Source organism: Aurantimonas sp. E1-2-R+4 (genome assembly GCF_036549515.1).
Classification (GTDB): domain Bacteria; phylum Pseudomonadota; class Alphaproteobacteria; order Rhizobiales; family Rhizobiaceae; genus Aurantimonas; species Aurantimonas coralicida_A.
The window spans coordinates 171,542-227,536 of sequence record NZ_JAZHLK010000001.1 but is presented as its reverse complement, the minus strand read 5'-3'; the positions used below and the strand labels follow the sequence as shown (position 1 = coordinate 227,536).

57 protein-coding genes and 1 tRNA gene (2 of these 58 only partly in view) are annotated in these 55,995 nt (G+C 63.5%); 22 read left to right on the top strand and 36 right to left on the bottom strand.

Features of this window, described 5'->3' with window-relative positions:
- Window positions 1–135, top strand: the 3' end of a protein-coding gene (locus VQ045_RS01085) for an oxidoreductase (protein WP_331828861.1). It extends 2,250 nt beyond the left edge of the window; the window shows 135 of its 2,385 coding nt (coding positions 2,251–2,385); the start codon falls outside the window, past its left edge; it ends in the stop codon at window positions 133–135.
- Window positions 136–157: 22 nt separating this feature from the next.
- On the opposite strand, the gene VQ045_RS01080 is transcribed toward VQ045_RS01085, so the two are convergent.
- The 15 genes from VQ045_RS01080 to VQ045_RS01010 all read right to left on the bottom strand — a co-directional run bounded on the left by VQ045_RS01080 (window position 158) and on the right by VQ045_RS01010 (window position 13,346).
- Window positions 158–400 (bottom strand): Lrp/AsnC family transcriptional regulator, encoded by a 243-nt coding sequence (locus tag VQ045_RS01080; RefSeq protein WP_327622154.1) that lies wholly within the window; start codon window positions 398–400, stop codon window positions 158–160.
- A gap of 54 nt (window positions 401–454) precedes the next feature.
- A complete protein-coding gene (locus VQ045_RS01075; protein WP_331828860.1) occupies window positions 455–1,315 on the bottom strand; it encodes an alpha/beta hydrolase in 861 nt (286 codons plus the stop codon).
- Between the two features lie 18 nt (window positions 1,316–1,333).
- Window positions 1,334–1,771, bottom strand: a complete 438-nt coding sequence (locus VQ045_RS01070; protein WP_327622272.1) for a RidA family protein — start codon at window positions 1,769–1,771, stop codon at window positions 1,334–1,336.
- Between the two features lie 14 nt (window positions 1,772–1,785).
- Window positions 1,786–3,426 (bottom strand): benzoate-CoA ligase family protein, encoded by a 1,641-nt coding sequence (locus tag VQ045_RS01065; protein ID WP_331828859.1) that lies wholly within the window; start codon window positions 3,424–3,426, stop codon window positions 1,786–1,788.
- Between the two features lie 9 nt (window positions 3,427–3,435).
- Window positions 3,436–4,590, bottom strand: a complete 1,155-nt coding sequence (locus VQ045_RS01060) for an acyl-CoA dehydrogenase family protein (RefSeq protein WP_331828858.1) — start codon at window positions 4,588–4,590, stop codon at window positions 3,436–3,438.
- A gap of 4 nt (window positions 4,591–4,594) precedes the next feature.
- Complete coding sequence (locus tag VQ045_RS01055; protein WP_331828857.1) at window positions 4,595–5,428, bottom strand: enoyl-CoA hydratase family protein; 834 nt, start codon at window positions 5,426–5,428, stop codon at window positions 4,595–4,597.
- Complete coding sequence (locus VQ045_RS01050; protein ID WP_331828856.1) at window positions 5,425–5,970, bottom strand: MarR family winged helix-turn-helix transcriptional regulator; 546 nt, start codon at window positions 5,968–5,970, stop codon at window positions 5,425–5,427. The genes VQ045_RS01055 and VQ045_RS01050 overlap by 4 nt, the downstream gene beginning before the upstream one ends.
- Complete coding sequence (locus tag VQ045_RS01045) at window positions 5,967–6,725, bottom strand: SDR family NAD(P)-dependent oxidoreductase (protein ID WP_442879816.1); 759 nt, start codon at window positions 6,723–6,725, stop codon at window positions 5,967–5,969. Before VQ045_RS01045 ends, VQ045_RS01050 begins: the two co-directional genes overlap by 4 nt.
- Window positions 6,726–6,831: 106 nt before the next feature.
- Entirely contained in the window at window positions 6,832–8,094 is a 1,263-nt protein-coding gene (locus VQ045_RS01040; RefSeq protein WP_327622161.1) for a flavin-dependent oxidoreductase, read from the bottom strand.
- Window positions 8,095–8,125: 31 nt separating this feature from the next.
- Window positions 8,126–8,584 carry a cupin domain-containing protein gene (locus tag VQ045_RS01035; RefSeq protein WP_331828854.1) on the bottom strand — a complete coding sequence of 153 codons (459 nt, stop codon included), beginning with the start codon at window positions 8,582–8,584 and terminating at the stop codon, window positions 8,126–8,128.
- A gap of 36 nt (window positions 8,585–8,620) precedes the next feature.
- Complete coding sequence (locus tag VQ045_RS01030) at window positions 8,621–9,319, bottom strand: ABC transporter ATP-binding protein (protein WP_331828853.1); 699 nt, start codon at window positions 9,317–9,319, stop codon at window positions 8,621–8,623.
- A complete protein-coding gene (locus tag VQ045_RS01025) occupies window positions 9,319–10,074 on the bottom strand; it encodes an ABC transporter ATP-binding protein (protein WP_331828852.1) in 756 nt (251 codons plus the stop codon). The genes VQ045_RS01030 and VQ045_RS01025 overlap by 1 nt, the downstream gene beginning before the upstream one ends.
- Window positions 10,071–11,093: a branched-chain amino acid ABC transporter permease gene (locus VQ045_RS01020; RefSeq protein ID WP_331828851.1), complete on the bottom strand. Its 1,023-nt coding sequence runs from the start codon at window positions 11,091–11,093 to the stop codon at window positions 10,071–10,073. Before VQ045_RS01020 ends, VQ045_RS01025 begins: the two co-directional genes overlap by 4 nt.
- Entirely contained in the window at window positions 11,090–12,016 is a 927-nt protein-coding gene (locus VQ045_RS01015) for a branched-chain amino acid ABC transporter permease (RefSeq protein WP_327622166.1), read from the bottom strand. Before VQ045_RS01015 ends, VQ045_RS01020 begins: the two co-directional genes overlap by 4 nt.
- Window positions 12,017–12,167: 151 nt before the next feature.
- A complete protein-coding gene (locus VQ045_RS01010; protein ID WP_442879813.1) occupies window positions 12,168–13,346 on the bottom strand; it encodes an ABC transporter substrate-binding protein in 1,179 nt (392 codons plus the stop codon).
- A 390-nt stretch (window positions 13,347–13,736) separates the two neighbouring features.
- Between VQ045_RS01010 and VQ045_RS01005 the strand changes: the two genes are divergently transcribed.
- From VQ045_RS01005 to VQ045_RS00985, 5 genes are all read left to right on the top strand, one after another.
- The gene (locus tag VQ045_RS01005; protein ID WP_331828850.1) at window positions 13,737–14,564 is read left to right on the top strand and encodes a cytochrome c oxidase subunit II; all 828 of its coding nucleotides are present in this window, start codon (window positions 13,737–13,739) and stop codon (window positions 14,562–14,564) included.
- Window positions 14,565–14,649: 85 nt separating this feature from the next.
- The gene (gene ctaD, locus VQ045_RS01000; RefSeq protein ID WP_327646096.1) at window positions 14,650–16,425 is read left to right on the top strand and encodes a cytochrome c oxidase subunit I; all 1,776 of its coding nucleotides are present in this window, start codon (window positions 14,650–14,652) and stop codon (window positions 16,423–16,425) included.
- Window positions 16,422–17,126, top strand: a complete 705-nt coding sequence (locus VQ045_RS00995; protein ID WP_327646094.1) for a cytochrome c oxidase subunit 3 — start codon at window positions 16,422–16,424, stop codon at window positions 17,124–17,126. The genes ctaD and VQ045_RS00995 overlap by 4 nt, the downstream gene beginning before the upstream one ends.
- A gap of 13 nt (window positions 17,127–17,139) precedes the next feature.
- The gene (locus tag VQ045_RS00990; RefSeq protein WP_327646093.1) at window positions 17,140–17,862 is read left to right on the top strand and encodes a heme-copper oxidase subunit III family protein; all 723 of its coding nucleotides are present in this window, start codon (window positions 17,140–17,142) and stop codon (window positions 17,860–17,862) included.
- A gap of 9 nt (window positions 17,863–17,871) precedes the next feature.
- A complete protein-coding gene (locus VQ045_RS00985; RefSeq protein WP_327622171.1) occupies window positions 17,872–18,273 on the top strand; it encodes a cytochrome C oxidase subunit IV family protein in 402 nt (133 codons plus the stop codon).
- Window positions 18,274–18,333: 60 nt separating this feature from the next.
- Here VQ045_RS00985 and VQ045_RS00980 read toward each other — a convergent pair whose 3' ends face one another.
- Window positions 18,334–19,164, bottom strand: a complete 831-nt coding sequence (locus tag VQ045_RS00980) for a DUF2189 domain-containing protein (RefSeq protein ID WP_327622172.1) — start codon at window positions 19,162–19,164, stop codon at window positions 18,334–18,336.
- Window positions 19,165–19,663: 499 nt separating this feature from the next.
- Here VQ045_RS00980 and VQ045_RS00975 point away from each other — a divergent pair, with 499 nt between their 5' ends.
- Window positions 19,664–19,999 (top strand): c-type cytochrome, encoded by a 336-nt coding sequence (locus tag VQ045_RS00975; RefSeq protein WP_331828849.1) that lies wholly within the window; start codon window positions 19,664–19,666, stop codon window positions 19,997–19,999.
- Between the two features lie 118 nt (window positions 20,000–20,117).
- Here VQ045_RS00975 and VQ045_RS00970 read toward each other — a convergent pair whose 3' ends face one another.
- Together VQ045_RS00970 and VQ045_RS00965 are read right to left on the bottom strand one after the other, a co-directional pair.
- Window positions 20,118–20,558, bottom strand: coding sequence for a DUF6691 family protein (locus VQ045_RS00970; RefSeq protein ID WP_331828848.1), 441 nt, complete (start codon window positions 20,556–20,558; stop codon window positions 20,118–20,120).
- 5 nt (window positions 20,559–20,563) lie between these two features.
- Window positions 20,564–20,986, bottom strand: a complete 423-nt coding sequence (locus VQ045_RS00965) for a YeeE/YedE family protein (RefSeq protein ID WP_331828847.1) — start codon at window positions 20,984–20,986, stop codon at window positions 20,564–20,566.
- 101 nt (window positions 20,987–21,087) lie between these two features.
- Here VQ045_RS00965 and VQ045_RS00960 point away from each other — a divergent pair, with 101 nt between their 5' ends.
- The 3 genes from VQ045_RS00960 to VQ045_RS00950 all read left to right on the top strand — a co-directional run bounded on the left by VQ045_RS00960 (window position 21,088) and on the right by VQ045_RS00950 (window position 23,572).
- Window positions 21,088–21,399 (top strand): ArsR/SmtB family transcription factor, encoded by a 312-nt coding sequence (locus VQ045_RS00960; protein ID WP_331828846.1) that lies wholly within the window; start codon window positions 21,088–21,090, stop codon window positions 21,397–21,399.
- Window positions 21,400–21,516: 117 nt separating this feature from the next.
- On the top strand, window positions 21,517–22,992 hold the full coding sequence (locus tag VQ045_RS00955; protein WP_331828845.1) for a multicopper oxidase family protein: 1,476 nt from the start codon (window positions 21,517–21,519) through the stop codon (window positions 22,990–22,992).
- An 82-nt stretch (window positions 22,993–23,074) separates the two neighbouring features.
- Complete coding sequence (locus VQ045_RS00950; RefSeq protein WP_331828844.1) at window positions 23,075–23,572, top strand: hypothetical protein; 498 nt, start codon at window positions 23,075–23,077, stop codon at window positions 23,570–23,572.
- 223 nt (window positions 23,573–23,795) lie between these two features.
- Here the strand turns inward: VQ045_RS00950 and VQ045_RS00945 are convergent, their stop codons facing one another.
- From VQ045_RS00945 to VQ045_RS00920, 6 genes are all read right to left on the bottom strand, one after another.
- Window positions 23,796–24,359, bottom strand: coding sequence for a L,D-transpeptidase (locus VQ045_RS00945; protein ID WP_442873025.1), 564 nt, complete (start codon window positions 24,357–24,359; stop codon window positions 23,796–23,798).
- Between the two features lie 500 nt (window positions 24,360–24,859).
- Window positions 24,860–25,279, bottom strand: coding sequence for a c-type cytochrome (locus VQ045_RS00940; RefSeq protein WP_327622179.1), 420 nt, complete (start codon window positions 25,277–25,279; stop codon window positions 24,860–24,862).
- A 157-nt stretch (window positions 25,280–25,436) separates the two neighbouring features.
- Window positions 25,437–26,513 (bottom strand): NAD(P)-dependent alcohol dehydrogenase, encoded by a 1,077-nt coding sequence (locus VQ045_RS00935; protein ID WP_331828843.1) that lies wholly within the window; start codon window positions 26,511–26,513, stop codon window positions 25,437–25,439.
- Window positions 26,514–26,611: 98 nt separating this feature from the next.
- Entirely contained in the window at window positions 26,612–29,368 is a 2,757-nt protein-coding gene (locus VQ045_RS00930) for a cation-transporting P-type ATPase (RefSeq protein ID WP_331828842.1), read from the bottom strand.
- A 437-nt stretch (window positions 29,369–29,805) separates the two neighbouring features.
- Window positions 29,806–30,420 carry a rhodanese-like domain-containing protein gene (locus VQ045_RS00925; protein ID WP_327622182.1) on the bottom strand — a complete coding sequence of 205 codons (615 nt, stop codon included), beginning with the start codon at window positions 30,418–30,420 and terminating at the stop codon, window positions 29,806–29,808.
- Between the two features lie 198 nt (window positions 30,421–30,618).
- A tRNA-Ser gene (locus tag VQ045_RS00920) sits at window positions 30,619–30,708 on the bottom strand.
- Window positions 30,709–31,381: 673 nt separating this feature from the next.
- Here VQ045_RS00920 and VQ045_RS00915 point away from each other — a divergent pair.
- The 8 genes from VQ045_RS00915 to mazG all read left to right on the top strand — a co-directional run bounded on the left by VQ045_RS00915 (window position 31,382) and on the right by mazG (window position 39,838).
- Window positions 31,382–32,395 carry a septal ring lytic transglycosylase RlpA family protein gene (locus tag VQ045_RS00915; protein WP_331828841.1) on the top strand — a complete coding sequence of 338 codons (1,014 nt, stop codon included), beginning with the start codon at window positions 31,382–31,384 and terminating at the stop codon, window positions 32,393–32,395.
- Between the two features lie 125 nt (window positions 32,396–32,520).
- Entirely contained in the window at window positions 32,521–33,717 is a 1,197-nt protein-coding gene (locus VQ045_RS00910; RefSeq protein WP_327622195.1) for a D-alanyl-D-alanine carboxypeptidase family protein, read from the top strand.
- Window positions 33,718–33,738: 21 nt separating this feature from the next.
- Window positions 33,739–34,422, top strand: coding sequence for a dTMP kinase (gene tmk / locus VQ045_RS00905; protein WP_327622196.1), 684 nt, complete (start codon window positions 33,739–33,741; stop codon window positions 34,420–34,422).
- The gene (locus VQ045_RS00900; protein ID WP_331828840.1) at window positions 34,419–35,483 is read left to right on the top strand and encodes a DNA polymerase III subunit delta'; all 1,065 of its coding nucleotides are present in this window, start codon (window positions 34,419–34,421) and stop codon (window positions 35,481–35,483) included. The genes tmk and VQ045_RS00900 overlap by 4 nt, the downstream gene beginning before the upstream one ends.
- Window positions 35,484–35,597: 114 nt before the next feature.
- Window positions 35,598–37,142, top strand: coding sequence for a methionine--tRNA ligase (gene metG, locus VQ045_RS00895; protein WP_331828839.1), 1,545 nt, complete (start codon window positions 35,598–35,600; stop codon window positions 37,140–37,142).
- Between the two features lie 2 nt (window positions 37,143–37,144).
- Window positions 37,145–37,939 carry a TatD family hydrolase gene (locus tag VQ045_RS00890; protein ID WP_331828908.1) on the top strand — a complete coding sequence of 265 codons (795 nt, stop codon included), beginning with the start codon at window positions 37,145–37,147 and terminating at the stop codon, window positions 37,937–37,939.
- 18 nt (window positions 37,940–37,957) lie between these two features.
- A complete protein-coding gene (locus VQ045_RS00885) occupies window positions 37,958–38,767 on the top strand; it encodes an MBL fold metallo-hydrolase (RefSeq protein WP_331828838.1) in 810 nt (269 codons plus the stop codon).
- Window positions 38,768–38,977: 210 nt separating this feature from the next.
- A complete protein-coding gene (mazG, locus tag VQ045_RS00880; RefSeq protein WP_331828837.1) occupies window positions 38,978–39,838 on the top strand; it encodes a nucleoside triphosphate pyrophosphohydrolase in 861 nt (286 codons plus the stop codon).
- A 22-nt stretch (window positions 39,839–39,860) separates the two neighbouring features.
- On the opposite strand, the gene VQ045_RS00875 is transcribed toward mazG, so the two are convergent.
- The 10 genes from VQ045_RS00875 to VQ045_RS00830 form a co-directional block, all read right to left on the bottom strand.
- Window positions 39,861–40,217, bottom strand: a complete 357-nt coding sequence (locus tag VQ045_RS00875; RefSeq protein ID WP_331828836.1) for a TfoX/Sxy family protein — start codon at window positions 40,215–40,217, stop codon at window positions 39,861–39,863.
- 6 nt (window positions 40,218–40,223) lie between these two features.
- On the bottom strand, window positions 40,224–40,601 hold the full coding sequence (gene sufA / locus VQ045_RS00870) for a Fe-S cluster assembly scaffold SufA (protein ID WP_331828835.1): 378 nt from the start codon (window positions 40,599–40,601) through the stop codon (window positions 40,224–40,226).
- Between the two features lie 121 nt (window positions 40,602–40,722).
- Window positions 40,723–41,142, bottom strand: a complete 420-nt coding sequence (locus tag VQ045_RS00865; RefSeq protein WP_327646644.1) for a VOC family protein — start codon at window positions 41,140–41,142, stop codon at window positions 40,723–40,725.
- Window positions 41,143–41,162: 20 nt separating this feature from the next.
- Window positions 41,163–41,579: an SUF system Fe-S cluster assembly protein gene (locus VQ045_RS00860; RefSeq protein ID WP_442872889.1), complete on the bottom strand. Its 417-nt coding sequence runs from the start codon at window positions 41,577–41,579 to the stop codon at window positions 41,163–41,165.
- A gap of 23 nt (window positions 41,580–41,602) precedes the next feature.
- Window positions 41,603–42,853 carry a cysteine desulfurase gene (locus tag VQ045_RS00855; protein WP_331828834.1) on the bottom strand — a complete coding sequence of 417 codons (1,251 nt, stop codon included), beginning with the start codon at window positions 42,851–42,853 and terminating at the stop codon, window positions 41,603–41,605.
- Between the two features lie 96 nt (window positions 42,854–42,949).
- Window positions 42,950–44,200, bottom strand: coding sequence for a Fe-S cluster assembly protein SufD (gene sufD / locus VQ045_RS00850; protein WP_331828907.1), 1,251 nt, complete (start codon window positions 44,198–44,200; stop codon window positions 42,950–42,952).
- 2 nt (window positions 44,201–44,202) lie between these two features.
- Complete coding sequence (gene sufC, locus VQ045_RS00845; protein WP_327622205.1) at window positions 44,203–44,958, bottom strand: Fe-S cluster assembly ATPase SufC; 756 nt, start codon at window positions 44,956–44,958, stop codon at window positions 44,203–44,205.
- Window positions 44,959–44,969: 11 nt separating this feature from the next.
- On the bottom strand, window positions 44,970–45,185 hold the full coding sequence (locus tag VQ045_RS00840) for a hypothetical protein (RefSeq protein WP_331828833.1): 216 nt from the start codon (window positions 45,183–45,185) through the stop codon (window positions 44,970–44,972).
- The gene (sufB, locus tag VQ045_RS00835) at window positions 45,185–46,714 is read right to left on the bottom strand and encodes a Fe-S cluster assembly protein SufB (RefSeq protein ID WP_331828832.1); all 1,530 of its coding nucleotides are present in this window, start codon (window positions 46,712–46,714) and stop codon (window positions 45,185–45,187) included. Before sufB ends, VQ045_RS00840 begins: the two co-directional genes overlap by 1 nt.
- Before the next feature lie 138 nt (window positions 46,715–46,852).
- Window positions 46,853–48,043, bottom strand: a complete 1,191-nt coding sequence (locus VQ045_RS00830; protein WP_331828831.1) for a cysteine desulfurase family protein — start codon at window positions 48,041–48,043, stop codon at window positions 46,853–46,855.
- Window positions 48,044–48,235: 192 nt separating this feature from the next.
- Between VQ045_RS00830 and VQ045_RS00825 the strand changes: the two genes are divergently transcribed.
- Window positions 48,236–48,910: an alpha/beta hydrolase gene (locus tag VQ045_RS00825; RefSeq protein ID WP_327622209.1), complete on the top strand. Its 675-nt coding sequence runs from the start codon at window positions 48,236–48,238 to the stop codon at window positions 48,908–48,910.
- Window positions 48,911–48,942: 32 nt separating this feature from the next.
- Here the strand turns inward: VQ045_RS00825 and VQ045_RS00820 are convergent, their stop codons facing one another.
- The gene (locus VQ045_RS00820; RefSeq protein ID WP_442879812.1) at window positions 48,943–50,163 is read right to left on the bottom strand and encodes an anhydro-N-acetylmuramic acid kinase; all 1,221 of its coding nucleotides are present in this window, start codon (window positions 50,161–50,163) and stop codon (window positions 48,943–48,945) included.
- 101 nt (window positions 50,164–50,264) lie between these two features.
- Here VQ045_RS00820 and tyrS point away from each other — a divergent pair, with 101 nt between their 5' ends.
- Window positions 50,265–51,518 (top strand): tyrosine--tRNA ligase, encoded by a 1,254-nt coding sequence (gene tyrS, locus VQ045_RS00815; RefSeq protein WP_331828829.1) that lies wholly within the window; start codon window positions 50,265–50,267, stop codon window positions 51,516–51,518.
- Between the two features lie 29 nt (window positions 51,519–51,547).
- Here tyrS and VQ045_RS00810 read toward each other — a convergent pair whose 3' ends face one another.
- Window positions 51,548–54,757: a hypothetical protein gene (locus VQ045_RS00810; RefSeq protein ID WP_331828828.1), complete on the bottom strand. Its 3,210-nt coding sequence runs from the start codon at window positions 54,755–54,757 to the stop codon at window positions 51,548–51,550.
- Window positions 54,758–54,963: 206 nt separating this feature from the next.
- Between VQ045_RS00810 and VQ045_RS00805 the strand changes: the two genes are divergently transcribed.
- Both VQ045_RS00805 and VQ045_RS00800 read left to right on the top strand, forming a co-directional pair.
- A complete protein-coding gene (locus VQ045_RS00805) occupies window positions 54,964–55,443 on the top strand; it encodes a peroxiredoxin (protein WP_331828827.1) in 480 nt (159 codons plus the stop codon).
- On the top strand, window positions 55,440–55,995 hold the 5' portion of the coding sequence (locus VQ045_RS00800; RefSeq protein WP_331828826.1) for a ferritin-like domain-containing protein. Its footprint extends 272 nt past the window's final position; the window shows 556 of its 828 coding nt (coding positions 1–556); it begins with the start codon at window positions 55,440–55,442; its stop codon lies off the right edge, out of view. Before VQ045_RS00805 ends, VQ045_RS00800 begins: the two co-directional genes overlap by 4 nt.

The window sequence follows — 55,995 nt, the reverse complement described above, 5'->3', positions numbered from 1 at the left end:
GGACGTGACCAGGCGCATCGCGAACTGGCGAAAAAGCGCGAGCAGGACATTGACACCCGGCGCAAGGCCCGCCCGCGGCCGCATGATACCGGCAACGTTCAGGCGCCGCGGGATCGGCGCGAGGCGGAGGAGTAGGGGGCGGGCCGCGCGATCGACTTCAGCCGAACGCCTTGAAGGCGACCAGCGTAAACGTGTCGGCGACGCCCTCGGTCACCTGGAGACGCTCGGTGACGAAGTGGCCGATGTCCTGGTCATCGCTGAGATAGAATTTGGCGATCAGGTCGTAATGGCCGGACGTGGAGAACACCTCCGAAATTTCCTCGATGTCCTGGATGAGGCTGTCGGCGACTTTGTAGGCCATGCCGGGCTGGCATTTGAACTGGACGAAGATCGGTTTCATGAAGGCTCCTGCCGGGGCGGGCGGCGGTGGTTCGTTTGTCTGGATACGACGGTTTCAGGAGTTCGGGGCACCCGTCAAGATCGCGACGAGTTCGCTCGCCGGATCACGGAGTTCGTCGATGACATCGAAATGATGCTTTCCCGGCCGCTCGACTGCTCGCGTCAGCACGCCGAAACCATGCCAGACATTGGCGAGCAGCGCGTTCTGACGGCGAAATTCGCCCAGTTCGGCGCCACCGACGAGACAGGTGATATCGATATTCGCACGCGGCTCGAGAAGCGCCGGGCTCTCGGCGCGCGCCTCAGCGAGGTCGAGTTGGAGAATGTCGTTTATGCCGGTCGCGAGCAGCGGGCGAAGGTCGTGAACGCCGCTGATCGAAACCGTCCGATCGATGCGGTCTGCCGTGGCGCGCGCGATCGGCGCGTCGGTGCAGTGCATGCGCGAGACGAGGTGGCCGCCGGCGGAATGACCGGAGAGGCGGATCGGCCCGGGAATCTCGCCGGCGACGTGGTCGAGGAACGCGCCGATTTCGCGCGTGATCGTGCGGATCGTCGCGTCGGGGCAGAGCGTATAGCTCGGCATTGCGACCGCATAGTCGCGTTGCAGCGCCCCTTCGGCCAGATGCGACCAGAGCGATTTGTCGAAGGCTTTCCAGTAGCCGCCATGGACGAAGACGACGAGACCGAGCGGAGCACCGTCCGGGAGAAACAGATCGTATCGGTTGCGGGGCGCTGGGCCATAGGCGCGATCGAGCCGGGCGCGTCCGGCCGAGGCGAGATGCTCCCGGAAGGCCGCGGCCGCGGCCGCCCATCGTGCCGGATAGGACTGCGATCCGGCGATCGCGGCACTATTGGCATAGGCTGCGTCGAAGTCGGTCAGAGGGGCGGCATCCTGCCGCCATGAAGATTGCACCATGGCGCGTCGCGATCCCGATCAGTCCGGCACGATGGCAGTGGCTTCGATCTCGACCAGCGCCTTCGGCTCGACCAGATCGGAGACCTCGACCAGCGCCATCGCCGGGAAGTGGCGCCCCATGATCCGGCGATAGACGGGGCCGAGTTCGGCCAGCGAAGCGCGGTAGGTGGCAATGCTCCTGACATACCATGTCAGCCGGGCGATGTGCTCAGGTCCGCCACCAGCTTCCGCCACAACGGCGAGCACGTTCTTCAGCGTCTGTTCGACCTGGGCGACGAAGCTCTCGGGGAATTTCTCGCTCTCGTCCCAGCCGATCAGCCCGCCGGTCAGGACCATGTTGCCCCGTCCCATCACGCCGTTGGCATAGCCTTTTGGTGTCGGCCAACCCGCCGGTTGCAAAGCGGTGAGGCTGCCCTTGGCGGTCGGGCGATCGGATGTCGCGGCTTCACCGACGATCGGACGGGTTAGATTCACGCCATTTCTCCCTGGCTGGCTTCCCGTTCCGCCTGCTGGCGCAGTGCGAAGCGTTGCAGTTTGCCCGATTCGGTCTTTGGCAGCGCCTCGACGAAGACGATCGATCGGGGATATTTATAGGGCGCCAGGTCCTGTTTCACATGGTCCTGCAGCGCCTTGGCCAAGGCCGCATCCCCGGCTTGGCCGTCCGCCAGCAGCACATAGGCTTTCACGATACAGCCGCGATCCGTGTCCGGGGAGCCGACGACCCCGGCTTCCGCGACGGCCGGATGGGCGAGGAGCGAGGCTTCGACCTCCGGTCCGGCGATGTTGTAACCCGAGGAGACGATCATGTCGTCGTTGCGCGCCTTGAACCAGAAATAGCCGTCCGCATCCTCGACATAGGTGTCGCCGGTAATGTTCCAGCCGCTTTGGACATACGCCGCCTGACGGTTGTCGGCGAGGTAGCGGCAGCCGATCGGACCGCGCATGGCGAGGTGTCCGGGCGTGCCGGTCGGGCAGCGCTTGCCGTCTGCGTCGATCACCCGCGCTTCGTAGCCCGGTACCGGTCGGCCGGTGGCGCCCGGCCGGATCTCGTCTTCGCGCGCGGCAATGAAGATATGCAGCATCTCGGTCGCGCCGATCCCGTCCATCAGCTTGAGGCCGGTCGCCTCAAGCCAAGCCTCATAGGTTGGAGGCGGCAATGTCTCCCCAGCCGAGACGCATTTGCGTAAGGAAGAGAGATCGAACTCGTCGCTCTTGGCCGCGATGGCGCGATAGGCTGTGGGCGCAGTGAAGCAGATGGTCGCGCGATAATCGCCGATCGCCTTGGCGAGATCCGGCGGTGCGGCCTTTTCGATCAGCACGGCCGCCGCACCGATCCGGAACGGGAACAGGACAAGGCCGCCGAGGCCGAAGGTGAAGGCGAGCGGTGGAGAGCCGATGAAGACGTCGTCCGCATTCGCCCGCAGCACGTCTTTCGCATAGCAGTCGCAGATGACGAGAAGGTCCCGGTGATAGTGGATCGTCGCCTTGGGAAGGCCTGTGGTTCCGGATGTGAAGCCGAGAAGGCAGGGATCGCTCGCCCGTGTCGCCGCCGGGTCGAATCGGTCGGAGACGTTTTCGAGCAGGTCTCCCAACTCTCCGCCGGCGGTCCCGGACCACGTCACGACGCGGTCGAGCACAGGCGACGCTGCGGCGGCCTTCGCCATCTCGTCGACGAGCGACGCATCGCAGAAAGCCAAGCCGATCTCGGCCTTGCCGATAATCTTGACGAGTTCCTTTGCCCGCAAGAGCGGCATCGTCGCAACGACCACACCGCCGGCCTTGATGACCGCCATATACAGCGCCACCAGCGTCGGATTGTTGGCCGAGCGCAGCAGCACCCGGTTGCCGGGGACGAGGCCAAGCTTACCGACCAGCACATTGGCCATCCGATCGATCAACCGGGCAAGTTCGGCATAGGTCCAGGACACGTCCGGGCCAATCACCGCGATGCGCTCACCGCGACCCTCGGCAACGTGGCGGTCGACGAGTTCGACCGTGGCGTTCAGTTGCGCCGGGTAGCCGAGCCGGTCGAGATTGATGAAGTCCGGCATCAGGTGAGCCGGCGGCAAATTATCGAGGACGAAGGTGTCGACGTGGCACGTGTCGGTCATGGCGTCTCCTCAAGCAACTTGCGACAGGAGTTGGCGGGCGATGATGAGTTTCTGGACCTCCGTGGCGCCTTCGTAGATTCGCAGCGCGCGGATCTCGCGATAGAGCGTCTCGGGAACCGAGCCGGAACGCACCCCTTCGGCGCCGTGGATCTGCACGGCACGGTCGATGACCTCCTGGGCGTTTTCGGTCGCCACCATCTTGGCCATCGCGGCTTCGCGCGTGATCCGCGGCGCGCCGGCGTCGCGGGTCCAGGCGGCGCGGTAAACGAGGAGGGCGGAGGTATCGATGGCCGTCGCCATTTCCGCCAACGCGGTTTGGGTGAGCGGCAGATCGGCAAGCGGTCCGCCGAAAAGCTGGCGGCTGCGCGCCCGATCCAGTGTAACGTCGAGGGCGCGGCGAGCAAAGCCGAGCGCGGCGGCGCCGACGGTGGAGCGGAACACATCGAGCGTCGCCATGGCGATCTTGAAGCCGTCACCGCCATTGCCGATGCGGTTCGTCGTTGGGATACAGCAGTCGTCGAATGTCAGGCGTGCCAGCGGATGCGGCGCGATGGTCTCTAGCCGCTCGGCGATCACGAGGCCCGGCGTGTCGGCCGGCACGAAAAACGCCGACAGCCCCTTCGCGCCTGGTGCTTCGCCGGTCCGCGCGAAGACCACGTAATGATCGGCGATGCCGCCATTGGAAATCCAGATCTTCTCGCCATCGAGCCGGATCATGTCGTTGCCGGCGGGCGTGGCCTTCAGCGCGATCTGGGCAACGTCCGACCCCGCCTCGGGCTCGGTCAGGGCGAAGGCGGCGATGGTCTCGCCGGCGCGAACGCCCGGCAGAACGCGCCGCTTCAGCGCGTCGGACCCGGAGAGGGTCAGGGCGCCCGTACCGAGGCCCTGCATGGCGAAGGCGAAATCGGCCAAGCCGTCGTGACGCGCAAAAGTCTCGCGCAGGATGCACAGGCTGCGGACGTCGAAACGAACGTCCTCCGGCGCGGCATGAGCGAGAAAGCCGGCCGCGCCCATCGCCTCGACCAGCCGGCGACAACTGCCGTCGATGTCATGATGATCGGCGAGAGCGGCGATATTGTCGGCCGCCCAGCGCTCGGCTTCGTCCGCCAGCCGGCGGTGACGCTCCTCGAAGAACGGCCAGGCGAGGAAGCTCTTGTCCGCCATCGGCTCAGTTTCCCTCGAAGACTGGCTGACGCTTTTCGGCGAAGGCCTCGAAGGCGCGGCGGAAGTCTCCGGTCTTCATGCACAGCGCTTGGGCGATCGCCTCGGCGTCGATGGCCTCGTCGACACCCATCGCCCATTCCATCTGCAGCATCCGCTTGGTGATCGAATTGGCGTAGGTGGGCCCTTCGGTCAGCGCCTTAGCCATCTCCATGGCGGCATCGAGCGCGCCACCCTTGTCGGTGAGGCGGTTGAAGAATCCCCAGCGCTCGCCCTCTTCGGCCGTCATGAAGCGGCCGGTGTAGAGCAATTCCGAGGCGCGGCCTTGGCCCACGATGCGTGGTAGGATCGCACAGGCGCCCATATCGCACCCGGCAAGTCCGACGCGGTTGAACAGGAACGCGACTTTCGCACCTGCCGCTCCGACGCGCATATCAGACGCCATGGCCATGATCGCGCCAGCACCCGCGCACACGCCCTCGATCGCGCTGATCACCGGCTGCGGACAGGCCCGCATCTCCTTGACCAGATCGCCGGTCATCGTTGTGAAGGCATGGAGCTGAGAGGCACTCATTTTGGTCAGCGGCTCGATGATCTCGAAAACGTCGCCGCCGCTGGAGAAATTCCCGCCGGCGCCGGTGAGCACGACGGCGGTCACTGTGTCGTCGAAGCGCAGCGCGTGGAAGGTGTCGCGCAGCTCGGCGTAGCTCTCGAAGGTCAGCGGGTTTTTCCGCTCCGGCCGGTTCAACATCACGGTCGCGATCCCGCCATCGATCGATAATCGAAAATGCTCCGGCGCGAAATCGGCGAGCGGCGCGGCGATGGCGTTCTGGTACTTCATGACTTCTCTCCGCGGACGGTCGGCGTCCGTGCGCTATTGCTGGCCTTGCGCACGGAGGCCTTGAGATCGCCCAACTGGTTCCAGAGCGCCTCCTGCTCGGCCGGAGCAAGTTCCCCGAGCATCTCGGCGATCCAGTTGCCGTGCGCCTCCGCCATCGTCGCGAAAACCGATCGCCCCTTGGCTGTCAGGCGGACACGGACCGCACGGCGATCGATCTCGGAGACCTGACGTTCGATGAGATCTTCCTGGACGAGACGATCGACCAGCCCCGTCACATTGCCGTTGGAGACCATCATCCGGCGGGACAGCTCGCCCAAGAGAATGCCGTCCGGCGAACGCTCGAGCTGCGCCATCAGATCGAAGCGCGGAAGCGTGGTGTCGAACTCCTCGCGCAGCCGTTTGCGGATCTTGGCCTCGACCAAATTGGCGCAGGTCAGCAAGCGCAGCCAAAGCCGCAATTCGGCGCGGTGGTGTAGCGGACTTTCGCGCACCTTGGATTCGGCATCGATCGGGTCGACCGTCTCGCGTCGGGCGTTGCTCACAGCTCACCTCCCGCGACCGCAATCGCCTGGCCGGTGATTGCCGAGGCGCCGGCGCCAGCCAGCCAATGCACGCAGTCCGCCACCTCGTCGGGACGGATGAGCCGCCCGAGAGGATTGGCGCCGGTGAATTCGGCGAGAAGGTCGGCGCGCGCGCGCCCGGTCTTCTGCTCCAGCCGATCGAGCGACCCCGACACGAGGTCGGTGTCCGTGTAGCCCGGACAGACGGCGTTGACGGTTATGCCCGTCGGCGCGAGTTCCAGCGCCAGCGCCCTGGTGAGCCCGACAACAGCGTGTTTGGCGGCGCAATAAGCCCCGACATAGGAATAGCCCTTGAGCCCGGCGGTCGAGGCAATCGTGACGATCCGGCCGAAGCCGCGCTCCTTCATGGCCGGTAGTACCGAGCGTATGGCGGTCAGCACCGGCTCGACATTCAGCGCCATCATCCGGCGTAGCTGGTCGACATCGAGCCGGGAGACCGGTGCGGTCTCGGCCCCGCCGGCGTTATTGACCAGGATGTTGATGGGGCCAGAGCGTGTGGCGGCGGTGTCGAGCGCCTCTTCCAAGGCGGTGGCGTTGGTGACGTCCGCCGCGACCGCGGCCGCGGCTCCAAGTTCGGCGCGGACCTGTTCGGCGCCATCTTGAGAGCGTGCGAGCACTGTCACCGTATCGCCAGAAGCGACAAAGCGCTCGGCGATCGCCCGCCCGATGCCGCGGGAGGCGCCGGTAACGAGGATATGTCGGGGCCGTCGTTCGATGGTCACGGGATCATCCTGCATCCGGAAACTATTTTAACATTAAACTAATAAATCGGACTTGCAATCGGCATCCTGCATGGCCCGTCCTGTCACGGGACAACACGTCTCAGGCGTTGGCGGCTCTGCGCTCCGCCTGACCGCCTGGTTGAGCGGCGAAGCCGGCTTTTCCCGCATAGCCGCTGACGATTGCCTGGCGTTCGGCGCGGCTCAGCACGGAATCGACCTGATCGAAGCCACCGGGCGCCAGCTTCTCGACTTCGTCGATGACCCGCTCGGGGCCGCCCTTGCGGTTGAGTCGCACCACCTCGGCGGTCGTCGGCAGCCGCTCTCGTTCGTATTCCCACAGGGCCTGGCAGGGGTGCTCGGCGCGGTGCAGGGCGTCGGCAAGGGAGCGGGCGTCGAGGATTGCCTGCGAGGCGCCATTGGAGCCGACCGGATACATCGGATGGGCCGCGTCGCCGAGTAGCGTAACCCGCCCGAAGGTCCAGCGGGGCAGGGGATCGCGGTCGCACATCGGATATTCGAAAGCCTGCGGCGTCGCCTCGACGAGCGCGGCGACATCGAAATCGGGAATGGTGAAGCGCTTGGCGTAGGGCAGCACCAGCGAGCGCAACGCCGGTCGCGACCAGCTTTCCTTCGGCGGCGGCGAGGTCTTGCCGTCGGCCATCTTGACGTTGACGACCCAGTTCATCAGCTGCTTGCCGTCGCCGAGTTCGGCGATGGGATAGAGCACGAATTTGGCGCCCATGCCGCCGCCGATCGCCATCGTCCGACCGTCGCCCCATGATGTCCACTCGGCCGCGCCGCGCCACATCAGGACGCCGTTCCAGCATGGTGCTCCCTCGTCAGGGTAGAAGTGACGCCGGCCGGCCGAATGGATGCCGTCGGCGCAAACGAGGATATCTCCCCGCACCGTCGTCCCGGCGTCGCCCTTCACCGCGTCGGTGAAATGCGCAGTCACGCCGCCTTCGTCCTGCATGAACCCGGAAAGGCTCAGCCCGGTCTTCACTGACTCCTGCCCGAGCCGCTCGATCACGGCGTCGTGGATGACCTTCTGCAGCCGTCCGCGATGGATCGAGAACTGCGGCACCGGATGGCCGGCGTCCGTGCCGCGCGGCTCGCGCCAGACCTCCTGGCCCTGGCGATTATAGTAGACCAGCTCGCGGGTGCGGATGCCGACCTTGTCGAGCGCCGGCAGCAGCCCGACCTCGGCGAGTTCCCGGATTGCATGGGGGAGGGTGTTGATGCCGACCCCCACTTCGCGAACCTCGGGAGATTGCTCGTAGACCTCGGCCCGAATGCCGCGCTTGTGCAGCATCAGCGCGGTGGTCAGACCGCCGATGCCGGCCCCGACGATGATCACTTTCATGGTCTGTCCTCCAGTCCTGGGGCCGTGTGGATCACTCGGCATCTGGCGGCGGCAGGAAATCCACCTCGTGCTTGGCGGAGATGGCGACGACCTCGGCCGGATCGGCCGCCGGCCCCAGATTGTGTAGCGCCCAGAAGAGATCGTAGAGCCGACGCGCCGGCGAAACCCAGAACAGACACTTCACGTCGGCATCGCTGCGATTGAAGATACCGTGCGGTATGCCGCGTGGCAGGCGGATTGTATCGCCCGGTTGAGCGAAGGTTTCCTGGCCGTCGAGGACCAGGTCCAACCGACCCTGAAACATGTAGATGAACTCGTCCTGGGTCGGATGGATGTGCGGCGGCACGAAGGTGCCGGCGGGAAACGTCGCGTGCCAGGACAGCGAACTCTCGCAGTGGTGTTTCGGGATGTAGGTCTGGCCAAGGATGTTCCAGCGGATGCCGTCGATGCCTTCGTCGGCCTTGGTCACCCCGGCGGTCATGATCGTCATCGAATATCTCCCTTCGACGTTGCGAGTTGGTCAGTGTCAAACATGCAGAAACCGGTCCTTGATCTCCGGCGTCGACCTGAGTTCATCCGTCGTTCCGGTCCAGGCGACGCGGCCCTTCTCGATGACGACGTGTCGGTCGGCAAAACGGGCGAGCGCGTCGACGTTCTTGTCGATGACGAGGATCGCCGCCCCGGCATCCTTGATGGCGGCGAGGCAGGTCCAGATCTCCTCGCGAATGAGCGGGGCGAGACCTTCGGTGGCCTCGTCGAGAACGACGAGGCGGGGATTGGTCATCAGCGCGCGGCCGATCGCCAGCATCTGCTGTTCGCCCCCGGACAGCTGGTTGCCCATATTGTGCCGGCGTTCCTGAAGGCGTGGGAACAGCCGGTAAATTTTGGTCAGCGTCCATTGGGCGGGCCCCGTGCCGGCGCGATGGGTCGCCACGAGGTTCTCTTCGACCGACAGCGTCGGAAAGATCTGTCGGCCTTCCGGCACCAGGCCAAGGCCGTGCTTGGCGATGACGTGGGGCGGGCGCCCGGTGACGTCGTCGCCGTCGATGAGAATTCGGCCGCCGCGCGGCTTCAAGAGCCCGAACAGGGATCTGACGGTCGTGGTCTTGCCCATGCCGTTGCGGCCGAGCAGCGTGACGACCTCGCCCGCCGCGACGGTGAGATCGATCCCGAACAGGATGCGGGAGTCGCCATAGCCGCTTTCCAGCCCTTCGATCGCCAACATCAGGCGGCCTCCTCTTCGCCGAGGTAGGCACTGCGCACTTCGGGGTCCAGGCGCACCTCCTCCGGGGTGCCGGTGGCGATCAGCCGCCCATAGACGAGAACGCTCACCCGGTCGGCGAGAGCGAACACCGCCTCCATGTCGTGTTCGACGAGAACGACGGTGTGCGTGGACTTCAGCTCCCGCATCAGCGCGACGAGCACGGCGGACTCCTCGTGGCCAGTGCCCGCGAGCGGTTCATCGAGCAGAAGCAGCTGCGCGCCCGTAGCGAGCGCGATTGCAATTTCGAGCTGGCGTTTTTCGCCGTGCGACAGGCTGCCGGCGCGGCGCTCCGCCCGGTCCTCCAGCCGGACGCGCGCCAGCGCCGCCAACGCCTTGTCGTTGAGCCGGGATTCGCGCGCCGCCGGCGCGAAGAAGCGGAAGCTCGAGCCCGACCGCGCCTGGACGGCCATCGCGGCGTTTTCCAGGACCGTGAAGCCATCGAGGATCGAGGTGATCTGGAAGGAGCGCGCAAGGCCGCGGTGCACCCGCTCGGCCATGCCGAGCCGGGTGATGTCTTCGCCGGCGAAGTGGACGGTGCCCGAATTGCTGCGGAGGCTTCCCGAGAGCTGATGGATCAGCGTCGTCTTGCCGGCCCCGTTCGGTCCGATGATTGCATGGAGTTCGCCGGGTGCGACATCGAGGCTGACATCATCGGTAACAGCGAGTGCGCCATAGGATTTTCTGAGATTGCGGACCTCGAGCAACGGTGTCGTCATGACCGCGCTCCCCCGGATAGACGGGAAACGAATCCGGCGATGCCGCCGCGGGTGAAGAGGACGAGGAGCACGAGGAGAATGCCGAGCCAGAGCTTCCAGTGTTCGGAAAACTGCGCCAGCCAATCCTCCAGCAGCAGAAACGCGATCGCCCCGGCGATCGCGCCGACGAGGGTTCCCATGCCGCCGAAGACGACCATGACGATCAGCTCGCCCGAGCGTTGCCACGTCATGTAGGCGGGAGAGACGAACTCGGCCTGATTGGCGAGGAAGACGCCAGCGACGCCGGCAATCGCACCCGCGATGACATAGGCGGTCAGTTGGTACGGGAACGGGGCAAAGCCGATCGCCTGCATGCGAAGCCGATTGTCGCGGGTTCCCCGCAGCACCCTGCCGAAGCGTGAGGCGACCAGCGCTCTCAGGCCGACAAAGGCGGCGACGAGGAAACCGAGCGCACCGTAGAAGAGGACGTGATCGCTCTCCAACAAGTCCGTACCGAACAGCGTCGAGCGGTTGGCGAGGGTGATGCCATCATCGCCGCCATAGGCCGACAGCGAGACCATGAAGAAATACGCCATTTGGCCGAAGGCGAGGGTGATCATGATGAAATAGACGCCCTTGGTCCGCAACGAGATCGCCCCGGTGATCAGGGCGAAGAGCGCTGAAACCAGGATAGCGACGAGCGTCTGAAGCAAAATGTCCTCGATGCCGTTCGCCGCCAGGATCGCGACGGCATAGGCTCCGAGCCCGATGAAGGCCGCATGGCCGAAGGACACCATCGCGCCGTAGCCGAGTACGAGGTCGAGCGAGAGCGCCGCGATTGCGAAGATCGTCAGGCGGGTGGCGGTAACGAGCAGGAACGGATCGTTCAGCGCCCATGCCAGCACCGGCAGGAGCCCGAGACCGGCGAAAATCACTGCGGCCGCGACACTGGAGCCGTGACGGCCGAGGAGCGGGCGACGAACGGCTCCGACGTCGATCAGCGAATTGGAGACAGCAGCGTCCGACAGGCCCGAGGTCATTGGACGGTCCCTTTGGTCGGAAACAGCCCGGAGGGCCTGAAGAACAAGACCGCCGCCATCAGGATGTAGATCAGCATCGGCGCCAGGGTTCGGCCGGTCTGCGAAGCGGCCGACGGGTCCATCAGGCTGCGCAACAGGATCGGCCCGAAGGTGCGGCCGAGCGTGTCGACCAGACCGACGAGGATGGCTGCTACGAAAGCGCCACGGACCGACCCGACGCCGCCAATGACAATGACGACGAAGGTCAGGATCAGGACGCTGTCGCCCATGCCGGGCTCGACGGAAAGGATCGGTGCGACCATGGCGCCGGCAAAGCCCGCCAGCATTGCCCCGAGGCCGAAGACGATCATGAACAGCCGGCCGATGTCGACGCCGAGCGCCGAGACCATCGGTCCGTTGGTGGCGCCGGCCCTGAGCAGCATGCCGATCCGCGTGTGATTGACCATCAGATAAAGGCCAAGGGCAGTGACGAGACCGGAGGCGATGATCGCAACCCGGAAGAACGGATAGCGCATGTTGCCGATGAGCGGCATCGAGCCAGAAAGGATATCGGGGATCGGCACGCTCATCGGTGCCGCGCCCCAGATCATCTTCACCCCCTCATTGAGGATCAGGATGAGCCCGAAAGTAGCGAGCACCTGATCGAGGTGATCGCGGTCGTAGAGTCGCCGAAAGATCAGGAATTCCAGAACGATGCCGAAGGCGAGCGTCGCCGGAAGGGCGAGGGCCAGCCCGAGGAAGAAGTCACCGGTGAAGGCGGTGAAGGTCGCAGCCAGATAGGCGCCGACCATGTACAGAACGCCGTGCGCCAGGTTGATCAGGTCCATGACACCGAAGATCAGTGTCAGCCCGGCGGCGACGAGGAACAAGAGGATGCCGAGTTGGATCCCGTTCAGCGCCTGGAGAAGAAAGAGGTTGAACATCCGTGCCCTTCGGCGGCTCGTTCATCGCGGCAAGCGGCCATGATGCCATCCCGGCACCGCCAGTCCAGAACGGCGGCGCTCGACATCAAAATCGAACACCCGCTCGGCGCCGGCCGGGGTTTTTCGCCCGGCCGGCTTCACGAGCGGGCCGCTACTGCATCTTGCATTCGGCGGCGTAGTTGTCCTGGTAGTCGTCGAAGATCTTCTCGGCGATCTGCGTCTGGTATTTGCCGTCGTCGCGCTTGGCCACCTTGACCAGATAGAAGTCCTGGATCGGGTAGTGGTTGTTGCCGAGCTTGAAATCGCCACGCAGGGACTGGAAGTCGGCTGCCTCAAGCGCCGAACGCAAAGCATCCTTGTCGTCGAGCTTGCCGGCGGCCTTGACCGCGCTGTCAATCAGCTGCGCAGCGTCGTAGGCCTGCATGGCGTAGGTGCCTGGAACGCTGCCGTATTTTTCCTCGTAGGCGGCGACGAAGGCCTTGGACTGCTCGTTGTCCATGTCCGGCGCCCAGTTGGCGCCGCCGTAGAAGCCGACGGCCGCATCCTGCTGGGCGGGCAGGGTGGTCTCATCGACGGTGAAGGCGGACAGGAACGGAATGTTGTCGAGCCCGGCCTGCCGATACTGCTTGACGAGGTTCACGCCCATGCCGCCCGGCATGAAGGTGAAGACGGCGTCCGGCTGCTCGGCGGCGATCTGCGCGAGCTCGGCCGAGAAATCGAGCTGGCCGAGCGGCGTGTAGATCTCGTTGACCACCTCGCCCTTGTAGGAATGCTTGAAGCCGGCCAGCGAATCTTTGCCCGCTTGATAGTTCGGGGCGAGCAGGAACAGGCGCTTGTAGCCCTTGTCCTGAGCATATTTGCCGAGAACCTCGTGGACCTGATCGTTCTGGTAGGAGGTGACGAAGAAATTCTTGTTGCACTCGGCCCCGGCGAAATTCGAGGTGCCGGCATTCGGGCTGATCAGGAAGGCGCCACCGTCTGTCACCGGCTTGTTAATCGCCATCAGGATGTTGGAAAAGATCGGGCCGACGACGAAGTCGACATCGTCGCGCTCAACCAGTTCGCGCGCTTTGTTGGCGGCGATATCGGGCTTCAGCTCGTCGTCGACGGTGGTGATCTCTGTCTCCAGGCCGCCGAGCCTGCCGCCCATCTTCTCGACCGCAAGCAGGAAGCCGTCACGGCCCTGCTCTCCGAGCACCGCGGCGGGCCCGCTCAATGTGAACATCAGGCCGATCTTCAGTTTTCCGTCGTCGGCGGTCTGCGCCATCGCCGCGCCGGACAAGGTGGTCGCAGTCATAAGGGCGATAGTGGCGGTGCGGATCGAACTCATCTCTTGATCTCCATTCAAAAAGGTCGCTAACAATGGTCCGTCCCCAGCCGGAGATCGGGCCGGCGCAAGCGTTGACGATCCGCGCCGGAAATCAGTGGACATCGGAATTTCCGCCCCCACACCAAAATTAGTTTACGCATAAAATATCTGCTGGCAACAGACGCTGGTCATATTTTTTGCCCGATGAATTTTTGTGCACTGCGAAGCGCCACCGCGCTGGAATGCCGCTCCCACGGGCGTCCAACGGAAGCTCGCGAAACTTCCGGAGGGGAAACCGCGTCAACTTGACGATTATTGTCGCGGCTCTGGAAATTCATCCCGGAATCACGCTATAGTGCCACCGTCATCTCGCTGGACCTCTCAGGCCAGTGCGAGGTGGGGAGGGGTACCATGGCCATTGCGCTCGTGCTCGTTCTCGTCGCTGTCGGCTCGGTGCTGTTTCACCTTCTGAGCCCATGGTGGTGGACACCTATTGCCTCAAATTGGGGCTATATCGACACAACCATCATCGTCACTTTCTGGATTACGGGCTTCGTTTTCGTCGCCGTCGTCCTGTTCATGGCCTATTGCGTCTTTCGCTTCCGCCACAAGGAGGGATCCAGGGCCGCGTACGAGCCGGAAAATAAAAAGCTCGAGACCTGGCTCACGGCCGCGACCGCGCTGGGCGTTGCGGCGATGCTGGCGCCGGGGCTGGTGGTGTGGGGGCAATTCGTCACTGTTCCCGATGACGCGACCGAAGTCGAGGTCGTCGGCCAGCAGTGGCAGTGGAGCTTTCGCCTCCCCGGCGAGGACGGACGGTTGGGCAGATCCGACAATCGCAAGATCGGGCCGGACAACCCCTTGGGCATCGATCCCGACGATCCGGCCGGCCAGGACGACGTCGTGATTGAGGCAGCCGATTTGCATCTGCCGATCGGCAAGCCGGTCAAGATGCTGCTGCGCTCCATCGATGTGCTGCATGATTTCTACGTCCCGGAGTTCCGGGCGAAGATGGATATGGTCCCAGGCAGCGTCACCTATTTCTGGTTCACCCCGACGCGGACCGGCAGTTTCGAGATTCTTTGCGCCGAACTCTGCGGCATCGGGCATGGCTTCATGCGCGGCATCACCGTGGTCGACACGCAAGAGGATTACGTCGCCTGGCTCCAGGAGCAATCGACATTCGCGCAATTGTCGACGCCCGAGCAGGTCAGTTCGGTGGGCGAGATCAAACGGTGAGCAGGGCGGCGGCAGCGCCGAGATAAACCCCAGCAATCCGGGGCAGGACAACAGGGTGCGCCGGACGGAACAGGGAGGCAGAGCGATGGTCGATGTCACGTCAGGCGGCGGCGAAGCGATCCCGCCCGCCGAAGTCGCGGATGTCGAACTGTACCACCCGAAAAGCTGGTTGACGAAATACGTCTTTTCGCAGGACGCCAAGATCATCGCCATCCAATATTCGTCCACAGCTCTCGCCATCGGGCTCGTCGCCCTGGTGCTGTCATGGCTGATGCGGCTGCAACTCGGCTTTCCCGGCACCTTCGACTTCATCACGCCGGAAGCCTACTACCAGTTCGTCACCATGCACGGCATGATCATGGTGGTGTATCTGTTGACCGCGCTGTTCCTCGGTGGATTTGGCAACTACTTGATTCCGTTGATGGTCGGCGCGCGGGATATGGTCTTTCCCTACGCCAATATGCTGAGCTACTGGATCTATCTCCTCGCCGTGCTCGTGCTGGTCGTCAGTTTCTTCGCACCCGGCGGTCCGACCGGCGCCGGCTGGACGCTCTATCCGCCGCAGGCCATCCTCGGCGGCACGCCGGGCGGTCAGGGCGCCGGCATCATTCTGATGCTGGTCTCGCTGATCCTGTTCATCATCGGCTTCACCATGGGCGGCCTGAACTATGTCGTGACCGTCCTCCAGGGCCGCGCCAGAGGCATGACCTTGATGCGGATGCCGTTGACGGTGTGGGGCATCTTCACCGCCACGGTAATGGCTTTGTTCGCCTTTCCGGCGCTCTTCGTCGCCTCGGTGATGATGCTGTTCGACCGGGTGCTCGGCACCAGTTTCTTCATGCCCGCGCTGGTCGAGATGGGCGAGCAACTCAGCTATGGCGGCGGTAGCCCGATCCTGTTCCAGCACCTGTTCTGGTTCTTCGGTCATCCCGAGGTCTACATCGTCGCGCTGCCGGCCTTCGGCATCGTCTCCGACCTGATCTCGACGCACGCGCGCAAGAACATCTTCGGCTATCGCATGATGGTCTGGGCGATCGTCATCATCGGGGCGCTCAGCTTCGTCGTCTGGGCCCATCATATGTATGTCAGCGGCATGAACCCGTATTTCGGTTTCTTCTTCGCCACCACGACGCTGATCATCGCCGTTCCTACCGCCCTCAAAGTGTATAATTGGGTGCTGACCCTGTGGCGGGGCGACATTCATCTGACCCTGCCGATGCTGTTCGCCCTGGCCTTCATCGTCACCTTCCTGAACGGTGGCCTGACGGGACTGTTCCTGGGCAATGTGGTCGTTGACGTGCCGCTGTCCGACACGATGTTCGTGGTGGCGCATTTCCACATGGTCATGGGGGTTGCGCCGATCCTGGTGATCTTTGGGGCGATCTACCACTGGTATCCGAAGGTCACCGGGCGAATGCTGAACGAGGTGCTCGGCCAGTTCCACTTCTGGGTCACCTTCCTCGGTGCCTATCTGATCTTCTTTCCGATGCATTACGTGGGGTTGGTGGGCGTCCCGCGGCGTTATCCCGAATTGGGGGAAACAGCCTTCATTCCCGACTCGGTCCAAACCTTGAACGCCTTCATCAGCGTCATGGCCTTCATCGTCGGCTTCGCCCAGATCGTCTTCCTCTTCAACCTGATCTGGAGCATTCGCAACGGCCGGGACGCTGGCGGCAACCCTTGGCGGGCCACCACTTTGGAGTGGCAGACGCCCGAGACGCCGCCACCGCACGGCAATTGGGGCAAGCATCTGCCGGTGGTCTATCGCTGGGCCTACGATTACAGCGTTCCGAACGCCGAGCAGGATTTTCTGGCACAGAACGATCCCGGTGCCCTGGGTCTCGCCGAGGCGCCGCGATGAGCGTCATTCTGGTCTTTCTCTTGGTCATGGCCGGATTCGCCGCTTGGTGGCTGTCTCACCAACGAATGACGGCCAAACCCTGGCTCGAGCAAGGTCCGCTTGGCGGATTTGAGGGTTCCGACCGATCCACCCTTCCGACAGCCAAGATCGGATTGGGCGTTTTCCTCGCCGTCATCGGTGCTTTGTTTGCGCTGTTCGCCAGCGCCTATTTCATGCGCATGGAGCTGTCGGATTGGCGTCCATTGCCGATGCCCGGCCTATTGTGGCTCAACACCGGTGTACTGGTCCTCAGCAGCGTCGCGCTGCAATTTTCGCTGATCGCCGCTCGCAGTGACCAACGCGATCTCATGCGCCTTGGATTGATGGTCGGCGGTCTCGCCGCCGTTATTTTCCTGATCGGGCAACTCATCGCGTGGCGGCAGTTGGTTGCCGACGGATATGTTCTGGCTGGCAATCCCGCCAACAGCTTCTTCTACCTGATCACCGGATTGCATGGGCTCCACATCATTGGCGGCTTGGTCGCTCTCGGCCGGACGGCCGCGGGAGCATGGGGCAGGGATCGACCGGAGCGGCTTCGCCTCAACATCGAACTCTGCGCCATGTACTGGCACTTCCTGCTTGTCATCTGGCTGGCCGTATTCGTTCTCCTGGCAGGTTGGGCGGCTGATTTCATTGCCGTTTGCCGCCAGTTGTTGATTTAGGAGGGCCGGGCGGATGACCGAGACCATTCTGACGAACGCGAGCCGGGCACAGCACCGGCCTATAGGATGGCGGGGCGTTTTGGCGGACTGGGCCTCCGATCAACGCTCCTTCAAGGGCGTCTCTTGGGGGAAGGCCATGATGTGGATCTTCCTCGTCAGCGACACCTTTATTTTCGGAACGTTCCTCTTGTCCTACATGACCGCCCGTATGTCGACGCGAGTGCCATGGCCCAATGCGAGCGAAGTGTTCGCTCTCGAGATTGGGGGGGCGCATCTGCCGCTGATCCTGATCGCCATCATGACCTTCGTGCTGATCTCATCGAGCGGCACCATGGCGATGGCGGTCAATTGCGGCTACCAGCGCCAGCGAAAGAAGACCGCCGCCCTGTTGCTTCTTACTGCTGCGCTCGGCGCGACCTTCGTCGGTATGCAGGTCTTCGAGTGGACGAAGCTGATTTCGGAGGGCGTCCGTCCGTGGGGCAACCCCTGGGGCGCCGAGCAGTTCGGCGCGAGCTTCTTCATGATCACCGGTTTCCACGGCACCCACGTCACTTTTGGCGTGATCTTTCTGCTGATCGTCGCGCGCAAGGTCTGGCGCGGCGATTACGATACCGGGCGGCGCGGCTTTTTCACCAGCCGGAAAGGCCAGTACGAGAGCGTCGAGATCATGGGGCTCTATTGGCACTTCGTCGATCTGGTGTGGGTGTTCATCTTTGCATTTTTCTATCTCTGGTGAGGAGCGGACATGACCGACATCACAGTGGACAACCGGGGCCATCCTGAAGTGGCGGGCGATGCCCACGACCCCATTCCGGCGGAAGCGCCTGCCGCCGAAGGACATCAGCAGCATCCCATCAGACTCTATCTGGTGGTGTGGGGTAGCCTATTCGTGCTCAGCGCGTTTTCGTATCTCGTCGATTACGCCGGCCTTCAGGGCTATCTCAGATGGTCGCTGATCCTGCTGTTCATGATGCTCAAGGCGGGGCTGATCGTCGCCGTCTTCATGCACATCGCTTGGGAGCGGTTGGCATTGACCTATGCGATCCTGCTGCCGCCGCTGGCGGTGCTCGTGTTTACCGCGATGATGGTTTTTGAATCCGAGTACACGCTGCTGACGCGCATAACATTTTTCGGCGTTGGCCCGTAAGGCTCTTATCCCATTGCCGAAGACCGGCGCCTGGCGCGCCGGTCTGCTCCAGAGCACAGCTCAGCGAGGTGCGACCCGCTTCTCGGCATCGGCAACTGGCGGCACAACAGCCTTGCGGTAAAGGTGCCATGTCGCATGCCCGAGAACCGGGATGACGATCGCCAGGCCGACGAGAAGCGGTAGCGAACCGATGAGCAGGCCGGCCGCGACGATCAATCCCCACAGCATGGTTGGGACCGGGTTGGCGAGCATGACTTCCGCCGATGTTTGAATGGCCGCATAGGCACCCACGTCCCGATCGAGAAGCAGCGGAAATGCGACGACGGTGGTGCTGAGGACGACCAGGGCGAACAGCAGACCGAGGAAGTTGCCGAGGATGATCAGGGCCCACCCGCGGCCCGTCGTCAGGACGTCATAGATGAAAGCGGTGATGGAGGCTGGTTCCGCCGAACCGTAGAGCCACTGATAGAGCGCCTGCGCCGTGAAAATCCAGGCGATGAACAGACCGAGGAGCAACAGACCGACGGCAATGATCGCCGGAATGGCGGGGGAGTTGCGCACCTCGAGCGCATGCAGCCAGGACGTATCGAGACCGAGTTCCCGCCGCCGACTGATTTCGTAAAGGCCAATCGCCGCCAAGGGACCGAGGAGGGCGAAACCGGACATCAGCGGATAGATGAGCTGCAGTGCATTGCCGCCCGAGGACCAAGTGATCAGGATCAAACCCATCACCGGGTAGATCAGGCACAAAAACACGTAATGCGAGGGTTTTTCCCAGAAATCGTCGAATCCGCGACGCAGTGCATCGAAGACGTCCGCGATCTCAATCTGACGCACGACGGGACGAGCGACGGTTTTCTCGCCGCCTTCGAGAACATGAAAATTGGCCATGACCATTCCTCCTGAATCAGGTCTGGTATGGCCGCGGTTCATGGTGCTGCCGTTTTGCGTACGCAACTGGGTCACGCGAAACCGCGACCTGCACCGTTGATCAGCATACGCCCCAGCGGCAGATTTGTCGCCCCCTGCGCCATTCGAGCGGAATGATCGACCGCCAGGCCATTTCAAGTGATAATCGTCAGTCCGAGCAACGGGAGCGTTGCTGGGGCAGTCCGCCAGGGATAAGACATGCCGATGCCAGTCACGCGGTTTTGATGCGGGAGAATGACACCAAATGCTTCGACAACATCGGTCCTTATCGTCGCGCATCGTCAGAGTAGTCGGCATCGCAATGGTTTTGCTTGTCGTGCTGGCGGGCGTGCGGCTATTCGGCTCTGGCCCTTTGACCGATCGCGGCGCTTGGCCGTCCGAATTTCGAAGCAATGGCGAGCGAATTTATTTCACCGCGACCAGTGCTTCGGGCCAGCCGATCGCGCCTCAGGGCGGAAGCATGCATATGATGATGTCCGGCGGCGGATGCGTCGCCTGTCATGGCGCGGATCGGGGTGGCGGGCGGCTGATGCCACGTTTCTGGCAGTCGGCGCCGCCGCTGACAGCCGCCGCCTTGTTCGGCGAGCACGATGAGGCTGCCGGGACGGAAGGCGCGGCCGAGAGTCATGGCGATCATGACGACTATACCGACGACACGCTGCGACGGGCCATCACCGACGGCATCGATCCCGGCGGCGAGCGCCTTGATCCAGTGATGCCGCGGTGGTCGATGACGGACGCGGATATGACGGATCTGATCGCCTATCTGAAGACCCCAGTCGACAGCGCGAAGTGAGGCGCGGCTCAGGGCCAGTCCGCTTGGTTTGACGCCGTCAAGCCCGTGTCGGTGCGCGGCAAGGTTCGACCCCTCGTTTAAGAATCGCGAGGGGTGCGTGTGGCACGACTGCTTCAAGTCAGGTCGCAAATCTTGGCTTTTTGGCCCTCAGCCGCAATGTGATCCATAAGCCGGCCAGCATTCCGGTCAGCATCGCCGGCAGGAAAGCGAGCGTGCCCGGCGCAGCCAGCGGCAAGGCTGTCCAGGCGGGGCCGGGGCAGAAACCGCCGATTCCCCAGCCGATGCCGAATATCGCCGCGCCTGTCAAAAGCGGCGCATCGATATCCGCACGCGTCGGGATTTCGAAGCGCGGCATCATCAAGGGCCGCTCACGCCGCCAGATCAGCCGGTAGCCGACGAAGGTGGTCAGGGATGCGCCGCCCATGACGAAGGCAAGGCTCGGGTCCCACGAGCCGAATACATCCAGGAAGTTGAGAACCTTCGCGGGATCCGACATGCCGGAAATCACCAGACCCAGACCGAAGACGAGGCCCGACACAAGTCCCAATACAAATCGCATGTTCGTCACCCGAGTATGTGCCGGAGGAAAAGGACCGTGAGGAACGCTGTCGTCATGAAGGTCCCGACCGCAACAAGTGATCGCCTCGACAGCCGCGCCAGACCGCAGACACCATGACCGCTGGTGCAACCAGAACCCCAGATCGTCCCGAAGCCGACCAGCAGCCCGGCCAGGATCATCACGCCCAGATTGTCGGAAACGGTTTGTACGACCGGCTCACCCGTGAGCAAGACGAGCAGGAGCGGCGCGGCCACTAGGCCGATCAAGAACGCCAAGCGCCAGCTCCAATCAGAGCGGATGGATGGCAAGGCGCCGACAGTTATCCCGGAAATGCCCGCGACGCGGCCGAAGAATGCCATGACCATGACCGCTGACAAGCCGATCAGCCCGCCTCCGAATAAGGAGGCCCAGGGGGTGAACTCGGTCATGGTGGACGGTGGCATCGCGCGGTTCCCTTTGACAATCGACTCTTTACTGGTGGCCGTAGGAAGCCCATATATGAATCATGTCTAAAGTAGTCAAATCTAATATGTCCGAGTTGGATGCGCGTGCCGCCGGCGTGGCGGCCATTCTCGCACTCATGGGCAACGCCCATCGGCTACGCATTCTTTGCAAGCTCGCCGAGGACGAAGCGTCGGTCGGAGTCCTCGTATCCGAGGTCGGCCTCAGCCAATCCGCTTTGTCGCAGCATCTGGCAAAGCTTCGGGCTGGTGGATTGGTCACCACCCGACGTGACGCCCAGACGATCTTCTACTCTCTCGCAAGCGACGAAGTTCGCGCGATCATGGCGAGCCTGTATGATGTATTCTGTACGCACAGGAAGCGGCACGCCGCACTGTGACGCCAGCACTTCCTCGAATTCGGTTCTCGCAAAGGCTCGCTGCGCGGCGGCAGTTCCTTCAGGTGCGATGCCGATCCTGCAAATCAGCGGACGGCCCCGCGCTGAGAAAGATTTGATATGAACCGACGTGAACTTTTGATGAGCGGCTCCTCGCTTCTCGCTTGGCTGGCAACTTCGGGCCTGGTCTCGGCTGCGAATGCCCAGACGGCTGCGGGACAGGTGGACGGCGAGGAACTTAGCCTTCCGCCACTACTGGACGCGCGGTCCGGCCCGATCCGTCTCGAGGCCACAGCCGGGACGACGGTTTTCGCCGGCGGCGCTCCGTCATCGACCATGGGGTTCAATCAGACCTATCTCGGGCCGACGGTTCTGCTGCGGCGCGGAACGAACATCCCGGTTCGAATCGAGAACGGCGTCAATGTACCGATCACCCTCCATTGGCATGGCCTGACAGTCCCCAGTTCGGCGGATGGCGGCCCGGGCACCGAAACCGCTCCAGGCGCTGGCCGTGACGTCGAGCTACCAGTCAACCAACCGGCTGCAACGCACTGGTATCACACCCATGTTCACGGCCGCACAGCGCCCGATGTCTATGCAGGGTTGGCCGGTGCCGTGATCCTCCAGGACGACGACGAGGCCGGCATCGAACTTCCCAGGACCTACGGCGTCGACGATTTCGTGTTGATCCTGCAGGACAAGCGTTTCGATAGTTCGGGCAGAGCGGTCTACGAACCAGGCATGATGGACGTCATGCACGGCTTTCGCGGCGACGCGGTGCTCGTCAATGGTCAGCTTCGGCCGATTGCCAAGGCGCCGCGCGGTCTGGTGCGGCTGCGTTTAATCAATGCGGCGACTTCGAGTCCCTTCGATCTGTCGCTCGAGAGCGGCCGGCCGCTCGTCCTTATCGGTGTCGATCAAGGCCTGCTCGATGCGCCGGTAGAAGTGAGCAGGGTCTTGATCGCACCCGGCGAACGCGTTGAACTACTGGTCGACCTGAGGCTTGGCGAAGACCGCCTTATGGCGGCATCGCAATCATCCATGGGCATGGGCGGTATGATGGGCGGCATGGGCGGCGATGCCGGGAGCGCAGTCCTCCTGACGCTTGTGCCCGAAGACAGCCAGGAAGCCGCCGTCACCACGATGCCGGAGCGCCTGCCGGGCTCCATGGTTGCCATCGCGGCAACCGGCGCGCGGCGTCGTTTCCTCCTTGACGAAGGCATGGGGCCGATGAACATGGTGCGCGGTCTGCTCGGCGGCTCCCCGGTGATGACCATCAACGGCAAACCTTACGAGATCGACCGCGTCGATTTTTCAACGCCGGTCGGCGCAAAGGAGCATTGGAGCGTCGTTGCCAACCAGATGGCGCATCCGTTCCACGTCCATGGCGCGAAGTTCCAGGTCTTGAGGAACGGCGGCCGCGAACCACGCCCCGAGGAACGGGGATGGAAGGACACAGTCCTGGTGAACGGGGAGGCCGAACTCGCGGTTTCCATTGACGCCGAAACCAGCGAGGGACTGCCGTTCGTCTTCCACTGTCATATTTTGGAACATGAAGACGCCGGGATGATGGGGCAGTTTACGACACAAGTTTAGCGTATCAGGGTAGCCGGCGCGGGGCCATTCGAACCGGCGGCCCACAGGGCCGCACCGCCAGCGACCCGACCAAGGGGACCGAATGATCACGTCAGAGCCGCAGCAGCGGGACACGAGGCAGGGGCTGTGGGCGGTTCCGGAGGTCTCGCTCGCCCTGTTCTCCTTCGCCTTCCATTTCATTTGGGAGTTCCTGCAGATTCCGACATTCGAAGGAATGGCGGACCTTCGGCACTGGGAGGGCGTGAAGATATGCACCTACGCCACCATTGGCGATGTGGGTATCGCCCTGGCCGCCTTCTGGATCACGTCGCTCGCGGCGCGCACGCGACATTGGATAATCGACAAGAAGGCATGGCAGCTGCTGGTCTTCCTGGCCGTCGGCCTCGCCATCACTGTCGGGCTCGAATTCTATTACGTCGAAATATCCAACCGCTGGTCCTATTCCGAGCTGATGCCGCTGGTGCCGCCATTCGGAACCGGTCTCTCGCCGCTGCTTCAATGGATTGTCGTGCCGCTGCTGGTCGTCGAGCTGACCCGGCGAAATCTCTTGGGCACGTCGAGGATCGCGACAAGACGATGAGCGCATTCCGACGCTCGCCGGCGACCCTGTCCGGTGCCTGACCGAAACAGGATGGCCGACCTTCCAAGCGCGCCGTTCGTCTCCCGACACGACGGCCGAGGCAACATCCGCTTCCTTGGCGGGCGTCGCCTTCTTGCCGTCGCGCGGTGGCGGCCCGCCCGGCACTCCGCCGGGTGCCGGCGACCTCTTTTCGAGCCGCGTGGCCGCCGACAATCGGGTTTGGTTAGATGACGACCACCCGTGCGCCGGTCGGAACCCGGTTATAGAGATCGATGACGTGATCGTTGATCATCCGGATGCAGCCATTGGAGACCGACCGTCCAATCGACCAGGGCTCGGTCGTGCCGTGGATCCTGTAATAGGTGTCTCGTTTGCCGCGATAGAGATAGAGCGCACGCGCGCCGAGCGGGTTTCTCGGTCCACCGGGTACGCCGTTGGCATAGCGTGCATACTTGCCCGGCTCGCGGCGAATCATGTTCTTGGTCGGCGTCCAACTCGGCCACTTGGCCTTGCGTCCGATCCGCGCAGATCCCTTGAAGGCGCGTCCCGCCTTGCCGACACCGACGCCGTAGCGTCGCGCCAGACCATCGCCGAGAACCAGGTAGAGAAAATGGTTGCGCGGATCGACCACGATCGTGCCCGCTTGGTAGCCACCGAACTTCACGGTTTGGGGCAGGTATTTCGGATTGAGCTGGAATGCCTTGCGGGGACCGTGGGCCAGAGCCGGCATCGCGGACGTCAGCAAGCCGCCAAAGCCAGCCAGAAGAAGAGCACGTCTTGAGAGCATTTTCGTCATCCTGATCATCTAGTCGTCGAAGGGAGCGGAACACCGCAGTGGATGTCCGAAGCGGGGACGTCAGCTGATCGGAGGACGGAATAAGCCAGTACGGCTTCCTGAAGCGCCAGAGAAGACGGGGACGAAAAGGCTTTCCCGTCCGTCGCCAGGGATCACAGCAGTGATTGCGGACAGGGTGGCCCCGCAATCCAAGGGACAGTGGGGCGCCCCGTGCCAAGCCCTGATTTCGTTGTCGCAGCAATCCGCGGCCGCGGCGACACCGTCGCCGTCATCAGCCGTTGCCGACAAAACATTCGCGACGATCGAGCCGCCATGGGCGGCATTCCCGGCCACGGCGACCGCGATGCCTTTAGGCGTCGCCGCCAATATCGTCACGATTAGGATAAGGAACAACAGCCTCATGCGCCGCACGGTAACAGTACCTGCTTAAGTATTCCCTATCCAAGCACATCAATGAATCGTGAATTTCGCGAATTCTGGCCGCTTCGGGATTATTCGATCCCGTTGGCGCGTTGTAGCGCGCGGACATAGGCGGCGATCTGGCTGACGCTCTTCGGCGATATCCCTTCGATCGGCGGCATACTGCCGAAGCCCCAGTGATGATCACGCACGCCGTTCTGCACGGCCAGTTGGAAAGCCGCGTCGGCGTGATGGTTAGGTTCGTAGATCTTATGGACAAGGGGAGGGGCCGTGCCGCTTTTTCCTGCGGCGCTGGTTCCGTGGCAGGTTGCGCAGTTCGTATTGAAAAGCGCCTCGCCCCTCGTTTCGACGGCGCTCAGTTCCGGCACGGTCACGTCCGCCAGCGCCGCCCCCAGGCCGGCCTCGTCCGCGCCGCGACCGTCGAGACGCCACCAGATGGCAAGGGCCGTGACCACGAGAACGATCGTGAGAATGAGCGCGCGATTTTTCATCAGGGATCCTCTGCTCTGCCGATGTCCGACCGGGTAGGGGACCCCGGCCGGTGAGGTCAAGGTCTCTTTGGTCCGCACCACTCCAACTCGGCCTCGCATCCGAGCGGCTGGATCCGAGCGACGCGTTGAAGCTTGCGCCCTGATCCGCTCGGCGGCCCTATGGCGTGATAGCGACCTTGAGCACGCCGTCGCGCTGGTTGGCGAACAGCTCGTAAGCCTCCTCGATCTGGTCGAGGCCGTAGCGGTGGGTGACCAACGCGCCGAGGTCTACGCGGTCGGATTCGATCACGTTCATCAGGCGGCGCATGCGATCCTTTCCGCCGGGACACAGCGAGGTGACGATGGTGTTGTCACCTAGCCCGGCGTGGAACGCACCGAGCGGGATGGTGAGATCGGAGGAATAGACGCCGAGGCTGGACAACGTGCCGCCCGGCCGCAGAACGCGCAGACAGCTTTCGAAGGTCTTCTGCGTGCCGAGCGCCTCGATCGCAACGTCGACGCCGCGTCCGCCGGTGATCTTCATGATCTCGTCGACGGGATCGGCCGTCTTGAAGTCGATGACGACGTCGGCGCCGAGTGTCTTGGCGATGTCGAGGCGTTCGGGAACCGTGTCGACCCCGATGATCAGGCCGGCGCCCCGCAATCTGGCGCCCGCCGTCGCGCAGAGGCCGATCGGCCCTTGGGCGAAGACGACGACGATGTCGCCGATCTGGATGTTGCCCCGTTCGACACCGCCGAAGCCGGTGGACATGATGTCCGGACACATCAGCACCTGTTCGTCGGTCAGCCCGTCCGGAACCGGCGCAAGGTTGGCCATCGCGTCCGGAACCAGAACATATTCGGCCTGGGTGCCGTCGATCGTGTTGCCGAAGCGCCAGCCGCCCATCGGCTTGTAGCCATGGGGATGGCTCTGCCCATCCTGGGAGTGCTGGCCGCACAGGCAGGCGTTGGAATAGCCGCTGGGACAGATGGCGCCGGCGATGACCCGCTGTCCCTCCTGGTAGCCCTTGACGTTGGACCCGAGTTTTTCGATGATTCCGACCGGCTCGTGACCGATGGTCAGGCCTTTCTCGACAGGGTATTCGCCCTTGAGGATATGAACGTCGGTGCCGCAGATCGTCGTCGTGGTGATGCGCAGCAGCGCGTCGTTCGCGCCGACATCCGGAATCGGCTTTTCGCCGAGCGCGATCCGGCCCGGCTCGATGAAAATTGTCGCTCGCATCTTCTCTGGCATGGCCTTGTCCCTTTCCGTTTTGTCCGTGTCGGATAGGTGCTCACGCCGCGGGGATTGCCGCGTTGATCGAGGTCAAGAGGTGGTCAGTAGTCGGGCGGTCACAAGAGGCGACGCCGCACCACTTTCTCCGCTTCCAGAAGAAGCAGCAACCCGACGCCGATGCCGATGACGATCGCTCCATCGGCCAGTGCGATCGGGCGCGTCTCGAACACGGCCTGCATGAAGGGTGCGTAGGTGAAGACCAGTTGCAGGATGACGGTCAGGCCGACGCCGAGCAGCACCGCCGGGGTGCCGACGACACCGGTGAAGGTCAGCGAGGTCAGGTGCAGATAGCGCACGGAAAACAGATAGAAGATCTCCATGACGACGATCAGGTTGACAACGAGGGTTCGAGCGTAGGCCAACTCGTCGCCGCGTTCGATCGACCAGAAGAAGAGAGCAAAGACGGCGCCCGCGAACAGGATGGAAACCAGGACGATCCGCCAGACCATTTCCATGTCGAGCAGCGAGGCGTTGCCCGGCCTCGGCCGCCGCTCCATCACCGACGGCTCGGCTGGCTCGAAGGACAGGGTCAGGCCGAGCGCGACGGCCGTCACCATGTTGATCCACAGGATCTGTACGGGCGAAACCGGCAGCACGAAGCCCAGAAGGATCGCCCCGACGATCACCAGCGACTCGCCGCCATTGGTCGGCAGCGTCCAGGCGATGACCTTGCGGATGTTGTCGTAGATCGTGCGCCCCTCGCGCACGGCGGCAACGATCGAGGCGAAATTATCGTCGGCCAGCACCACCCGCGCGGCCTCCTTGGCGGCTTCGGTGCCCTTGATCCCCATCGCGACGCCGACATCCGCGCGCTTGAGGGCAGGGGCGTCGTTGACCCCGTCCCCGGTCATGGCAACGACCTTGCCACAAGCCTGCAGCGCTTCGACGAGCCGCAGCTTGTGCTCCGGCGCGGCTCTGGCGAACACATCGACATCCGCGACGCGACGACGTAGCTCCTCGTCGTCCATCGCCTCGATCTGGTTGCCGGTCAAAACGCCGTTGCGCGTATTGAGCCCGAGCTGGCCGGCGATAGCGAGCGCTGTGACCGCATGATCGCCGGTGATCATCTTGACGTCGATGCCGGCGCGGGCGCAGTCGGCGACCGCTTCGATGGCTTCCGGACGCGGTGGGTCGATGAAGCCGGCAATGCCGAGCAGGGTGAAGCCCTCCGCCATGTCGTTCATGCCCAGCGTTGCTTGGTCGCCGACGAATTTGACGGCAAAGGCCAGCACGCGCTGGCCCTCGCGGGCCAATGCGTCGATCCGCTTCAACCATGCCTCATGCTCCAGCGGCGCGACCCCGTCACCAGCGATCTGGTTCGCGCAGAGCGTGATGACATGATCCGGCGCGCCTTTGACGGTAATAGTGTTGCCGCCGGCGCCATCCTGATTGAGCGTCGCCATGAACCGGTGCGCCGCGTCGAAGGGGATGTCATCGAGCCGGCGATGGCGGGCTCGCTCGGCGATGGGATCGAGACCGGCTTTGTGGGCGAGAGCGAGGAGGGCACCCTCCATCGGGTCGCCGGCGACGCTCCACGCGCCATCGCCGCCGCGATGCAGCTGGGCGTCGTTGCACAACAAGGCGGCGCGCGCGAAGCCACGAAGCGCATCGGTCTGGTCAAAGGTCGATCGCGCCCCCGCGCCGCGCAATTCGCCGTCGGGGGCATAGCCGTCGCCGGTGACCGCGATTGCTTCGCCATCCGCTTCGATGACGACCGCGCGCACCACCATCTCGTTGCGCGTCAACGTACCGGTCTTGTCGGTGCAGATGACGGAAACGGCACCCAGCGTCTCGACGGCTGGCAGCTTGCGGATGATCGCGTGCCGTCGCGCCATACGCTGCACCCCGAGCGCAAGCGTAATAGTCAAAACGGCCGGCAATCCTTCCGGGATCGCGGCGACGGCCATGCCCACCATGACCAGAAAGGCATCCTGCGGCGCATAGCCGCGCGCCAGCACCGCGAAGGCGAAGACGGCACCGCTGGCGGCGAGGATGACGAGTGTCAGCCAGCGGGCGAAGCGATCGATCTGTCGTAGCAGCGGCGTGGTGATCTCCTCGATGCCCTCCAGCATCGCGCCGATCCGCCCGATCTCGGCGCGAGAGCCCGTCGCGACGACGAGCCCAACACCACGACCTGACGTGATGAGCGTGCCGGAAAACGCCATCGAGTCGCGGTCTCCCAGCGATGCATTGTGGGCGACCGGCACCGTATCCTTCACCACCGGCACCGACTCACCGGTCAGGGCCGCCTCCTGGGCGCGAAGCCCACGCGTGTCGAGAAGCCGCAGATCGGCCGGCACCCGGTCGCCAGCTTCCAAGAGCACCACGTCGCCGGGAACCAGATCGGTCGCCGGCAAGGTCACCCGCGTGCCGTCGCGCAGTACCGAGGCGTGCGCCGAGAGCATCGAGCGCACGGCGGCGAGCGAATCCTCGGCCCGCCCTTCCTGCCAGAAGCCGATGACGGCGTTGAGAATGACGACGGCGAAGATTACCAGCGTATCGGTCCAGTGGCCGAGCAACGCCGTTACGATTCCGGACGCGATCAGAACGTATATGAGGAGATTGTTGAACTGCGCGAGCAGGCGGGCGAGCGGCCCGCGTCGCGACGGTTCGGGCAACGCATTGGGACCGAACTGGCCCAGCCGCACCGCCGCCTCAGCCGCCGAAAGCCCCTCAGATCGTGCGGCGGCCTGCTCCAGCGCCGCCGCCGGGTCGAGCGCATGCCAGACGACGTCCTCGTCGCCGAATGCTTTGCCCTTCAGCTTGGCCGCGTTATCCCGCTGTTGCCGGTGAGGGGGCTCACGATTCTCCATTCTCGGTCGCTCCGGATGCTTGTCGGCTTGGCTGAGGCCACGTTCGCTATTGAAGCGATACCACGGCCGATGCTGCTGGCCAGCGTCTCATGAGACTTCCCGAGACGGGGACGGTATCATTGCGGCACGCGACCGGCGCCGCGTGCACGGCATGCCGGTCAGGATATCGACGTTTCGGCGTCAAAGTCTCGCTGATGTTGCCTGATCGGCCGATCGCTAGCGATCGAATGAGGTATCTCGGTGTCAATGTCGACACCCAGGAAATCTGCGAGGATGGGCTTTGCAGGCTACTGTGCAAGGCCGACCTCGCGCTCCGCCAACCGCGTCGCCGCGTCCGGCCGGTGCGCGCGGTGAATCTTTGGCGGCGTCCGGGTCACATAGACGTATCTGGAACCGCCACGGAGAATGGGAGAGCAGCGTCGCCCTTCTTCCCGACGCTAGTCGCCCTGGCTGGTCACCGTAAGGCCGAGAACTCGCCAGCTCTGCATGCCACCGCGATAGTAAAAAATGCGCTCCGCTGGATAGCCGGCGGCGATCATAGCGCGAATAGCGGTTGGCGACTGGCCGCACCACAGCCCGTTGCAGAACAACGCGACGCTTTCGGCATTCGCGCAGTCCCAGCCGTCGAAATCCGGCTCGCAACCAAGTTCGGTCAGCCTGTCGCCCACTTGCGTGTAGGGCAGGCTGATCGCGCCCGGAATCGATCCACCCAGGAACCAATCGATCGTCCGGCTGTCGACGACGATCGCGTCCGGGTCCATGAGCATTTCGATCAATTCAAGCTCCCCGATTGTTGTCACCCCTTCCGCCGGTGCAATCGGCTGTATGCAAAATGGCGGACAGGCGCGCGACGTCTTCGCGAATTCGCCCGTGATTTCGTGGTCCTGATCCTGGATTCGGCGGATTTCGACCGGGCCGTCCTCGGTGTCAACGGTCACGCTTGGCATGTCGCGCGCGATCCCGACCGTCAGCTCCTCCGCGGCGCCCGTTCCGGCAAGCGCCGCCAGCGCGACTCCGGCAGCGACGAAACTCGCAGTAATATGTCTCACCATGTGTTCCTCCCTTGAACGCCAAACAGATAGCAGGGTTTGCATATGATGTGGAGGTTGGCTGAGTAGCTGGCGGATCGGAAACGGGTGAGGTGTCGATGGAGCAATCGTCGTTGTTGGCGCGGACCCGGTACTCGATCTTGTTAGAGCCGCGCCGTTTGCATTTCAGTGGGAATTCGCGCTGAACGTTTATCGAGACAATGGCGGATGGGGTGGGATTCGAACCCACGAGACGGTCTCCCGCCTGCCGGTTTTCAAGACCGGTGCCTTCAACCGCTCGGCCACCCATCCCGCTCCGACCGCATAATGGCGATGGCGACGGGAGGCAAGGCGAGTCGGCGCAGGAATGCATATCGGTCCGCCTGGCTCGCCCTGCGCCAGCCGGATGGACGTTCGTCGCCGGGGCGATTCACGGATTCGCGCGGTGATTGAAACAAATCGTGACAAAATTGACGAAGAGGCGAAAGCGTGGCGGAATTTTGGCGGAATTTTGGCGGATGTAAGGCGAAGGCTGAGGCGAGTTGCCGATTTCCTACGTCCCCGCTCGAGAAAGGCGTGGCCGTCGCACAGAATTTCCGGCTTTCCCGACAGTGCCTTACCTCCTTCATGACCGGGGCCGCGGACGCCGACACAGGGCCATTCGCCTCCAACTTGCTGTCGTCGTAACCGTTGCGCGACTCCCTGACCCCGGCAGGTCAGGTTCGCGGCATGGCGGCGATGCCAGGATCGTTCGGCCGGAATGCGTTGATTCGCGTGTTCGGCGGTTGTTAAGTCTTTGTCTGCATGGGTGCGCTGCGCTGGGGAGCGTCTGTTCGCACCCGCGTTGACAGATGCATGGAAGAGGGGGTGCCGCATGGGCTATGCCATTGCGGATATGAAACGGAGCGCGATCCTGACGGGTATGCTCGTCTCGGTTGGACTTCTGATATCGGGTTGCCAGGGCGCGCGATCGCCGGTCCAAGAGATGGCCGACATCAGTACGACCGTGAAGTTCGATTCCAAGACCTTTGGTGTTCCAGCCAGTCCGCGGGTGACGACCTCGAAAAACATCCGCAAGGGCGGCGGCCGCTCCCAGGTCGGCAAGCCCTACAAGGTGCGCGGCCAATGGTATTATCCCAAGGATGAGCCGGGTTATGTGAACACCGGCATCTCCTCCTGGTATGGACCGAACTTCCACGGCCGCCTGACCGCCAATGGCGAAATCTACGACATGTACGGGTTGTCGGCCGCCCATAAGACCTTTCCGCTGCCGTCCTATGCGATGGTCACCAATCTGACGAACGGAAACCGGGTGATGGTGCGGGTCAACGACCGAGGGCCCTATGCCCACGGCCGCGAGATTGATGTGTCCTCGCAGGCCGCCGACCTCCTCGACTTCAAGACCGCCGGCACGGCCAATGTGAAGGTGGAATATATCGGCCGGGCGCCGCTCGAAGGCGATGACACCCAAATGCTGATGGCCAGCTTCGAGCGCGGTGGGGAATGGAATTCCTCCGGCGCCGAGGCCGTCATGGTGGCGGCGGCAGACCAGCCAATCTCGGGCAGGAACGGCCTCGCGCATGTCGCATACGACGCGGCGAAACCAGAGTTGCCTGGGGTTCGACCGCTCGACCATCTGGCGCGGGATCTCTGGACACCAGTCCCGTCTGTCGGACAGTCAGTGCCGGTCCCGACATCGCCGGCCTTCAGCTCGTCCTATGCATCTGAGTCACGAGCGTCGGGAGCACCCCGTGCTCTCAGGGCGTTTGGCGCCCGCGGCGCTTCAGCTGAGCGGATCGCAATTGGCCTGATCGACGAAGCGGTGGCCGAACGTGTTCGTTTCCTCGTCAATGGGAAGGGCGATCTGATTGAAGAAGCCGGACCGGAGGCCGGTCTGATCTCGGCGAGCCTCGCCGTCGCTCGGGGCGAGGATGTCGACGCGGTGCTTCTCGCGCTGTGGCAGGCTGGCGCCGACGAAGCCTTCGTCGTTCGGAACTGATTTCGACCGGCTTCCGCAACCATCTGACGCCAATTCTTGCGATCGAAACACCCGATAGCCTAGTTTGGGGTCAAGAACGGCATCAGCGCGCGTTCGCAACGGGCCTTCCGGGAAAGATGGTGTCCATGAGTCGAGCAGGTTTCCTCAAGACGCGTGTCCTGTTCGCGGCAGGTATTCTGGCGGCGGTGGTCGCATCGAATCCGACATTTTCGCAGGAACCTGCTACGGCGTCGCGGATCGAAACGGCGGCGAAGCAAGCGCTCCTGGTCGACGGCGAAACCGGGACGGTGCTTTTCCAGAAAGATCCCGACGCGCCATTTCCCCCTGCCTCTCTCGCCAAGATGATGACGATGGAGATCGTATTCGCGGCATTGCGCGCCGGCGAGTTGCGCATGGATACGGAATTTCCGATCAGCGAACACGCCTGGCGGACCGGCGGCGCTCCGTCGGGCTCCTCCACCATGTTCGCCAAGCTGAATTCCCGCGTTCCGGTCGAGGCGTTGATCCGCGGCACCATCGTCCAGTCGGCGAACGACGCGGCGATCGCCATTGCTGAGGGGATGGACGGCTCGGAGGAGGCTTTTGCACAGAGGATGAACGAGCGCGCCCGTGAATTGGGAATGACCGCCTCGCGTTTCGTCAATCCGACCGGGCTCCCGGCTGACGGCCAAGAAGTCACGGTGCGCGATCTGCTGACTTTAGCGCGCTATATCCGCGCAACATATCCCGAGTTGTACAAGATCTATGCCGAGCCCGCCTTCGAATGGAACGGGATTTTCCAGCGCAATCGCAATCCGCTTCTGGCGATGGAACTCGGTGCCGACGGCATGGGAACCGGCTATACGGAAGCGTCGGGTTATGCCCTGGTCGGTGTGACGCAGATGGACGGCCGGGTGACCTTTCTGGCGATGAGCGGCCTCGAGAAGTCCAAGGAGCGCGCCGATGAGGCCCGCCGTCTGTTGACCTTTGCCGAGGAGGCCTTCGAGCCCCGCATCCTGTTCGAGAGCGGCGCGAGCATTGGCACCGCAAGCGTCTTTGGCGGCAGTTCGGGCAGCGTCCCGCTGGCCGTCCGCCAACCCGTCAAGCTATTGGTTCCGGTCGATGCTCAGGACCGCGTCTCGGCCCAGATCCGCTACAATGGGCCGCTGATCCCGCCAATCAATGAAGGTGACAGGGTTGCTTCGCTGGAAATCCGCGTCGATGAGGACATAGTGATGACCCAAGCTCTTTATGCTGGCGCTTCCGTCTTCGCCGGGGACTTCGCGGACCGCGCGATGGGAGCGGTCAAGGAACTGGCCGTCGGCTGGCTCCGCGCCTTTTGATCTGCGAGATTCGGACGCCCATTGACCAGTTTTTTCATCACATTCGAAGGCGGCGAGGGCAGCGGCAAGACGACGCAAATCGCCCGTCTTGCCCGCCACCTGGAAGCCCAGGGCCGTATCGTGGTGACCACACGCGAACCCGGCGGTTCGCCCGGCGCCGATGCGATCCGGCACGTCATCCTGTCGGGCGCGGCCGAGGAACTTGGGCCGGAGGTAGAGGCCATTCTGTTCGCCGCGGCGCGCGCCGATCATGTGGCGGCCGTGATACGTCCGGCGATCCAGCGCGGCGAGGTCGTTCTGTGCGATCGGTTTCACGATTCCACCCGTGTCTATCAATTCCTGGACGCCTCCCTGGACCGTGATCTGATGAAACGCCTCGAGCAGGCCGCGACCGCGGGGCTATACCCAAATCTGACGATCATCCTCGATGTCCCGGCCGGCATCGGGGCGGAGCGCGCCCGTGAACGACGAAAAGGCGGCACGGCCGACCGGTTCGAGAAGGAAGGCGAGGCCCTGCACGAGAGACGGCGGCAGGCCTTCCTCAAGATTGCCGCCGAAGAGCCGGATCGCTGCGTCGTCGTCGATGGGACACGGGCGGAGGATGTGGTCGCCGCGGAAATCGCCGGCATCGTCGATGATCGGCTAGAAGCGGCGCGATTCGAGGCAATTTGCCAATCTCTCAACGCGAGGCAGGGAACGTCATGAACGACCTGCCGCTCGAAACGCCGGAAGCCCACGACGATCTCGACGGCGTACCGGCGCCGCCGGCGACGCTCACGCTGTCGGGCCACGAGAACGAATGGCGGGAACTCGTTGCGGCCGGGGCCAGCGGACGTCTTCACCACGCATGGCTTTTCCAGGGGCCGCGCGGCATCGGCAAGGCCACGACGGCCTTCGCCTTCGCGCGGCATCTACTGGCCGGGCCGCGGCCGGACGAGCCGGAAGCGGCAACGCCGGTATCCTCGCCTGACGACGCAACCGTCCGTCAGATCGCCTTTGGGTCGCATCCGAACCTGATCCACGTCGCGCGGCCGCCGGTCGAAAAGGGCACAGGCTTCAGGACGCAGATCACCGTCGATGAGATCCGCAAGCTCAACCGCTTCTTTCATGCGACGGCATCGGGTTCCAATTGGCGGATCGCGTTGATCGACCCGGCCGATGACATGAACCGCAGCGCGGCCAATGCGCTTTTGAAGATCTTGGAGGAGCCCCCGCCGCGGTCGCTGTTTCTGATCACCAACCACACCCCCGGCCGGTTGCTTCCGACGATACGCTCTCGCTGCCGGCTGTTGCAGTTCAAGCCGCTGGATGAGGAAAGTCTCGCTGCGACGCTCGCCCATTGTCTGCCTAGCGCCGATGCGGAAGAGATCCGTGCTGCTGCGAAGATTGCCGAGGGCAGTGTCCGTGAGGCCATCTCGCTGATCGCCCATGGCGGCATAGAGATTCGCAGCACCCTGGACCAATTGCTCCAGGCCGACAGGCCTGATTGGAACGCTATCCATTCCCTGGCCGACGCCTTGACGCTCAAGGGGCGGGAATCGGCCTATGAGCTGCTGGTCGCGGCGCTGCTCTCCGCGATCGCCGACGCCAGCGAGACATGCCTGCGGGTCGGCGACGGGGAGGGCGCGGCGGCCTTGGCCTCGCTGTGGCAGGACGAAACCACGCGGCTTCGGGAAGCCGCAGCCTATAATCTGGACCGAAAGCAGGCTCTCCTCACACTGTTCGACGGGTTCTATCACCGGCGGGCGCGGCACCGGGCCGCCTGACACGCCCCCTGTGCCCGCGCCGAACCGGCAACGGCGCCGATTGAGCCGTTTGGCGCAATGCTCTATGTCGCGGGTACGACATTGCTTCCCGCACCGGATTTGACGAAAGCCCCGATGGCCGAACGCTTCTACCTGACCACCGCGATCTCCTATCCGAACGGTCGCCCGCATATCGGCCACGCGTACGAGCTGATCGCGACCGACGCACTGGCGCGCTTCAAGCGGCTCGACGGCTACGAGGTGTTTTTCCTGACCGGCACGGACGAACACGGCATCAAGATGCTGCAGAGCGCGCGCGACCAGGGGCTGGCGCCGAACGAACTGGCCGAGCGCAATTCCGCTGAGTTCGAGCGCATGGCCGAAGCGCTCGGCGGCACAAACGACGACTTCATCCGCACCAGCGAAAAGCGGCATGTCGCTGCGAGCCAGGCGATCTGGACGAAGATGGCGGCCGCTGGCGACATTTACAAAGGCGCCTATTCCGGCTGGTATTCGGTGCGCGACGAGGCCTATTACGGCGCCGACGAGACCACCGTCGGCGAGGACGGCCAGCGTCGCGGTCCGCAAGGCTCGCCGGTCGAGTGGGTGGAGGAGGAAAGCTATTTCTTCCGGCTCTCGAATTTCCAGGACCGTCTTCTGGCGCACTACGAGGCCAATCCCGACTTCATCGGCCCGGCTGAGCGGCGCAATGAGGTCGTCTCCTTCGTTCGTTCCGGCCTGAAGGATCTGTCGGTTTCCCGGACGACCTTCGATTGGGGCATTCCGGTGCCGGACGACGAAAAGCACGTCATGTATGTCTGGGTCGACGCGCTGACGAACTATCTGACGGCGACAGGATTTCCGGGCGAGGGGGAGCGGACGTCCTTCTGGCCCGCCGATCTGCACGTGATCGGAAAGGACATCGTGCGGTTTCACGCTGTCTATTGGCCGGCCTTTCTGATGTCGGCGGGGATACCGCTGCCGCGGCGCGTCTTTGCCCACGGCTTTCTGTTCAACCGCGGTGAGAAAATGTCGAAATCGGTCGGCAACGTCATCGACCCGTTCGCGCTGATCGACGTCTACGGACTCGATCGGCTGCGCTATTTCCTCCTGCGCGAGGTGCCGTTCGGCCAGGACGGAAATTACTCGCATGACGCCATCGTCAACCGAACGAATTCCGAGCTCGCCAACGATCTGGGCAATCTGGCCCAGCGCTCGCTGTCGATGGTCGCCAAGCACTGCTCCGGCGCGGTGCCGACGCCAGGTCCGTTGAGCGAAGCCGACGACGCCATCCTGTCGGCCGCGAGCAAGCTGTTGCCAAAGGCGCGCGAGGCGATCGACCGGCAGGAACTCCACGCGGTCCTCGGCGCGATCATTGCCGTCGTCAGCGAGGCGAACCGATATTTCGCAGGGCAGGAACCCTGGGCGCTGCGCAAGAGCGACCCGGCGCGCATGGAGACTGTCCTCTATGTCACCGCCGAGGTGATCCGGCGGGTGGCAATCCTGCTACAGCCCTTCGTGCCGGAGAGCGCCGCCAAGCTGCTCGACACGCTCGGCGTGGCCGAAGACGAACGAAGCTTCACCGACCTGACGCCGGACGTCGCCTTGGTGCCCGGCCAATCACTTCCGGCGCCGCAACCGGTATTTCCGCGTTTTGTCGAGGCGGAGACGCCCGCGTGACGATGCCGTTTCTGGTCGACAGCCATTGCCACCTCGATTTCCCTGATTTTGAGGGTGAGCACGTCGAATTGCTCAGTCGTGCAAAGGCTGAAGGGGTTGGTCTGTTCGTGACGATCTCGACCCATGTAGCCCGGATCGAGCGATTGAAACAGTTGACCCGCGCGCACGCGGAAATCTTCGCCTCGGTGGGAACCCATCCACACAATGCAGCGGCGGAGCCAGATACGCCCGTGGCGGACTTGGTGCGCCTGAGCCAAGACGAAAAGATCGTCGCTATCGGCGAAGCCGGCCTCGACTATTTCTACGACAAGGCCCCGCGAGACATTCAGGAGACTGTCTTTCGGCGCCATATCGCGGCGGCGCGCGAAACGGGTTTGCCGCTCGTCATCCATTCGCGCGACGCTGACGCCGATATGATCCGAATTCTGGAAGACGAAAGCGGGAAGGGGGCCTTCCCGTTCATTCTCCACTGTTTCTCCTCCGGCCGCGGCCTCGCCGAGGCCGGGATCGCGCTCGGCGGCTATGTGTCGTTTTCCGGAATTCTGGCGTTCAAGAAATCCGAGGAGATCCGCGCCATCGCCGCCGATGTGCCGATGAACCGGCTACTGGTCGAGACGGACGCGCCATATCTCGCGCCGCCGCCGTATCGCGGCAAGCGAAACGAACCGGCTTACGTGCGTCACACAGCAGAGGTTCTAGCCAAAACCAAGGGCGTTGATCTCGGCGAAATCGCGCAACAAACGTCGGACAACTTCTTTGCCTTGTTTACGAAAATTCCCGATCCGCGTGACGGCTGAGCATCGGAGGAGTGCTCAGTGCGCGACACGCTACGATTGACGGTTCTCGGCTGCGCATCCTCACCGGGCGTGCCCCGGATCAATGGTGACTGGGGCGCCTGCGATCCGGCAAACCCCAGGAATCGGCGCACCCGCAGCGCCGCTCTCATCGAACGAATTGGCATCGCTGGTCGAACCGTGGTCGCCATCGACTGCGGACCGGATTTTCACCAGCAAATGCTCAGTGCATCCGTTAGGCGTCTCGATGCCGTCGCGCTGACGCACTCACACGCCGACCATATTCACGGCATCGACGATCTGCGCGGCTATATGCTCGCACAGCAGACACGGATACCGGTCCATGCCGACGCCGCGACCCACGATCGCGTGCTCGAGGCGTTTCGCTATTGTTTCGAGACGCCGCCGGGCAGCAACTATCCGCCGGTCGCCCGGCACGTCGCCATCACTGCCGGGCAGAGTTTCGAGATCGCCGGACCTGGCGGATTGCTCTCGGTGACGCCGTTTCGGCAGGAGCATGGCGCGATTCATTCGCTCGGCTTCCGAGTCGGACCCATCGCTTATTGCAGCGACGTCAGCGATTTCCCCAATGAAGCAATCGCCGCGATCGACGGCGCCCGGCACGTCGTCATCGATGCGCTCCAATACAAACCGCATCCGAGCCATCTGACCGTCGCCCAGGCGCTCGCATGGATCGACCGCTTCCATGTCGACGGCGCGACGCTGACACACATGAACACGCCGCTCGACTACGACACGCTCTGCGCCGAACTGCCGGCGCATGTGCGGCCGGGATATGACGGCCTGACGATCGAATTCCCGCTGGACTGAGGTCCGTCAGGCACCACCACACAATGCTGCGTCAAATTGGTTCCATAATATATCTTATGCCACTTATGTTTCAACCCGGCAGAGCCATTGCCGCGCCACATCGTAGCATTCCGACCGTCAGCGCCGCAGCACCGGCAGCCCTTCCCCCTCGCGTTCGTCGTCGCTATTGCGGGATCAGTGACAGGACAACATCAGCCGGGAGCCGGAGCCATGAAGCCATCCAAGGACATCACGCGTCTGATCGAGATCATGGCAGCTCTGCGCGAACCAGAAACCGGGTGTCCGTGGGATATCGAGCAAAATTTCGCGACGATTGCGCCCTATACGGTCGAGGAAGCCTACGAAGTGTCCGACGCGATCGAACGCGATGACATGGTCGATTTGCGTGAGGAATTGGGCGACCTCTTGCTCCAGGTCGTCTATCACGCCCAGCTCGCCGCCGAACAAGGCCTGTTTGAATTCGGTGACGTCGTCGAGACGATCACGCGGAAGATGGTCCGCCGGCATCCGCATGTATTCGGTGACGCCGTCGCGCGCTCTGCCCGCTCTGCCAAGGGCCAGTGGGAAAAGATCAAGGCGGAGGAAAAGGCCGAGAGAGCAGCATTGCGGGCGAAACTTGCCGGCGACGCATGCTCACCAAGTGGAGCCAACGGCGCCGAGCGGCCGCGGCATCTCGACGGAATTCCCGCCGCGTTTCCGGCGCTGACGCTGGCGCTCAAGGTGCAGAAGAAGGCAGCCGACACCGGCTTCGACTGGGACCGGCCGGAGCCAATCCTGGAGAAGATCGACGAGGAACTGGGCGAATTCGCCGAGGCGATCACAGCCCATGACCGAGATGCAAGCGAGGCGGAACTCGGCGACCTTTTGTTCAGCGTCGTCAATCTCGCCCGCTTCCACGAGATCGACCCGGAGCTGGCGTTAAGACGCTGCGTGCGCAAATTCCGGGACCGGTTCGGCTTTATCGAGGATCAGCTCGAAACGACCAACCGATCGCTACATTCGGCAAGTCTCGACGAGATGGAGGCCTTGTGGGTAGCGGCGAAGCGCCGATCGGCTCCTTCGCCAGACTGAGGCGCCAGGCGACGGATGTCTTCTATTTTGCCTTGGTTTCTCGATTTGGACGTCGCGACTGCTGGGAGGCGCGACGTGAAGCAGCATCGGCGATAGCGATCCAACTTTCGGCCTCGTCCTGATCGTCCAGTGCCGACTCCGGCATGCGGTAATAGGGCATGCGCGTCGGCGCGCGGCCCTCGCGCGCATAGCTCCAGCGCGTCAGATCGGCCGCCTCGTAGATGGGCTCACTGACCGCATCGCTCTTCAGATAGAGTTCTCCCTGGACCACGAGAGCGACGATCCGATCTCCGGAGTAGACCCCCTGCCCGCCGAACATCCTGCGAACGCGGACATCGGCAAGCGAGACGAAGAGGTCCCGCAGGAAATCCTCGTCCATCCGGTTTTAGCCAGCCTGGCCGGCAAGCGCCGCCAGATCCGCCTGCTTCAATTCGACCGACTCGCCGCAGCCGCAGGCCGAGGTCTGATTGGGATTGCGGAAGGTGAAGCCCGAGCGCAGTACGGTCTCCTCGTAGTCCATCTCGGTGCCAAGCAGGAACAGGACGGCCTCCGGGGCGATGAAAACGCGTGCGCCGTCTTTTTCGATCGAGTCTTCGCCCGGTTTCGCTTCAGTCGCCAGATCGACCGTATATTCCATGCCGGCGCAGCCGCCCTTCTTGATGCCGACGCGAAGGCCAAGGGCGTCCTCGCCTTTGGTGGCCAGGACCGCCTTGACGCGGTCGGCGGCGGTGTCGGTCATGCTCATGACGGTGAAACGGCCCATGGCGGTTTCCTTTTCGGCTGTGCAGGGTCGTGCGGATTCTACACGAAACATGGGCGGTATGGCGGCACTACGCAAGCTGAACACAATGTCCTCCTCTCGCCCGGCTATGATTGTCGGGCGCTCAAGAGCGCGTCCACAACTCGCGGGTGGCGAGTTCCGCGGCATGGCCGTCGGGATCGCGGAAATAGAGGCTGTTCCCCCGCCCCTTCGACCACGTCACTTCGCTTTCGATCAGAACGCCGCATGCCATCAGATGATCGCGCCATGTATCGAGTGAGCCATCCGGTATCGCCAACGCGAAATGAATGGGCCCGCTGCCGTCATGCGGCGGGATCGTACCGCCGGGCGTCGTCACGGCTTCGAGCGTCGAACCGCGCGCGAAAAGGATCAGAACCGTACCGTCGGGCATACGGAAGACGGTGATACGGTCTTCCGCGAACAGCGGCGACAGGCCCAGAACGCGGCGGTAGAAGTCGCGCGACCGTTCCATGTCGTCGACATAAAGGCAGGTTTCCAAAAGCCCGGCGAGTGGTGGAGCCATGGGTACGCCTGCGTCGCCGATCAGAACCAGCCGACGGCGACCTGTGCCTCTTCGCTCATGCGCTCCGGCGTCCACGGCGGATCGAAGACGAGATCGACCCGGACCTGCCCGACGCCGGCGACGGAGTTAACGGCGTTCTCGACCCAGATCGGCATTTCGCCGGCGACGGGGCAGCCTGGCGCCGTCAGCGTCATTTCGACATCGACATTGCGCTCGTCGTCGATGTCGATCTTGTAAATCAGGCCGAGCTCATAGATGTCGGCCGGAATCTCCGGGTCGTAGACGGTCTTCAGCGCGCCGACGATGTCGTCGGTGAGGCGCGTCAACTCCTCCGCGGGCAGCGCCGACACGGGCGCCGCGTCCTCGGAGGCCACCGCACCGTTTGCATCCGGAGTATCATCGTTCGCCGGCGTCGTGATCTCGGCTTCGTCAGTCATGAATTGATCCTCAGGCCCGGTCGTCAGGCAAAGAAGCGTCTGGCTTTTTCGAGGGCTTCCGCGAGGCGGTCGATTTCCGCCAGTGTGTTGTACATACCAAATGATGCCCGACATGTGGAGGTCGCGCCGAAACGCTTCAAGAGCGGCTGGGCACAGTGCGTCCCGGCCCTGACCGCGACACCTTCCCGGTCGATCACCATTGACACGTCGTGGGCGTGGATGCCTTCCAGGTCGAAGGAGACGATAGCCCCCTTGCCCGGCGCTTCGCCGTAGATCCGGAGCGAATTCACCGCTTTCAGCCGCTCGTGCGCGTAGTCCCTGAGGCTTTCCTCATGGGCCGCGATCGCATCGCGTCCGATCATGTTCATGTAGTCGATCGCGGCGCCCAGCCCGATCGCCTGGACAATCGGTGGCGTCCCGGCCTCGAAGCGGTGCGGCGGCGCATTGTAGGTCACGGTCTCCTCGGTGACCTCGACGATCATCTCGCCGCCACCGTTGAACGGCCTTGTGCGCTCGAGCATCTCGCGCCGACCGTAAAGAATCCCGATTCCGGTCGGGCCATAGAGCTTGTGACCGGTGAGCACATAGAAGTCGCAGCCGATGTCCTGGACGTCCACCGGCATGTGGACGGCGGCCTGGCTGCCGTCGACAAGAACCGGAATGCCCTTGGCGTGGGCAAGCGCTGTCACCGCCTTCACGTCGACGACCGTGCCGAGCACATTGGACATATGGGTCGTCGCCACCAGCTTGGTGCGCGGCGTGATCGCCTTTTCGAAGGCCTCAAGGTCGATCGATCCGTCGTCTTCCACCGGCACGAAGACAAGCTTGGCGCCGTACTTCTCGCGAATGAAGTGCCAGGGAACGATATTGGAGTGGTGTTCCATGATGGTCAGGACGATCTCGTCGCCTTCGCCGATCTCGTTCATCCCGTAGCCATAGGCGACGACATTGATCGCCTCGGTCGCCGAGCGGGTGAAGACGATTTCCTCGCTGCTGGCGGCGTGAAGGAAGTCGCGCACCTTGTCCCGCGCGCCCTCGAATTCCTCGGTCGCCTTGTTCGATAGGAAATGCAAACCGCGATGGACGTTGGAATAGTCTTCGCTATAGGCCTTCTGGATTGCGTCGAGAACCGCGCGCGGTTTCTGCGCCGAGGCGCCGTTGTCGAGATAGACCAGCGGCTTGCCGTAGACCTGTTTCGACAGGATGGGAAAATCCTGGCGCACGGCTTCGACGTCGTAGGCCCCGATGTCTGCGGCTGTCGCTTCGGCCTTCATGGAAACGGACTCCCGTGGCGAACCCGGAGGCTCGCGAAACTAGGCTGGATCTGATCAGGGCCGCCCAATGGCGACCGGATCAAAAAACAGCGACGATCAGTGGCTCCGTTCGAGCCAGGTGTCGATGCGTTGCATCAGCGCATCTTCGGCGGCCTCATGCTCCAGTTCCTCGACGATTTCGGCGACGAAAGCCTTCACCAGAAGTGCTCGGGCCGACTGTTCGGGAATGCCGCGCGACATCAGGTAGAACAGATGGTCGGCGTTGATCTCGCCGGCTGTCGCCCCGTGGCCGCACTGCACGTCGTCGGCGAAGATTTCGAGTTCGGGCTTCGCCGAGAAATCGCCGTCGTCCGACAGGAGCAGCGTGTTGCAGGCCATCTTGGCGTCGGTCTTCTGCGCCTCCTTGGCCACCTTGATCATGCCTTGGAACACGCCGTGACCGCCGGTAACGACATTGCGGAACGTCTCGGTCGCCGTCGTATGCGGAGCCGTGTGCCTCAACGTGGTCGTCACGTCGATATGCTGGCCTTTCTCGATGAGATTGACGCCGCGGATCTTGATATCGCCGCCCTCGCCCATCGTCTCGGCATGCACCTCGTAGCGCACCAGCGCGCCGCCCGTGTTGAGGACGAACATCCGGAACGAGGCATCGGTGCCGAGTTCGACATTGAGCTGGCCGAGATGCGCGGCCGACGCGCCCTTGGCCTGATCGACGATCCAGAGCACATCCGCGCCCTCGCCGATCGCCAGATGCGAGACCCCGGTCGAGGGCGTCGGCGACGCCGCTCCCTCGATCCGCTCGACGAACACCGCTTTTGCGCCCTCGCCGACGGTGCAGCGCGCCAGGCCATGCGAGCGATCCCCCGCCTGGGAACGCAGTTCCAGCGGCGCTGTCACGTTGATGTTCGGCGCAATCTCGATGGCGACGGCCGCCGCGCCGAAGGACGCGTTCAAAAGCCGGATCGTATCGACCGGCCGGTCGAGGTGGTTCGGCGATCGGCTCCAATCCGCCGATTCCGTGATCGCCGAGACGGTGACGCCCGCCGGCACCGCGCCATTGTCGGGCGCACCGATCTCGACGACATGGCTGTTCGGCAGGAGCGGCGACAGCAGCGTGCTCCCCTCGCCTGACGGGCCTGCGGCGGCTGTGCCCTTGTCTTCCAGCCGGCTCATCAGCAAGCGCAGGTCGGTGTAGTGCCAGGCTTCGACGCGCCGGTTCGGCAGCCCATCGCGGCGCAGCGCCTCAACCGCCGAATCCTTGGCGTCGGCGACAACGCCGGTGCTTTCAGCACGCTCGATCAGCGCCGTTTCCGCCGGCGTCCGCGGGTTCATCTGATGCACATTCATCGTCACGCCGCCTCGTCGATGATCTGGCTGTAGCCCTCGTTCTCAAGCTGCAGCGCCAACTCCTTGTTGCCGGTCTTGATGATCCGTCCCTTGTAGAGGACATGCACCGTGTCCGGCACGATGTAGTCGAGCAGACGCTGATAGTGAGTGATCACGAGGAAGGACCGCTCCGGCGAACGCAACGCATTGACCCCGTCGGCGACGATCTTCAGCGCGTCGATGTCGAGGCCGGAATCGGTCTCGTCCATGACGCAGAGCTTGGGCTCCAGCAACGCCATCTGCAGGATTTCGGCGCGCTTTTTCTCGCCGCCGGAAAACCCGACATTGAGCGGGCGCTTCAGCATGGCCGCGTCGATCTTCAGATCGGCCGCCGCCGCCTTCACCCGGCGCATCAGGTCCGGCGTCGTCATTTCGCCCTCGCCGCGCGCCTTGCGCTGGGAGTTGAGCGCCGTCTTGAGAAACGTCATCGTCGCCACGCCTGGAATTTCCAGCGGATACTGGAAGGCGAGGAAAACGCCCGCGGCGGCACGTTCGGCCGGGTCCATCTCCAGGATCGACTCGCCATTGTAGAGGATGTCGCCCTCGGTCACTTCGTAATCGCTGCGGCCGGCGAGAATATAGGACAGGGTCGATTTGCCGGAGCCGTTCGGCCCCATGATCGCGGCCACTTCGCCGGCCTGGACCGTCAGGTCGACGCCACGCAGGATTTCGGTCTCGTCATCCGCCACGCGGGCATGAAGGTTCTTGATTTCAAGCATCGGTGTTATCTTCAACGTTCGGTGTTGTCGGCGATATCGGCCGATTGGATTTCTGTCAGAAGACGATCGCGCTCGTTCTGAAGCGCTTCAAGTGCGTCGGCGACGGTCGAGTCAGTAGCATTTCCCTGCGCCATCCCGATCGTCTCCTGGGCCTGCGCGATCTCGTCTTCGATATCGCTCAGGCGTTCGTCGCGGGCGGCATCCTGCGGCGCGTTGGGACGCGACATTATCCGACCGAGCCCTCGAGGCTGATGCCGATCAACTTCTGCGCCTCCACGGCGAATTCCATCGGCAATTGCTGGATCACGTCTCGGACGAAGCCGTTGACGATGAGCGCCACCGCCTCCTCCTCCGGGATGCCCCGCTGCATGCAGTAGAACAGCTGGTCGTCGGAGATTTTCGACGTCGTTGCCTCGTGCTCGAACTGCGCGGTGGCGTTCTTGGTCTCGATATAGGGGACCGTGTGCGCGCCGCACTCGTTGCCGATCAGAAGCGAGTCGCACTGGGTGAAGTTGCGCGCGTCTGCCGCCTTGCGGTGGGCCGAGACCTGGCCGCGATAGGTGTTGTTTGAGCGCCCGGCGGAAATCCCCTTCGAGATGATCCGGCTGGTGGTGTTCTTGCCGAGATGCAGCATCTTGGTACCGCTGTCGATCTGCTGGCGACCGTTGGAGACGGCGATCGAGTAGAATTCGCCCTGCGAGTGGTCGCCGCGCAGGATGCAGGACGGGTATTTCCAGGTGATCGCCGAGCCGGTCTCGACCTGTGTCCACGAAATTTTCGAGCGCTTGCCGCGACAATCGCCACGCTTGGTGACGAAATTGTAGATGCCGCCCTTGCCGTCCTTGTCGCCCGGATACCAGTTCTGGACCGTCGAATATTTGATCTCGGCGTCGTCCAGCGCGATCAGTTCGACCACGGCGGCGTGCAACTGGTTTTCGTCGCGCTGGGGCGCCGTGCAGCCTTCCAGATAGGAAACGTAGGAGCCTTCGTCGGCGATGATCAGCGTGCGCTCGAACTGGCCGGTGTTCTTCTCGTTGATCCGGAAATAAGTCGACAGTTCCATCGGGCAGCGAACGCCCTTGGGGATGTAGACGAAGGACCCGTCGGTGAAGACCGCCGAATTCATCGTTGCGAAGAAATTATCGGACACCGGAACCACCGTGCCGAGATATTTCTTCACCAGATCGGGGTGCTCGCGGATCGCCTCGGAGATTGGCATGAAGATCACGCCGGCCTTCTGGAGCTCCTTCTTGAAGGTCGTGGCGACCGACACCGAATCGAACACGGCGTCGACAGCGACCCGCGAGGAGCCGTTGGAGCCCGGCGGCATCAGCGAATTCTCGTCGAACTCCGATGGCTCCACGGTCTTCACGACGCCAGCCAGGATCTCCTGCTCGCGCAGAGGGATTCCCAGCTTTTCATAGGTGCGCAGGATTTCCGGATCCACCTCGTCCAGCGAGGCCGGCCCGGACATCGACTTGGGCGCCGCGTAATAGTGAATGTCCTGGAAATCGATCTCGGGATATTCGAGCCGCGCCCAGCTCGGGCTTTCCATCGTCTTCCAGCGCTCGAAAGCCTGGAGACGCCAGTCGAGCATCCATTGCGGCTCGTTCTTCTTGGCCGAGATCAGCTTGATCGTGTCTTCGGTGAGGCCCTTCGGGGCGACATCCATCTCGATGAGCGTCTCGAACCCGTATTTGTATTGATCGACGTCGATCTTTCGGACCTGATCGATGGTCTCCTGGACTGCAGGCATTCCAATTCTCCATACTCGCCGGATTCAAGGTCCGGTGGTTGGGCGTGTGCGGCCGCGATATCATCGACGCGGCTCTTAACATAGCAACGAGGCGTCCTGCTTTTTAGGCTCCCGGAGCCGTAGTGCAAGATTGAATCCTCATGCCGCGTGATCTTGTCGGTGCGCGTGCGTGACGCGATTGGCCAATCCGGCATATTCCCTGACGAACCAGTCGAGATCGTCCGCGCTCGTCTCATAACCGAAACTGACGCGGATGGCCCCCTCCTCAGCCGAGATTGCCAGACCCGCTTCCGCCATCGCGGCAACGACGTGGCTACGACCGACCTTGCCCGACGAACACGCCGATCCCGCCGAGATCGCGATACCGGCGAGGTCGAGTGCCATCTGCGCCGTTTCGCTGCGAAGCCCTGGAGTCGCGACTGCCACCGTATTTGGCAGCCGTTCCGCGTCCGCGCCGAGCACGACGACACCTGGAAGCGCTTTCCGGATGGCCGCTTCGAGATGGTGGCGCAGTGTCACAAGCCGGTCCGGCATGCTCTCGAAACGTTCACGAGCCACGTCGGCAGCCGCGCCGAAGCTTGCTATCGCCGGAACCGATTCGGTGCCGGCCCGCCGCCCCGACTCCTGTCCGCCACCCCGCACCAGCGGAAACGGACGCGTCGTGGAATGACGAAGGACAAAAGCGCCGACGCCCTTGGCCGCGCCGAGCTTGTGGCCGGAAACCAGCAACACGTCGGCTCCCGTCTCGGCAAGGTCGAGCGGTATGCGGCCAATCGCCTGCACGGCGTCGACCACCAGCCGGACCGGGCGACCGACGATCGCCGCGTGGATACGATCCAGGGGCTGCAGGACGCCGGTTTCGGAATTGGCCAGCGTCAGCGCCAGTAGGCCGACATTGCCCTCGCCGAGCCCGGCGGCCCAGGCCGCAAGCGCCTCGCAGTCCACAATGCCATTCACATCCACCGGCAGACGGGTCACGTGATCCGCCGCGAAGCTGCCGCCTTCGCGAATGCAGGGGTGATCGGTGTCGATGACCGCGAGCTTTTTGATCTCCGTCTCCCGACCGTCGATCAACCAACGTTGTGAGAGGGCTGTCATGGCCGCCTCGCTCGCTCCGCTGGTGAAGACGACGTCGGCCGGATCGCACGACAACAGGCGGGCGATCGAGCGTCGCGCCTCCTCCACCAGGGCACGCGCGTGGCGCCCCTCGCTATGGACCGACGACGGATTGGCGGCGTCGAGCGCCGACACGAGCGCGTCCCGTGCCTCCTCGAGCAGCGGCGCCGTCGCGTTGTAATCCAGATAGAGGCGTCGCTGGCTTGCGGTCATTCGCTCTCGCAGCGGTTCGATTTCGTGGCCGGTCGACGCAAAATTCTTGAATTTTCCGCAGCGCTTGGACTAAAAGACGCCTTCAACGCCGGCCGGTAGTTTTGAATCATTCTAAACTAGAGCTTACGAGGCCGCTTTGGCTTCGTCAAGAAGCGTCCCGCCGAGCAATCCTGCTCGCCAAGGAAGACAATTATGCCCGAAGTGATCTTCAATGGCCCTGCCGGCCGCCTGGAAGGCCGGTACCAGGCCGCCAAGGAGAAGAACGCCCCGATCGCCATCGTCCTGCATCCGCATCCGCGGTTCGGCGGCACGATGAACAATCAGATCGTTTATCAGCTTTTCTATATGTTCGTCGAACGTGGTTTCACGACGCTACGCTTTAACTTCCGCAGCATTGGCCGCAGCCAAGGCGAATTCGATCATGGCGCCGGCGAACTCTCGGACGCCGCCTCGGCACTCGACTGGGTGCAGAGCCTGCATCCCGATTCCAAGCAGTGCTGGGTGGCCGGCTATTCCTTCGGTTCTTGGATCGGCATGCAGCTTTTGATGCGTCGCCCCGAGATCGAAGGCTTCCTGTCGATTGCCCCGCAGCCGAACTCCTACGATTTTTCGTTCCTGGCGCCCTGCCCGTCGTCGGGCCTGATCATTCATGGCGATCAGGATCGCGTGGCGCCGCCCAAGGACGTGCAGACGCTCGTCGACAAGCTGAAGACGCAAAAGGGTATCGTCATCACCCAGAATACGATGGAGGGTGCGAACCACTTCTTCACCGAACATACCGACCAGCTGCTTGCCGAGTGCGCCGACTATCTCGATCGACGGCTTGCCGGCGAATTGTCAGACCCGAGGCCCAAACGGCTGAGATAGCCAATGACCTCGGTGCAAAGCGGCTTGCCATGTCACACCGACGCGACCCGCCGTAAGGCGGGGCGCACGAGGCTGCCGCCGCGCGCCGGCGCGCGGCGGCAGCCTCGTGCGACCCGCCTTAAGGCGGGTCGCACGAGGCTGCCGCCGCTCGACGGCTCGCGGCAGCCGGTGGTCGTCGGCCATGTCAGCGGCCTCCCGTCGAGCGAGCGGACCGCGAGATAGGCCCAGGCCTCCGCCTCCATTGCGTCGCCGTCGAAGCCGACCTCCTCGGCCGTGACGACGCGAGCATGCGGCGCGGCGCCATTGCGAAGATCGGCCATGATCGCCGGATGCCGCCGCCCGCCGCCGCAGACGATCCACAGTTTCGGCGGTTCGGGAAAATGCGCGGCCGCCTTGAGAATGGCTTGCGCGCTGACGAAGCAGAGGGTGCGGGCGACGTCCTCCAGCGAGCCGACGCCGGGCGGCGGAACGGCAAAATCGAAGCGATCGAGTGACTTCGGCGCCGCCTGCGCGAAGAATTCGGCGGACAGATAGCGTTCGGAAAGCGCGGACAAAATGCCGCCCTCGCTGGCGATCGCGCCGTTCTGGTCGAAGGGAATTCCCGCCTCGCGGTCCAGCCACTGGTCGAGCAAGGCATTGCCGGGACCGGAATCGAAAGCGATAGGGTCATGCTCGCCGTCGAGATAGGTGACGTTGGAAATGCCGCCGATGTTGACGAAGACGACCGGAAGTTCCCGGTATTCGGGCGCCAGATTCTTCGCCAGCGCCGCATGATAGGCGGGGACCAGCGGTGCGCCGTGCCCCCCGCCCTCGGCCATGTCGTTCGCGCGCATGTCGAAGACGACCGGCAGTCCGAGCAAGTCCGCAAGCAGCTGACCGTTCCCGAGTTGCACCGTCACTGCCTTGTCGGGCCGGTGCAGCACGGTCTGGCCATGAAAGCCAACGACGTCGACCGTCGCGGGGTCGACGTCGCAATCGGCGAAATAGCGCCGCACCGCCTCCGCGTGGCGCCGGGTCAATTCGGTTTCCAAGGCTTGCAGATCACCGGGACGATCGGTCCGGCGGATGATCGACTTCGCGGTTTCGAGCCCCTCGGCGAGACGGCGCCGGAATGCGGCGTCATTTTCATAGACCCGCGCCGGCCCGCGCTTCACGAGGCCGTCTCCGTTGGTGTCGAGGAGCGCCACGTCGATGCCGTCGAGCGAGGTTCCGCTCATCAGACCGATCGCTCGGCGTTGGGGCGTTTCGGCCAAAATCGGCTCCGCATCTGGAATTGTTGGTCAGGGCTGGTAAACGGCTCTCGACGAACGAAGGAACCTCAGCGTTCCCACGAACCTCTCAGGATCACTATCCCATGACCGGTTTCAAGTCCGAGTTTCTGGCGACGCTCTGCGAACGCGGCTTCATTCACCAGACATCCGGCGACTCCGCCCTCGATGAGCTGTTTCGCGCCGAGACCGTCACCGGCTATATCGGTTTCGACCCGACGGCGGCCAGCCTCCATGTCGGATCGCTGATGCAGATCATGATGCTGCACTGGATGCAGAAGACCGGCCATCGCCCGATCGCGCTGATGGGCGGCGGCACCGGCATGATCGGCGACCCGTCCTTCAAGGATGAAGCGCGAAAGCTTCAGACCGTGGAGGGAATCCAGCAGAACCTTGCCGGGATCAGGCGCTCCTTCGAGCGCTATATCCGCTTCGGCGAGGGGCCGAACGACGCAGTCATGGTCGACAATGCCGACTGGCTTCTCGACCTCAACTACGTGTCGTTCCTGCGGGACGTCGGACGGCATTTCTCGGTCAACCGGATGCTGTCCTTCGATTCGGTCAAGCTGCGGCTCGATCGCGAGCAGTCGCTGTCCTTCCTCGAATTCAACTACATGATCCTGCAGGCCTACGATTTCGTCGAGCTTTATCGCCGCTTTGGCTGCCGGCTGCAGGTGGGTGGCTCGGATCAATGGGGCAATATCGTCAACGGCATCGACCTTGGCCGGCGCATGGATGGGGCGGAGCTGTTCGCCCTCACCTCGCCGCTCCTGACCACCGCTTCGGGCGCCAAGATGGGCAAGACCGCCAGCGGCGCGATCTGGCTGAATGCCGACATGCTCTCGCCTTACGATTTCTGGCAGTATTGGCGAAACACCGAGGACGCCGACGTCGGCCGCTTCCTCAAGCTGTACACGACAATGCCGATGGACGAGATCGCGCGGCTGGAAGCGCTTGGCGGGTCGGAAATCAATGAGGCGAAGAAGCGCCTCGCCAACGAAGTCACGGCGATGCTACATGGGCGCGAGGCCGCCGACAAGGCGTCCGAGACGGCCCGCAAGACCTTCGAGGAAGGCGCGCTCGCCGACAATTTACCGACGATCGAAGTGCCTGCGGCGTCCTTCGAATCCGGAATCGGGCTTCTGTCCCTCCTCGTGTCGGCCGGGCTTGCGGCTTCGAACGGCGAGGCGCGCCGGCATGTGAAGGGCGGCGCCGTCCGTCTCAACGATGAGCCGGTTTCTGACGAACGGCTCATGGTGGGACCGCAGAATCTCGCCGAAGGCGTCGCCAAACTGTCGGTCGGGCGCAAGAAGCACGTTCTCGTGCGGCCCGTCGCCTGAAGCGTCCGACCGTCCGACCGTCCGAGGAGCTAATACTCGAAGATCCGGCGGAATATCCCCGGCGCGATCACCGAGATCGGGTTGACGGTCAATGTCGGATCGCCGAAGGCACCGGCCAGCCGGTAGGTGATTCCGATCAGCGCGCCCTCGGCCCCGTTGCCCAGGATGCCGCCGACAAATGGCAAGGCTCCGAACAACCGGTTGATTGCGTAAGCCGGCATGAACGAGCCGGATATGTCGATCTGCTCGCGAGAGTCGTAGATGGTGCCTTCGAAGCTCGAGCCGAAGATCGGGCCGCGCAGAATGCCATCCTGCGCAACAAGTCGACCGCCTTCCCAGGCAAGGCCGACGGACGCGGAGTCGAAATAGGCCCGCGACACTTCGAGTTCGCGGCCGAGCGCGCCCGCCAAGCTTTGGCTCCCGGCACGCGTGGTCCCGACCAGGTTTGCCAATCTCGGTTCATCCACCAAGGTGAAATCTTGCAGCGTCAAAGCGCCGCTAAAACCACCTGACGCCATTCCCGAAAGCTGCAAGCGTGCGCTGCCACCCTGCATGCGCCTATAAAGCCCGCCGAACCGGAGCAGCGATCCAGCGTCGTCGGTGGCAAGACTGATCATCCGATCCGCCCCGCGTGGCCGGACGGCGAGCTCGATCGAACGGCCGGCTACGGTGTGGGCAGAAAGCGAAATCGCTCCCCCGGCTTTGTAGCGAATCGTTGCATCCCGAAACTCCTCGCCGTCAAAACCCAGCAAGCGCTCGAGCACGATCGTGGCGTCGACGGCCTTGCTTTTACTCGCTTGGCCCGGTTTCGCCACCAGGCCTTCCCGGCGAAGCCGATCGAGCATCGCCCGGGCGTCCAGGCTGCGCCCGGTCATGTCGAGCACATACCCCTCGTCGCCGCGTATGAGCTGTCCGGAGATGTCGTCGCCCCGATTTAGAGCCGCACTATCCAGCGTCACGCTCCTGAGACCGGAGCTGTCGGCTTCGATGCTGCCTTTCGCCGAGAAACCCTCCCCGGACAATTCGACATTGCGCATCGAGATCTGTTTGCCGGACATTCTCAGATCGAAGGCGAGCGTTGCAGGGACACCCGGACCTTTGCTCCAGCCGACCGCCGGCATGTAAAGCCGTGCGGTCCCGAGATCGAGCCGGGCGTGGAATCCATCCCCGACCCGCGTCAAACGCGCTGACAGGGGGCCATCGACGACCTCGCCGAGCACTGGCAACGCCGTTCTAACCTCGTCTTCGGTCAATCGCGCGGTCACATCGAGCGTCGCCTCGCCGATCGGATTCGGCCCGATCGGCTGAGAAAACTCTACCCTGGCCGGAATCCCGTCGATCACAGCCGCGATATCTCCGATGGCCGCACCGGGGGCAAGTGTGACCATCCCGGAGATCGCCTTGATCTCGCGCCCGTCGATTCGGCGTTTGAGGTCGACCCCATCAAGTTCGGCGAAGATCGACCAGCTCTCTATTCCGTCTTGTTCCGGCGCCGGCTGCCCAAGCAGAAATGCCGCTCCGACCCCGACCTTCGCTCGGCCGCTCACATCGTCGCTCCGCCAGCCGAACTTTCGCAAAGCGCCCACCGGTCCGCGGTCGGCAAGCCGCAGCAGCGCCGGCGCATCGCCTGCGAGATTGAGGGACAATGATGCAGCGACGCCATGGTCCGCCCGGACGAAATCCAACGACGACGGCATGATGTCGAGGCTCGAAAAGCCGGTGATGCTTCCTGCCGCGACCGTGATCAGCGTCTTGCCGTCACGATAGTCCAGCGTTCCGGAAACGGTCTCGACGGCGGGCATGTCGCCGATCGTCGCGAAGGTGCCATCCTCGAAATCGAGCGCAAGCCGCACTTCATCCCCGATTGGTCCCTCGTCCGGCACCGCGATCTCGGCAAGCCGCGCAAGACTTATATCCAGAGCGAGCGAACCCGTCGGCACTGATCCGGCCTCTCCAACATGGGCCAGCACCCAGTCGCGCGCCTTGCCGGCGATGAAGAACGGCCAGAACGCTCTGATGTCCGCAGCCGCCAGCGCAGTTGCGGTCAGTTCCAGCCGAACCCGGTCCGCGGGATTCAGGCCGGTGAGTTCGCCGGTTCCGGCCAGTTCGCCGCGATCGGTTTTCAGGGACAATTCATCGAATACGACGTACGCCCCACCGAAATCTACTGCTCCCACCGCCTTGAACGACGCCGATGTCGCCACATCAGAGCGTCCTACCGTCGAGGCCAGTCGGGTAGTACGAAGTTCCAGCCGACGACGCCCGGAGCCGTCCGGTATCAGAGCGATCTGGCCATCGAACTCCGCCTCGGCCGTCCCGAAATCGACGCGCCCATTGCTGATCGTCAGGTGGTCTTCGCCTTCCGCGAGGCTGAGGCTGCCCCTTGCCGAGGCGACAGGTTGCGTGGCCTTGCCAACGATCCGGCCGTTGTGACCGCTCACGCTCGCTGTGACACGGCGGCCGGACGCGGACGTGGCGAGTGAGACGGCGAAGCTTGCCGGCAACACGAGCCCGAGCGCGTCGTCCTCGCCATCCGCCGGCACCCTGCCCCACCGTAGTTCCTGCTCGGATGTTCTTGCCGCGAGTTCGACAATTCGTTGCCGGTTCGGATCGAGCTTGGCTGTCCCCGTTAAGGCCAGAGCGTGCGCGGTGATGGTGCCTTTGGCGTCCATCGTGAATTGGCCGGAGGCATCGGCCGCGATCTGGAAGCTTTCAAGTCGGTCTGCGTCCCGGCCGAGCACGGCGAGATCGCTGACCTCGATACCGCGCAACCCGATAGCTTCGATCGCGACGAAGGGGCGGTCGAGACCGGCAAAGAAGTCTTCCGGTGCGAACTCCTTGTCGGACCGCAGATGGTCGAGGATGGAAGGATCGAGACGCACAGTCTCGACTGAGAGGCGATCGACGGCGAGCCTCCCACCAAGGAGCGCGCCCAGACCGACGCCCGCCCGGATGCTGCCTGCGGTTCCAACCGCTTGACCGGTCCGCCGATTCTTGATCGCGACGTCGGAAAAGCGAATACCAAGAGTTCCCGCCGGACCGAATCCGACCTGCTGGCGACCGAACTCGACCGAGAAGGCTGGCCCGACAAACGCCGAGGCGATCCGTTCGGTCTGCCAACGCAGCAAGTCTTTGCCGCGATCGGTCCACAGCAGGGCGCTAATGGCGATGGCGAGCGCCAGAACAACGAATATGGCGAGACTGGCAAGCCCGGCGACAATCCGAATCGCGGTTTTCATGGGCAAATCACACGCGTGCCGAACGCAGCGCGCATTGTCGCCATGCCTTCCCACGCGAAAAGATGCTCATTCTCGCTCCTGAAGTTGCGTCGAGGGCGGCATGGCTGCTCCAACACAATAGAGATATTGATAAAAAATTCTGGCAGCCAAGGTTCACAAAACATCCCAAGGCTGATTTCTCAGGCCCCTGAACTCAATAGGACGACATGATGGCACTTTCAGCCGGCGATACCTGCCCCGAATTCCGCTTGCCGGATGACAAGGGGGAAATCGTCTCTCGCGATGACCTGAAGGGCACGCCATTCGTCCTTTATTTCTATCCAAAGGACGATACCTCCGGTTGCACGGTTGAAGCTGTCGATTTCTCGCGGCTGAAGGGCGAATTCGATTCCCTCGGTGTCCCGGTATTCGGGGTCTCGCCGGATACGGTCAAAAAGCATGGCAAATTCAAGGACAAGCACGATCTAACCGTCTGTCTCCTGTCGGACGAGGAAAAGCTGCTGCTCGACGCCTGCGGGGTTTGGGTCGAGAAGAGCATGTATGGCCGCCGTTACATGGGCGTCGAACGCACCACCGCGCTGGTCGGTCCGGACGGCACGATCATTCGGCTCTGGCAGAAGGTGAAAGTGCCCGGTCACGCCGAGGAGGTGCTGGAAGCCGCGCGTCAATTTGCATCCGCCACATGAGCAGAGCCAGCAGGGAGCCCTCGACACTGCGGCAAGCGACGATAGAAGCGCTGCGCGAAAGCGATCTCGACGCCAAGGTGGAGCGCACGAACCTTGCCTGCCGCCTCTGGTTCGGCCGGCGCATAGGCCTGCACGCTCCTGGGGATCCTGCGCTACCAGATCGGCCCGACCGCCCGGCCGAACCGATTCTCGTTTCGCCCCGTAAGGTCAAACGGCGCTCCGTGCACACGGTCGAAGGCCGCATCGCCCTGATCCACGCGCTCGCCCACATCGAGCTGAACGCCATCGACCTCGCGCTCGACATCGTCGCCCGCTTTGCCAGCGAAGCGGTGCCGCGCTCGTTCTTCGATGGCTGGATGACCGTCGCGCTGGAAGAGGCCAAGCACTTCCGCCTGTTGGCGCGAAGGCTGGAAGCCCTCGGCTCCCACTATGGCGCCCTGCCCGCCCATGACGGATTGTGGGAGGCCGTGGTAGCGACAGCGCATGATCTCGGCGCCCGCCTCGCGGTCGTTCCGCTGATCCTCGAAGCGCGGGGGCTGGATGTGACGCCCT

Bases quoted from the DNA above. Each gene is read 5' to 3' on its own strand.
- VQ045_RS01080 (WP_327622154.1), bottom strand. From the start codon at position 400: ATGAAACCGATCTTCGTCCAGTTCAAATGCCAGCCCGGCATGGCCTAC.
- VQ045_RS01075 (WP_331828860.1), bottom strand. From the start codon at position 1,315: ATGGTGCAATCTTCATGGCGGCAGGATGCCGCCCCTCTGACCGACTTC.
- VQ045_RS01065 (WP_331828859.1), bottom strand. From the start codon at position 3,426: ATGACCGACACGTGCCACGTCGACACCTTCGTCCTCGATAATTTGCCG.
- VQ045_RS01060 (WP_331828858.1), bottom strand. From the start codon at position 4,590: ATGGCGGACAAGAGCTTCCTCGCCTGGCCGTTCTTCGAGGAGCGTCAC.
- VQ045_RS01055 (WP_331828857.1), bottom strand. From the start codon at position 5,428: ATGAAGTACCAGAACGCCATCGCCGCGCCGCTCGCCGATTTCGCGCCG.
- VQ045_RS01040 (WP_327622161.1), bottom strand. From the start codon at position 8,094: ATGAAAGTGATCATCGTCGGGGCCGGCATCGGCGGTCTGACCACCGCG.
- VQ045_RS01035 (WP_331828854.1), bottom strand. From the start codon at position 8,584: ATGACGATCATGACCGCCGGGGTGACCAAGGCCGACGAAGGCATCGAC.
- VQ045_RS01030 (WP_331828853.1), bottom strand. From the start codon at position 9,319: ATGTTGGCGATCGAAGGGCTGGAAAGCGGCTATGGCGACTCCCGCATC.
- VQ045_RS01025 (WP_331828852.1), bottom strand. From the start codon at position 10,074: ATGACGACACCGTTGCTCGAGGTCCGCAATCTCAGAAAATCCTATGGC.
- VQ045_RS01020 (WP_331828851.1), bottom strand. From the start codon at position 11,093: ATGACCTCGGGCCTGTCGGACGCTGCTGTCTCCAATTCGCTGATCGAC.
- VQ045_RS01015 (WP_327622166.1), bottom strand. From the start codon at position 12,016: ATGTTCAACCTCTTTCTTCTCCAGGCGCTGAACGGGATCCAACTCGGC.
- VQ045_RS01010 (WP_442879813.1), bottom strand. From the start codon at position 13,346: ATGAGTTCGATCCGCACCGCCACTATCGCCCTTATGACTGCGACCACC.
- VQ045_RS01005 (WP_331828850.1), top strand. From the start codon at position 13,737: ATGGCCATTGCGCTCGTGCTCGTTCTCGTCGCTGTCGGCTCGGTGCTG.
- ctaD (WP_327646096.1), top strand. From the start codon at position 14,650: ATGGTCGATGTCACGTCAGGCGGCGGCGAAGCGATCCCGCCCGCCGAA.
- VQ045_RS00995 (WP_327646094.1), top strand. From the start codon at position 16,422: ATGAGCGTCATTCTGGTCTTTCTCTTGGTCATGGCCGGATTCGCCGCT.
- VQ045_RS00990 (WP_327646093.1), top strand. From the start codon at position 17,140: ATGACCGAGACCATTCTGACGAACGCGAGCCGGGCACAGCACCGGCCT.
- VQ045_RS00985 (WP_327622171.1), top strand. From the start codon at position 17,872: ATGACCGACATCACAGTGGACAACCGGGGCCATCCTGAAGTGGCGGGC.
- VQ045_RS00980 (WP_327622172.1), bottom strand. From the start codon at position 19,164: ATGGCCAATTTTCATGTTCTCGAAGGCGGCGAGAAAACCGTCGCTCGT.
- VQ045_RS00975 (WP_331828849.1), top strand. From the start codon at position 19,664: ATGCATATGATGATGTCCGGCGGCGGATGCGTCGCCTGTCATGGCGCG.
- VQ045_RS00970 (WP_331828848.1), bottom strand. From the start codon at position 20,558: ATGCGATTTGTATTGGGACTTGTGTCGGGCCTCGTCTTCGGTCTGGGT.
- VQ045_RS00965 (WP_331828847.1), bottom strand. From the start codon at position 20,986: ATGACCGAGTTCACCCCCTGGGCCTCCTTATTCGGAGGCGGGCTGATC.
- VQ045_RS00960 (WP_331828846.1), top strand. From the start codon at position 21,088: ATGTCCGAGTTGGATGCGCGTGCCGCCGGCGTGGCGGCCATTCTCGCA.
- VQ045_RS00955 (WP_331828845.1), top strand. From the start codon at position 21,517: ATGAACCGACGTGAACTTTTGATGAGCGGCTCCTCGCTTCTCGCTTGG.
- VQ045_RS00950 (WP_331828844.1), top strand. From the start codon at position 23,075: ATGATCACGTCAGAGCCGCAGCAGCGGGACACGAGGCAGGGGCTGTGG.
- VQ045_RS00945 (WP_442873025.1), bottom strand. From the start codon at position 24,359: ATGCTCTCAAGACGTGCTCTTCTTCTGGCTGGCTTTGGCGGCTTGCTG.
- VQ045_RS00940 (WP_327622179.1), bottom strand. From the start codon at position 25,279: ATGAAAAATCGCGCGCTCATTCTCACGATCGTTCTCGTGGTCACGGCC.
- VQ045_RS00935 (WP_331828843.1), bottom strand. From the start codon at position 26,513: ATGCCAGAGAAGATGCGAGCGACAATTTTCATCGAGCCGGGCCGGATC.
- VQ045_RS00930 (WP_331828842.1), bottom strand. From the start codon at position 29,368: ATGGAGAATCGTGAGCCCCCTCACCGGCAACAGCGGGATAACGCGGCC.
- VQ045_RS00925 (WP_327622182.1), bottom strand. From the start codon at position 30,420: ATGGTGAGACATATTACTGCGAGTTTCGTCGCTGCCGGAGTCGCGCTG.
- VQ045_RS00915 (WP_331828841.1), top strand. From the start codon at position 31,382: ATGGCCGACATCAGTACGACCGTGAAGTTCGATTCCAAGACCTTTGGT.
- VQ045_RS00910 (WP_327622195.1), top strand. From the start codon at position 32,521: ATGAGTCGAGCAGGTTTCCTCAAGACGCGTGTCCTGTTCGCGGCAGGT.
- VQ045_RS00900 (WP_331828840.1), top strand. From the start codon at position 34,419: ATGAACGACCTGCCGCTCGAAACGCCGGAAGCCCACGACGATCTCGAC.
- metG (WP_331828839.1), top strand. From the start codon at position 35,598: ATGGCCGAACGCTTCTACCTGACCACCGCGATCTCCTATCCGAACGGT.
- VQ045_RS00890 (WP_331828908.1), top strand. From the start codon at position 37,145: ATGCCGTTTCTGGTCGACAGCCATTGCCACCTCGATTTCCCTGATTTT.
- mazG (WP_331828837.1), top strand. From the start codon at position 38,978: ATGAAGCCATCCAAGGACATCACGCGTCTGATCGAGATCATGGCAGCT.
- VQ045_RS00875 (WP_331828836.1), bottom strand. From the start codon at position 40,217: ATGGACGAGGATTTCCTGCGGGACCTCTTCGTCTCGCTTGCCGATGTC.
- sufA (WP_331828835.1), bottom strand. From the start codon at position 40,601: ATGGGCCGTTTCACCGTCATGAGCATGACCGACACCGCCGCCGACCGC.
- VQ045_RS00865 (WP_327646644.1), bottom strand. From the start codon at position 41,142: ATGGCTCCACCACTCGCCGGGCTTTTGGAAACCTGCCTTTATGTCGAC.
- VQ045_RS00860 (WP_442872889.1), bottom strand. From the start codon at position 41,579: ATGACTGACGAAGCCGAGATCACGACGCCGGCGAACGATGATACTCCG.
- VQ045_RS00855 (WP_331828834.1), bottom strand. From the start codon at position 42,853: ATGAAGGCCGAAGCGACAGCCGCAGACATCGGGGCCTACGACGTCGAA.
- sufD (WP_331828907.1), bottom strand. From the start codon at position 44,200: ATGAATGTGCATCAGATGAACCCGCGGACGCCGGCGGAAACGGCGCTG.
- sufC (WP_327622205.1), bottom strand. From the start codon at position 44,958: ATGCTTGAAATCAAGAACCTTCATGCCCGCGTGGCGGATGACGAGACC.
- VQ045_RS00840 (WP_331828833.1), bottom strand. From the start codon at position 45,185: ATGTCGCGTCCCAACGCGCCGCAGGATGCCGCCCGCGACGAACGCCTG.
- sufB (WP_331828832.1), bottom strand. From the start codon at position 46,714: ATGCCTGCAGTCCAGGAGACCATCGATCAGGTCCGAAAGATCGACGTC.
- VQ045_RS00830 (WP_331828831.1), bottom strand. From the start codon at position 48,043: ATGACCGCAAGCCAGCGACGCCTCTATCTGGATTACAACGCGACGGCG.
- VQ045_RS00825 (WP_327622209.1), top strand. From the start codon at position 48,236: ATGCCCGAAGTGATCTTCAATGGCCCTGCCGGCCGCCTGGAAGGCCGG.
- tyrS (WP_331828829.1), top strand. From the start codon at position 50,265: ATGACCGGTTTCAAGTCCGAGTTTCTGGCGACGCTCTGCGAACGCGGC.
- VQ045_RS00810 (WP_331828828.1), bottom strand. From the start codon at position 54,757: ATGAAAACCGCGATTCGGATTGTCGCCGGGCTTGCCAGTCTCGCCATA.
- VQ045_RS00805 (WP_331828827.1), top strand. From the start codon at position 54,964: ATGATGGCACTTTCAGCCGGCGATACCTGCCCCGAATTCCGCTTGCCG.